This is a genomic window from Geodermatophilus sabuli (genome assembly GCF_010686765.1).
Taxonomy (GTDB): domain Bacteria; phylum Actinomycetota; class Actinomycetes; order Mycobacteriales; family Geodermatophilaceae; genus Geodermatophilus; species Geodermatophilus sabuli_A.
Window position 1 is genome coordinate 1 of record NZ_JAAGWF010000020.1, and the last position, 56,237, is coordinate 56,237.

The following is a 56,237-nucleotide window of genomic DNA, read 5'->3' on the forward strand; positions in this document are numbered from 1 at the left end:
GCGGCCGAGAGCACCATCGCGCGGTCGGACGGCGCCATCACCGCGGCCGAGAGCACCATCGCGCGGTCGGACGGCGCGGTGGCCGCGGCGGAGGGCGTCCTCGGCCGGACCGCGCCGTTGGTGGAGACCTACGAGGGGCCGCTCCTGGCCCTGGCGCCGGCGGTGCGCCGGCTCGCGGCGTCCCTCGACCCGGCCGAGGTCGACGCGATGATCACGTTCATCGACCGGCTGCCCCAGCTGATGACCCACCTCGACGAGGACGTGCTGCCGGTCCTGGGGTCGTTGGGCAACGTGGGCGCCGACGTGCACGACCTCCTCGACACCATGCAGGACCTGCGTCAGGTGGTGAAGGGGTTCCCCGGCTCCCGGCTGTTCCGTCGGCGCGGGGCCGAGGAGATCGCCGAGAACGAGCAGCGGGAGTCCGACGGCGACCCGTCCCTCGACGGTCAGGAGCCGGAGCGCACCGGCTCCTGACCGCCGCCGCTCAGGTCTCCGTCGGGTAGCCCAGGGCGCGGACGACGTCGCCGATCCGCTCGTAGGTCTCCCCCTCGGGCAGCCGCTCCAGCTCCGCGACGACGGCGTCGGGGGCACGGTGGTCCCGCGCCGCCTCGACCAGGTCGGGTCCGGTGTTGGGGAAGTCCGCGCGGACCAGCCAGCGGGCCAGTTCGGCGCGGGCGACGACCGCGTCGGCGTCCATGCCCACGGGCGTGCCACCGACCAGCGTTCCCGCCGGGTCGGCCGTCAGGTCCGGCTCGCCCTCGGCGACCGGCTCGACCTCGCGCCACTCGTGGGCGCGGGTGGCGTGGTCGCCCTTGAGCATCCCCTGGATCTCGTGCTCGAGTTCCTCGTCCACCCGGGGACTGTGCTTGGTGCTGCGTGCCGATGTGCCGGCGAACTGGTCTCCGGTCTCGCTCACTGTCGCCCTCCTCCTGGTCCGTTCGTCACTTCTCGTGCAGGGCGCCGGGCTTGTGCACCGCCGTCTTGCCGGTCTTGTCGCTCTCGACCTCGTACTGCGGCTCGTCCTTGCTGGCCTTGACCTTCCGCCCGGACGCCTCCGTCTCCTTGGTGATCTTCCGCTTGACGGTGCCCTCGACCTCCTGGCCGTGGCTGCTCCAGGTGACCTCGTCACCCTTGCTGAACTCGTCCGCCATCTACCGCTCCCGTCCCGCGCCGTCGTCCCCCGCCCCTGCCCGCGCGGCGCCCGCGACACACATCACCCGTTCGGACCCCCGGATCACCCGTGCGGGCACTGGCACAGGCCTCGCGGTCACGTAGCGTTCACGTCGACGGGAGCTACCGGGACATCACGCCTGATGGAGGCGGATATCCCGATCACCCACGGTGACGTGGCCCGTCCCTCGATCGCCGGCCCGGTCGACCCCATTCCCCCGGGGTCGGCCGGGTCGGCCCCGTTCTAGGCTGACCGGACCGTGACTGCTCCCGACGCCACCCGCCCGGTCGACGTCCTCACCGTCGTGTCGGTCACCGACGTCACCCCGTCGGTGCGCCGCGTCCTGCTGTCGGGGACGCCGGCCGCGGCCAGGGCGGCGGGGCCCACCATCTCGCTGCTCGTCCCCCGCGTGGGCGACCCGGCCCCGCAGTGGCCTGCGGTGGCCCGGGACGGGCGGATCGTGTGGCCGACCGGGTCGCACGGGGTGAGCCTGCGCAGCTACACCGCCCGCCGGCAGGATCCCGACCGCGGCGAGGTGGAGATCGACTTCGTGCTGCACGGGGACGGGCCGGCCGCGGCATGGGCCGGCGCGGCGGGTCCCGGGACGACGGTCGGGGTCGCCGGCGGCGGTCCGCTCGGTGAGCGTCCCGCCCGATGGCTGCTGCTCGCGGGGGACGAGACCGCGCTGCCGGCGATCAGCCGGATCCTCGCGGAGGCCGCTCCCTCCACCGCGGGGGTGGCGCTGGTCGAGGTGGCCGGCGCCGCGGAACGCCAGCCCGTGCCGGCGCCGGCGGGCGTCGAGGTGCGCTGGCTGCACCGCGACGGCACCCCTCCCGGGGAGGGCACGCTGCTCGCCGACGCCGTCGCCGCTCTGGACCGGCCGCCGGGGGACGACGTCTTCGCCTGGGTCGCCGCGGAGTCCGGGGCGGTGCGCGCCATCCGGGCCGACCTCCGGGGTCGCTGGGGTCTCGGGCGGGCCCAGCACCACGCGATCGGCTACTGGCGCCGAGGGCGCGCCATGTCCCCCGCCGGCTGACGGCGACGGCGCGTCCGGTCGGCCGCTCGTCCAGGGACCTCACAGGTAGCCTCCAGGCCCGGCCCAGTCCCGCGCCGCACGCTCGTGGCATGACGACGGCTGCACGTCCGACAGGAGGTCGCGTGTCCGGCTCCCGCACTGCGGGGGGATCGGCGCCCGAGGCCCGCCTCCTGGTGGTCGACGACGAACCCAACATCCGGGAGCTGCTCTCCGCGAGCCTCCGCTACGCCGGGTTCGAGGTGGCCACGGCCGCCGACGGGCAGCAGGCGCTGGCGATGGCAGCGTCCTTCCGGCCGGACCTGCTCGTCCTCGACGTGATGATGCCGGGCCTGGACGGCTTCGGTGTGGTGCGGCGACTGCGGGAGAGCGGCCGGCACACCCCGGTGCTGTTCCTCACCGCGCGCGACGCCGCGGAGGACAAGGTCTCCGGCCTCACCCTGGGCGGCGACGACTACGTCACCAAGCCGTTCAGCCTCGACGAGGTGCTGGCCCGCATCCGGGCGGTGCTGCGCCGGAGCACCGGGCCGCAGCGCGCCGCCGAGGCACCCCGGCTGTCCTTCGCCGACATCGAGCTCGACGAGGAGTCGCACGAGGTCATCAAGGCCGGCACGGTGGTCGGGCTGTCGCCGACGGAGTTCAAACTGCTGCGCTACCTGATGGCCAACGCCGGGCGGGTGCTGTCCAAGGCGCAGATCCTCGACCACGTCTGGAACTACGACTTCAACGGCGAGGCCAACGTCGTGGAGTCCTACATCTCCTACCTCCGCCGCAAGGTCGACACGACCGAGCCGCGGCTGCTGCACACCATCCGGGGCGTGGGCTACACGTTGCGGCTCCCCCGCGGCACGTGAGCGCGTGAGCGGACAGGGGCGGCTGTCCCGCTTCCCGCTGCGGGTGACCCTGGTGGCGCTCGTCGTGGGACTGGTGGCGCTGGCACTGACCGTCACCGGCGTCGCCGCCAGCAGGCTGCTGCACGGCTACCTGGAGGAGCAGCAGGACGACCAGCTGCGGGCGGCCCTCGCGGAGGTCGTCCGGATCCCCGGTTTCCGGGAGGCCTGCGACAGCGGCGTGGGCGAGCCCTACCCGAACACGTACTACGCGGCCTGCCGCGCCCCCGGCGCGGCCGAGGCGACGGTCGTCTACGTCCCGCCGGGCCCCGGCGGGGAGATGCCCCGGCTGACCGGGAAGGGCGCCGACGAGCTGCTCGAGGGCGACGGGCACGCCGTGACGCTGCGGTCTGCCGACGGTCACGCCTGGCGCATGGTCAGTGGCGTGACCCGCAGCGGCTACACCGTGGTGGTCGGCACCGACCTGGCGCGCGACGAGCGAGTCATCGGCCGACTCGTCGCGATCGAGGCCATCGTCGGGCTGATCGTGCTCGCGCTCCTCGGTGGGGCCGGCTACGTGCTGGTCAGCAACAGCCTGCGGCCGCTCTCGGAGGTCGAGCGCACCGCCCGGGCCATCGCCGCCGGCGATCTGTCCCAGCGGGTGCCCACCGGGGACGAGCGCACCGAGGTCGGCCGGCTGTCGACGGCGCTCAACGGGATGCTGTCCCGCATCGAGCGGGCGTTCCGGGCCCAGCAGGCCTCCGAGGAGCAGGCCCGCGCCTCGGAGAGCCGGATGCGGCGGTTCATCGCCGACGCCAGCCACGAGCTGCGCACCCCGTTGACCTCGATCCGCGGCTTCGCCGAGCTCTACCGCCAGGGCGCGGTGGGCACCCCGGAGGAGACCGGACGGCTGCTGCAGCGCATCGAGGCCGAGGGTGCCCGCATGGGCGTGCTCGTGGAGGACCTCCTGCAACTGGCCCGCATGGACCAGCAGCGGCCCCTGACCATCACCCCGGTCGACCTGGCCGAGGTCGCCGGGGACGCCGTGCACGACGCCTGCGCCGTCCAGCCCCAGCGGCCGATCGCGCTGCACGTGGACGAGGCCCTGAGCGAGGTGCCGGTCGTCCTCGGCGACGAGGCGCGGCTGCGCCAGGTGGTCGGCAACCTGCTGACCAACGCCCTGGTGCACACGCCCCCCGACGTGCCCGTCACCGTGACCCTGTCGGACGAGCCGGGCACCGGGGAGGCGACCGGCGACGACGACGACGGCGGCGTGGTGGTGCTCCGCGTCGCCGACGAGGGCCCCGGGATGACCCCGGAGGACGCCGGCCGGGTCTTCGAGCGCTTCTACCGGGCCGATCCCTCCCGCACGGGCGTCGGCACCGGCCTCGGCCTGGCGATCGTCGCGTCGCTGGTCGAGGCGCACGGCGGCAGCGTGCAGCTGGACACCGCGCCGGGTCGCGGAGCCGCGTTCACCGTGCGCCTGCCACGGTCCGGCCCGCTCGTCCCCCCGTCCGGCGACGGGGTCGGGGTCTGAGCCGGCCGAGCGGCTCGTTACCGTCCGGCGGTGGACTCCGACGTGCAGGGGCAGCCCCCGGACACCGACCTCATGGCAGCGGTGACCGAGCTGGGCCTCGCGCTCCGGCAGTTCCGTCGACGCGTCGGTGCTCACCACCGTCCCCGCCGGCGCGCTGCGGGCCGTGGCCGCCGAGGCCCGCTCCGCCGTCGCGCGGCTGACCCGGGTCCAGCGTCCGCACACCCAGCTCTCGGTGCTCGACGACCCGCTGGTCTCCCGCCGGGTCCACGACCCGGTCAGCAGCGTGGGCAGCGCCATCGCCACCGCGCTCTCGGGGCAGCCGTGACCGGGCTCGCGAGGTCACGTACGTCCACAGCACCGTCGGGCGCCGGCCCGACCATCGTCCGCGAGGAGGACCGATGAGCGACGTCGAGGTCGCCGCCGCCGCGGCCCGCGCGGCGGCGGCGGCGCTGCTGCAGCTGCGTGCCGAGGGGCGGTCGAGCGGCCGGGCGCTGGGCGACGCCGGGGACGCCGCGGCGCAGGCTGCCATCACCGGGGTGCTGGGGGCCGCCCGCCCGGCGGACGTCGTCTTCAGCGAGGAGGCGGCCGACGACCGGCGCCGGCTGGACGCCGCGCGGGTGTGGATCGTCGACCCGCTGGACGGCACCCGGGAGTACGGCGAGCCGGGCCGCCCGGACTGGGCGGTGCACGTCGCCCTGTGGGCCGACGGCGACCTGGCTGCCGCGGCCGTGGCCCTGCCCGCGCTGGACGAGGTCCTCGTCACCGACCCCGCTCCGGCCGTGCCGGCTGCCGGCGGCGGGCGCCTGCGGATCGCGGTCAGCCGCACCCGTCCGCCGGACCAGGCGGGTGCGGCCGCTGCTGCGCTCGACGCCGATCTGGTGCCGCTGGGCTCGGCCGGCTTCAAGGTGACCGCCGTGGTCCGCGGGGAGGTCGACGCCTACGTGCACGCGGGCGGCATGTACCAGTGGGACTCCGCGGCCCCGGTCGCCGTCGCCCGGGCCGCGGGCCTGACCGCCGTCCGGCTGGACGGGACGCCGCTGAGCTACAACGGCGCGGACCCCTGGTTGCCCGACCTGCTGGTCTGCCGCCCGGAGCTGGCCGGCCGGCTGCTGGCGGCGGTCCGCCCGGCCGGCTGAGCCGGGGGTCGCTGCCGCACGGGAAGTCCGATGCCGGACACTGTGAGGGGAATCCTCCCGGAACCGGTGCGGTTGGTGCTGGTTCAGGTCCTGTCCCCGACGTCCGGAGCCGAACGCGTGCCCACACCCGACTACCGGCTCTCCCAGCTGGAGACGCTGGAGGCCGAGTCCATCCACGTGATCCGCGAGGTCGCCGCCGAGCTGGAGCGGCCGGTCCTGCTGTTCTCCGGCGGCAAGGACTCCATCGTGATGCTCGAGCTGGCCCGCAAGGCGTTCGCGCCGGCCCGCATCCCCTTCCCGGTCATGCACGTGGACACCGGCCTGAACTTCCCCGACGTGCTGGAGTTCCGGGACAAGCGGGTGGCCGAGCTCGGCGTCCAGCTGATCGTCGCCTCGGTGCCCGACGCGATCGCGGCCGGCACGGTCAAGGAGGAGCCGAACGGCTCGCGCAACCGCATCCAGACGCCGGTGCTGCTCGACGCCGTGGAGGAGCACGGATTCACCGCGCTGTTCGGTGGCGCCCGCCGCGACGAGGACAAGGCCCGCGCCAAGGAGCGGGTGTTCTCCTTCCGCGACGAGTTCGGCCAGTGGGATCCGAAGAACCAGCGCCCGGAGCTCTGGGACCTCTACAACGGCCGGATCCACCTCGGCGAGTCGATCCGGGTGTTCCCGCTGTCGAACTGGACCGAGCTCGACATCTGGCAGTACGTCCTCCGCGAGGAGATCGAGATCCCGGCGCTCTACCTCGCGCAGGAGCGGGAGGTCGTCGAGCGCCAGGGGATGCTCTACGCGGTGAACGAGTTCATCCGCCCCAAGGACGGCGAGCAGGTGCGCCGGGAGACCGTCCGCTACCGCACCGTCGGCGACGCGAACCTCACCGCCGCCGTGCTGTCGGAGGCGACCACCGTCGAGGAGGTCATCGCCGAGATCGCGGTGACCCGCATGACCGAGCGGGGCGCCACCCGCGGCGACGACAAGGTCAGCGACGCCGCCATGGAGGACCGGAAGAAGGAGGGCTACTTCTGATGGCCGTTCCCCTGCACTCCCCCGAGGCCGAGCACGCCCACGACCTCGCGCTGGCCCGCAAGGACATCCTGCGCATCGCGACCGCCGGGTCGGTGGACGACGGCAAGAGCACGCTGATCGGCCGGCTGCTCTACGACAGCAAGGCGATCTACGAGGACCAGTACGAGGCGGTCGAGCGCGCCAGCAAGGGCGACTACGTCGACCTCGCGCTGCTCACCGACGGGCTGCGCGCCGAGCGCGAGCAGGGCATCACCATCGACGTCGCCTACCGCTACTTCAGCACCCCGCGGCGCACGTTCATCCTGGCCGACACCCCCGGCCACGTGCAGTACACGCGGAACATGGTCACCGGCGCCTCGACCGCCGACCTGGCGATCGTGCTGGTCGACGCCCGCAAGGGGATGCTCGAGCAGAGCCGCCGGCACACGTTCCTCGCGTCGCTGCTGCGGGTGCCGCACCTGGTGGTCGCCGTCAACAAGATGGACCTCGTCGACTGGTCGGAGGACGTCTACGAGGGGATCCGGGACGAGTTCACGGCGTTCGCGACGAAGCTGAACATCCCGGACCTGACCGTCGTGCCGGTCTCGGCCCTGCACGGGGACAACGTGGTGACCCGGTCGGACCGGAGCCCCTGGTACCAGGGCTCCTCCCTGCTGCACCACCTCGAGCACGTGCACGTGGCCAGCGACCGCAACCTGGTGGACGTCCGGTTCCCGGTCCAGTACGTCGTCCGCCCGCAGTCCGACGCGTTCCACGACTACCGCGGGTACGCCGGGACGGTCGCCAGTGGCGTGCTGCGCCCCGGTGACGAGGTGCAGGTCCTGCCCAGCGGCCTGACGACGACGATCGCCGCCATCGACGGTCCGCGCGGTCCGGTCGCCGAGGCCTTCGCGCCCATGGCGGTCACCGTGCGGCTCACCGACGATCTCGACGTCTCCCGCGGCGACCTGATCTGCCGGCCGGCCAACGCCCCGCACCCGGCGCAGGACCTCGACGCCATGGTGTCCTGGATGACCGAGGAGCCGCTGCGCCCGCGGCAGCGCCTGACGGTGAAGCACACGACGCGCACCGTCCGCGCCATGGTGAAGGACGTCCAGTACCGGCTGGACGTCAACTCGCTGCACCGGGACCTGACCGCCGGCGAGCTCGGGCTCAACGACATCGGTCGCGTGCGGCTGCGCACCACCCAGCCGCTGTTCGTCGACGACTACGCCCGGAACCGGGTGACCGGCCGGTTCATCCTGATCGACGAGGCCACGAACGCGACCGTCGGCGCCGGGATGCTCACCCCGGCCGGCTGACCGACGACGCCGCCGGGGCCTCGCGGTCCCGGCGGCGTCGCGGCCCCCAGCGGGGGTGCTTCCTCAGGCTGCGGCCGACGCCGCCCCGGCCGCCCGCTCCAGCGCCCGGCGGGTGAGCAGCCGGGCCAGGTGACGGCGGTACTCCTGGTCGGCGTGCATGTCCGCCCCGGGGCTGGTGCCCTCGTCGGCCAGCGCGGCCGCCTCGGCGATGGAGGCCCCGCGGGCCAGCGCCTCCTCGGTCGCGGTCGCCCGCACCACCGAGCCGGCCATGTTGGCCAGCGCCACCCGGCCGTCGACCGCGGCGGCGGCGACGATCGGCCAGTCGTTGGCCCGGCGGGTGAACTTCTCGTACGCCCAGCCGGCCGACCCGGTGCGCGGCACGCGGATCTCCACGATCAGCTCGTCCTCGGCCAGGGCGGTCTCGAAGAAGCCCAGCCAGAACTCGGTCAGCGGGATCGTCCGGCGGCCCTCGGGCCCCTGGACGACGACGTCACCGCCGAGCGCGAGCAGCGCGGTGGGCAGGTCCGACGCCGGGTCGCTGTGCGCCACCGTGCCGCCGATGGTGCCCCGGTGCCGCACCTGCGGGTCACCCACCTGGCTGGCGGTGTAGGGCAGGAGCGGCACCTCGGCCGCCGCGACGGCGTCCTTCTCCAGCTCGTGGTGCCGGGTGCCGGCGCCGATCGCGACCTCGTCGCCGTCCACCCGCACGTAGGACATCCCGGGGATGCCGCTGATGTCCACGAGGTAGGCCGGCATGGCCAGCCGGAGCTTCATCAGCGGCAGCAGGGAGTGCCCGCCGGCGAGGATCTTGGCGTCGTCCCCGTGCTCGACGAGCGCCGCGATCGCGTCCTCGACCGACGTGGCCCGGACCAGCTCGAACGGCCCGGGGATCATCGGGCGACCTCCTGACCCTGCGGAACCTGACCGGCGGCCGGGCCGGCCTTGGCCGCGCTCTGCACCGCGCGGACGATGTTGTGGTAGCCGGTGCACCGGCAGAGGTTGCCCTCGAGGCCCTCGCGCACCTCGCGGTCGCTCGGGTCGGGGTTGTCGGCCAGGACGCCGATGGCGGCCATGACCATGCCGGGGGTGCAGAACCCGCACTGCAGCCCGTGCTCCTCGCGGAAGGCCTTCTGCATCGGGTGCAGCTCGCCGTCGGGACCGGCGAGGCCCTCCAGGGTCGTCACCTCGGCGCCCTCGGCCTGGGCCGCGAGCAGCGTGCACGACTTCACCGACAGCCCGTCGACGATCACCGTGCACGCCCCGCAGGAGGTGGTGTCGCAGCCGATGTTGGTCGCCTTCAGCCCCACGACGTCGCGCAGGTAGTGCGCCAGCAGCAGGCGGGGCTCCACCTCGTCGCTGTGCTGCTGGCCGTTGACGGTCATGGAGACCTGCATCAGTGGGTGCCCTCCTGCTGAGCCTGCTGGATGGCCCGCCACACCTTCATCGGCGTGGTGGGCATGTCGATGTGCCGGACGCCGAGGTGCGCCACGGCGTCGATGACGGCGTTGTGCACCGCGGGGGTGGAGCCGATGGTGCCCGCCTCGCCGATGCCCTTGGCGCCCAGCGGGTTCATGGGCGTGGGCGTGGCCATGTCGACCAGCTCGAAGCTGGGCAGCTCGGTCGCCGAGACGAACGGGTAGTCCGCGAGCGTCGAGGTCTGCGGGTTCCCGTCGGCGTCGTAGAGCACCTCCTCGAGCAGGGCCTGCGCGACGCCCTGGGCGATCCCGCCGTGCCGCTGCCCCTCGGCGAGCAGCGGGTTGACGATGGTCCCGGCGTCGTCGACGGTCACCACCCGCTGCACCTCGGTCTTGCCCGACTCGGTGTCGACCTCGACGACGACGAGGTGCGCACCGAACGGGAAGGTCGGGCCGCCCGCCTCGAAGCGGGTCTGCACCAGCAGCGGCTCCTTCTCGGCCAGCTGGGCCAGCGTGATGCCGGCGCCCGGGGTGCCCCGGACGCTCAGCCCGGCCGAGGAGAGGTCGATCTCCAGGTCGGCGGGGTCGGCCTCCAGCTGCTCCGCGGCCCGCTGCTTGGCGAGCTCCACGAGCTCGGTGGCGGCCTGGTGGACGGCGGCGCCGCCCTGCTGCAGGCTGCGCGAGCCCATGGTGCCGCCACCGCGCGGGATGCGGTCGGTGTCGCCGTGGATGACGGTGATCTTGTCCACCGGGATGCCGGTCTGCTCGCTGGCGATCATCGCCCAGGCGGTGGCGTGGCCCTGGCCGTGCGGCGAGGTGCCGGTGAGCACGGTCGCCGTCCCGTCGGGGTGCACCTCCATCTCGGCGGACTCGCCGGCGCCGAGGCCGGTGTCGGCGCCGGTGATCTCGACGTAGACCGACATGCCGATGCCCAGCTGCTTGACGTCGCCGTTCTCCCGGCGGCGGGCCTGCTCGGCGCGGAGCTCCTGGTACCCGGCGGCGTCCAGCACCTTGTCCAGGGCCGCCACGTACTCACCGCTGTCGTAGACCGCGCCCATGGCCGTGGTGTGCGGCTCGTGGAAGTCCGGCAGCAGGTTCTTGCGGCGGACCTCCGCGGGGTCCATGCCGATCTCGGCGGCGAACAGGTCCAGCGCCCGCTCGACCGCCGCCGTCGCCTCGGGACGCCCGGCGCCGCGGTAGGCGCCGATCGAGGTGGTGTTGGTGGCCAGCGCCCGGGCCTGGGCGTGCACCTTGGGGAAGGCGTACACGGCAGGGGCCATGAGCATGGTCAGCGTCGGCAGCACCGGCCCGAAACGCGGGTAAGCGCCGCAGTCCTGGTCGACGAGCAGGCTGTAGGCCTCCACCGTGCCGTCCCGGCTGCCGCCGATCGCGACCACCTGGTCCTGGCCGCGGCCGTGCAGCATCCCGACCAGGTTCTCCGAGCGGTTCTCCACCCACTTCACCGGGCGGCCGGCCTTCTGGGCGAGCCAGGCGACCATGGCGAACTCGGGGTCCGCGCCGATCTTGGCGCCGAACCCGCCGCCCACGTCGGGGGTGACCAGGTGCACCAGCGCCGGGTCCAGCCCCAGCCAGCCGGCGATCTGGGCCTTGGCCTGCTGGGCACCCTGGTTGGAGCAGAAGATCGTGACCCGGCCGTCCTCACCCCACGCCGCGGCTGCGGCCCGCGTCTCCAGGGGTACCGGGGCGACGCGCTGGTTGACCACGGCCTGCCGGACGACGACCTCGCAGCCGGCGAAGAAGTCCGCGGGCTCGGGCTCTCCGAAGGCGGCCATCACGTTGGTGCCGGCCTCGGGGAAGAGCAGCGTCTCGTCCTTCAGGGCGTCGGCCGTGGTCACCACCGCGGGCAGCGTGTCGATGTCGACCGACACCATCTCGGCGGCGTCCTCGCCCTGGTAGCGCTCCTCGGTGAGGACGACGGCGATGATGTCGCCGACGAACCGGACGGTCTCCGAGGCGAACCACGGGCGGGACATGGCCGCCGGCACCATCGGCAGCCCGGCGGGGATCGGGTCCAGGTCGGTGCAGTCCTCGGCGCTGTACACGGCGACGACGCCGGGCGCCTCGCGCGCGGCGGAGGTGTCGACCGAGAGCACGCGGCCGTGGGCCACCTGGGATCGGATGAAGGTCGCGTGCAGCGCACCGGTGAGCCGGTCGTCGACCAGGTCGTCGGTGTAGGTCGCACCACGCGTGAGGAACAGCGGGTCCTCCGTGCGGACCACGCGGGTACCGAGGATGCTCATGCGCTCACTTTCCGTCGGGCGAGAGACCGCGGTCACTATCCATGCACGTGCGCCGCTCCGCCAACCCCCTACCGTCCTGCGGAAACAGGGCCGGGCGGGCCGCGGGACGTCGTCCGCCCCCAGTCTCCCGGGGGCGGGGACGACGTCGCGCGCAGGGGGTCAGCCGCGGTCGTCGGGGGCCGGGGTGGCGGCCGGGTCGCCGTCCCAGTCCTTGCCTGCCACGTCGGCGTTCTCCGAGGCGCTGTCGGTCTGCTCGGCGACGGTCTGGACCATCTCCTCGTCGGAGAGCCCCTCGCCGGCGCTCTCGGTGTGCCCGGTCGGCTCGCTCATGCCATCGCTCCTCGGTCGGTCGGTCGGGTCCCCCGCCCCTCCCCGGGACCCGGCGGCGGCAAACTCGGTCGCCGACTCCTCCGCGCAACCACCGTTGCGCGACACGCCGGTTCCCTGCCACCCGCCTTGCGGGCCCGGTGGGCCCGGTCGATAGTGGACAACAGGATCGTCCACCATCGATATTGACCCTGGAGCACACCGTGGCCATCGACCTCGCCCCGCGGGAGTCCGCCGAGGAGCAGGATCCGGCCGCTCGAGCGCTCGGCGAGCTGCTCGAGGTCCTGGACGTCTGCATCGCCGACCTCGAGCGCGCCCGGAGCCGCGGGCGGGAGCTGCTCGAGCGGCGCCGGACCGGCACCCCGTGGCTGGACATCGTCACCGCGGAGTCCCGGCCACTGGTCGTCGAGCAGGTGAGCACGGTGATGGCGGCGCTGGCGACCGCCGGGGGCGCGTGGCGCCGCGAGCAGGCGCACGCGCTGCAGTCCGAGCAGGTGAGCATCAACCGGATCGCCGCGCTGTACGGCGTCACCCGTCAGCGCATCTCCGCGCTGCTGCGCGAGCGGGCCCGGAGCGTGGCCTGACCCCTCACGGGACGAGGGCGTCGATGGCCTTGTAGACCCGCTGCTCGGACACCGGCCGTGGCGTGCCGACGACCTGGGCGAACAGGCCCACCCGCAGCTCCTCGAGCATCCAGCGCACGCGAGTCACCGGGTCGTCGGGCGATCCGGTGGCGGGCACCTGGGCGCGCAGCTGCTGGTACTCGGCGGCGACCGCCGCGACCTGGGCGGTCCACAGCTCGTCGCGCGCGGCGTTCGCCGGCAGCTTCTCCAGCCGGTGGGCCATGGCCCGGAGGTACCGGACGAGGTCGGGGAGACGGCGTCGCCCGGCCGCGGCGACGAAGCCCCGGTGCAGCAGCCCGCCCATCTGGCGGCGCAGGTCGGCGATCGCCGCCTCGGGCACCCGGCGACCCGGTGCCGCGCCGATCGCCACGGCCACCTCGCGGGCCTGGGTCAGCACCGCCTCCACCCGGCCGACGGTGTCGGTCGTCAGGGGCAGCAGCTGCGCGCGGGCGGTGGCCACCAGCGCCGCGAAGGCCGCCTCGTCGCGCGGGGGCCCGCCGGCGGCGGCGACCAGCTCGTCGGCGGCGGCGTCGACGCAGTCGTCGACCAGCGCCGGGATCTCGCCGTCCGGGTTGAACTGCAGCGCCAGTCGGGTGCGCGGGGACAGCCCCTTGACCACCTGCCGGGACGGGGAGCCGGCGACCAGGAGCAGCAGCCGCCGCGTGCCGCGCCAGCTCAGCCGGGTGGCCTCGACCTCGGTGGCCACGACCCGGATGCCGACGGTCCCGCCCTCGTCGACCAGGGCCGGGTGGGCGGTCACGACGTGCCCGCCCCGGCGGACCTGCACGGTGCGCGGCAGGGTGCCGAAGGTCCAGGCGGTCTGCCCGGTGCGCTCGACGTCGGCCGCCGCGGCCGCCAGGCTCGCCCGGCTCTGCGGTGCCACCTGGGCGCGCAGGGCCTGCAGGTCCTTGCCGAGGGCCAGCGGCCGGTGCCGGTCGTCGACGACCCGGAAGGTGGCCCGCAGGTGGTCGGGCACCTGGGCGGGCGTCCAGGCGTCCGGCGGGACGATGACCGCCGCCGAGCGGCGCAGCTCGCGCTCCAGGGCCGGCAGCAGCGGCTCGGTGGGCGCGATGCGCGGCAGCACCTCGCGGACCCGGTCCGGGATCGGCACCAGCGCCCGCCGCAGCTGCTTGGGCAGGGTGCGCAGCAGCGCGGTGACCAGCTCCTCCCGCTGGCCCGGCACGGTGAACGCCAGCGTCTCGCCCGCCGTGCGCTCGGCGACGGCGTCCAGGACGGCGAGGGGGACCTCGACGGTGACGCCGTCCTGCGGCGTGCCGGGCGCGAACGCGTACGACAGCGGGAGGGTCAGCCCCTGCGACAGCGGCACCTCGTCGGGGAAGTCCTCGGCCCGCACCTGACCGGCCGCTGCGGCGTTGGTGAGCAGCTCCGGGGTGAGGGTGAGCAGCTCGGGGGTCTCCCGCCGCGCGGCCTTCCACCACCGGTCGAAGTGCCGGGTGGAGACGACGTCGGCGGGGATGCGGGCGTCGTACAGCTCGAACAGCGTCTCGTCGTCCACCCTGATGTCGCGACGGCGGGCCCGTTCCTCGAGCTCGGCGACCCGCTCGATCGCCTTCTGGTTGTCCTGCCAGAACCGGTGGTGCGTCGTCCACTCGCCCTGGACGAGGGCGTGCCGGATGAACAGCTCACGGGAGACGACCGGGTCGATCGACCCGTACTGCACGCGGCGGCCGACGACCAGCGGGATGCCGTAGAGGGTGACCCGCTCGGTGGCCACGACCGACCCCCGCTTGGCGTCCCAGCGCGGCTCGGAGTACTGCCGCTTCACCAGGTGGTCGGCCAGCTTCTCGACCACCTCGGGGTCGATGCGGGCGACCGTGCGCGCGAACAGCCGGCTGGTCTCGACCAGCTCGGCGGCGACCACCCAGCGCGGCGGCTTCTTCGCCAGCGGCGTGCCCGGGGCGATGACGAACCGGGCGTTGCGCGCGCCGAGGTACTCGCGGCTGGGCCGGCCGGGCTTGCCGTCGCGGCCCGTGGCCGGCTCCTGCTGCAGCCCCACGTGGGAGAGCAGCCCGGCCAGGACGGCGGTGGAGATGCCCCGCTCGTCGGGTTCGGCGGCGAGCTCGCCGACCGACATCCCGAGCCGGCGGGCGGTGCTGCGCAGCTGGCCGTAGAGGTCCTGCCACTCGCGGATGCGCAGGTAGTGGAGGAACTCGCGCTTGATCGTCCGGCGGAACTGGCTGCCGGAGAGCGCCTCCTGCTGCTCGGAGAGGTACCGCCAGAGGTTGAGCAGGGCGACGAAGTCGGAGTGCTCGTCGGCGAACCGGGAGTGCAGCTCGTCGGCGGCCTGCTGGTGCTCGGTGGGTCGCTCCCGCGGGTCCTGGATGGTCAGCCCGGCCGCGATGACCAGCACCTCCTCCAGCACTCCGCGCCGGTCGGCCTCGACGACCATGCGGGCCATCCGCGGGTCCAGCGGGAGGGCGGCCAGCGCCCGGCCGGTCGGGGTGAGCCGGCCGACCCGCGCCTCGGCCGAGCCCTCGAGGGCGCCGAGCTCCTCGAGCAGGGCGAGGCCGTCGGCGACGGCGCGGCGGTCCGGTGGGTCGATGAACGGGAAGTCGGCGACGTCGCCCAGGTCGAGTGCGGCCATCTGCAGCAGCACCGACGCCAGGCTGGTGCGCAGGATCTCCGGATCGGTGTACTCGGGGCGGCTGTCGAAGTCGTCCTCGGAGTACAGCCGGATGGCGATGCCCTCGGAGGTCCGGCCGCAGCGGCCCGACCGCTGGCGGGCCGACGCCTGGCTGACCGGCTCGATCGGCAGCCGCTGCACCTTCAGCCGGGCGCTGTAGCGGGAGATGCGCGCGGTGCCGGGGTCGATGACGTAGCGGATCCCGGGCACGGTCAGCGAGGTCTCGGCCACGTTGGTGGCCAGCACGACCCGCCGTCCGCTGTGCGGCGCGAACACCTTGTGCTGGTCGGCCGCCGACAGCCGCGAGTAGAGCGGCACCACCTCGACGGCGGGGAAGCGCTCGCCGAGGACGTCGGCGGTGTCGCGGATCTCCCGCTCGCCGGCGAGGAACACCAGCACGTCCCCGGGACCCTCGGCGACCAGCTCGTCGACGGCGTCGGCGATGGCGGTCACCTGGTCGCGATCGGGATCGGCGTCCGGATCGTCGGGGTCCACGACCGGCCGGTACCGGACCTCGACCGGGTAGGTGCGCCCGCTGACCTCGACGACCGGCACCTCGGCGCCGTCCGTGCTGAAGTGCTTCGCGATCCGCTCGACGTCGATGGTGGCCGAGGTGATGACCAGTTTGAGGTCGGGGCGTCGCGGCAGCAGCTGGGCGAGGTAGCCCAGCAGGAAGTCGATGTTGAGGCTGCGCTCGTGCGCCTCGTCGATGATCAGGGTGTCGTACTGGCGCAGCATCCGGTCGCGGCCGATCTCGGCGAGCAGGACGCCGTCGGTCATGACCTTGACCAGCGTGCTGTCGGAGACCTGGTCGGTGAAGCGCACCTTCCACCCGACGGCGCCCGAGCCGAGCTCGGTGCCCAGCTCCTCGGCGATCCGTTCGGCGACGGTGCGCGCGGCGATCCGGCGCGGCTGGGTGTGCCCGATCCGGCCGTGGACGCCGCGGCCGATCTCGAGCGCGATCTTGGGCAGCTGGGTGGTCTTGCCGGAGCCGGTCTCGCCGGCGACGACGACGACCTGGGAGTCGCGCAGGGCGGCGGCGATGTCCTCGCGGCGGGCGCTGACCGGCAGCTCGGGCGGATAGGTGACCGCCGGCACGGCCGCGCGGCGGCGGGCGATCCGCTCCTCGGCGGCGGCGACGTCCGCGGCGATCCGGGCCTGCTGGCGCGACCGCGCCTCGGGGTCACGGGTGCGGCGGGTGCCGTCGAGGCGGCGGCCCAGCCGGTGCGCGTCCTCGAGGGTGAGCCCCGCCAGCCGCGCACGCAGGTCGTCGGGCGCGGCGCTCACGGGGCACTCCTCCAGCACGGGTGGACGATGGGGGGACGGGGACCCCGGTCGGCGGGGCACCGGTCCAGGATCCCACCGTCCGTCGGACGACGGAGGTGGCCGACCTCACTCGTGTGCACGGTGCAACCAAGTGCATGTAGGGCGCAACCGGTTGTACGGTGCACATGTTCTCGTCCGCACCAGTCCCGGAGCGCCCGTGTCCCCGCCTCCTGCCGACCGCGCCGGCGAACTGCGCACCCTCGGAGAGCAGCTGCCGCGCTTCATGCGGCTGGTCCACGCGCTCAAGGCCGGCCAGTCCACCGGGGACCGTGACCGTGCGGCGCACGTGCTGCTCTTCCCGCTCGTGCGGCTGGGCCCACTGCGCCAGGGTGCCCTCGCCGAGCTGGTGCACGCCGACCCCTCGACGGTCAGCCGGCACGTCGCCGCCCTGATCGAGCAGGGCCTGGTGCTCCGGGTCGCCGACGAGACCGACGGCCGGGCCAGCCGGCTGGTCGTCACCGATGCCGGACGGGCCGCTCTCGAGCAGGCCCGGGCCGACCGCGAGGCGCACCTGGACCGGGTCACCGCCGACTGGACACCGGACGAGCTCGCCAGCCTCACCACGCTCTTCGGCCGTCTGCTCGACGGCCTCACCGCCACCCTGCCCAGCGATCCGGCCAGCCCGGCACCACCCGCCTCCGTGAGAGAGAAGTCATGAGCCACAGCACCCGCAGCAGTGCGGCGGACCGGCGGGACGCCCGAGCGGCAGCCGCCGCCCCCGGCGAGGACGGCGCCTTCAGCCACCGGCAGATCGTCACGATCCTGGTCGGGCTGATGGTCGCCATGTTCCTGGCCGCCCTCGACCAGACCGTCGTGGCCACCGCCATCCGCACGATCGCCGACGACCTGCAGGGCTACGACCTGCAGGCGTGGGCGACCACGGCGTTCCTGATCACCTCGACGATCGCCACCCCGCTCTACGGGAAGCTGTCGGACATCTACGGTCGCCGGCCGTTCTACCTGTTCGCGATCGCCGTCTTCGTCGTCGGCTCGGTGCTGTGCGGCCTCGCCGACTCGATGTACCAGCTGGCCGCCTTCCGGGCGGTCCAGGGCATCGGCGCCGGCGGTCTCATGTCGATGGCGCTGGCGATCATCGGCGACATCGTGCCCCCGCGCGAGCGCTCCCGGTACCAGGGATACTTCATGGCCGTCTTCGGCACCTCGAGCGTGCTCGGCCCGGTCATCGGCGGGTTCTTCGCCGGCCAGTCCTCGCTGCTGGCGCTCGACGGCTGGCGCTGGATCTTCTTCATCAACGTGCCCCTCGGCCTGCTGGCCTTCCTGGCCGTCTTCCGGGTGCTGCACCTACCGCACGAGCGCCGCGACCACCGCATCGACTGGCCCGGCGCGCTGGCGCTGATCACCTTCCTGGTCCCCCTGCTCATCGTCGCCGAGCAGGGCCGGATCTGGGGCTGGACGTCGGGCCGCTCGCTGGCCTGCTACGCCATCGGTGCCGTCGGCTTCCTGCTGTTCGTCGCGGCCGAGCGGGCCTACGGGGACGAGGCGCTGCTGCCGCTCCGGCTGTTCCGCAACCGCACCTTCACCGTCAGCGGGATCGGCAGCGTGGTGATGGGCGCCGGCATGTTCGGCGGCCTGCTGCTCCTCCCGCAGTACCTGCAGATCGTGCACGGCTCCAGCGCGACGGCCGCCGGGCTGCAGCTGATCCCGCTGGTCGCCGGGATCATGGTCGGCGCGATGGGGTCGGGCATCGCCATCTCGAAGACCGGCAAGTACCGGGTGTACCCGCTCGTCGGCATCGCGTTGATGACGGTCGCGCTGGTCGCGATGTCCATCGTCGTCGACGCCGACGCCTCGATCTGGACCCTGGTGCCGTTCATGGTGCTGCTGGGCCTCGGCCTGGGCTTCAACTTCCAGCCGGTGATCCTCGCCGTGCAGAACGCCGTCTCCCCGCGGGAGATCGGCGTGGCCACCTCCTCCGTCACGTTCTTCCGGCAGATGGGCGGCACGATCGGCACCGCCGCGTTCCTCTCCGTGCTGTTCACCCGGCTGCCGCAGGACATCGGCGACGCGGTCGACACGGCCGCCGCCTCCGACCCGCGGGTCGCCGAGGCACTGCAGAGCGGTCAGCTGGCGGGCGTCGGCGACCTGTCGGACACGTCCTTCATCCAGGACCTGCCGGGCTTCCTCGCGCTGCCGTTCAAGACGGGCTTCTCGAACTCGATCGACCTGGTCTTCCTCATCGCGGCGTGCGTCGTGGCGATCGGGTTCTTCGTGTTCCTGTTCCTGCCGCAGCTGGCGCTCTCGGACAAGTCCGGCATCCAGGCCCGTCAGGAGGCCGAGCAGACCGCCGGGAACCCGGACCGGGACGCGGCAGCTCAGGCGGAGCAGGCCGTGGGCGCCGCCGCCCCGACGTCCACGCCGCCGCCCGTCGGCCGCCCCGGGGACGCCGACACCCGCGGCTGAGCCCGGAGCCGCCCCGAGGCCCCTTCCCGCACCCGCGGGGAGGGGCCTCGCCGTGTCCGCCCGGGCCTACTGTGGCGGGACCGCACCGACCCTGCCTGGAGATCCCCGTGCCGCCGTCGCTCATCCTGTCCCGCCGCGACCTGGAGTTCCTGCTCCACGAGTGGCTGGACGTCGAGGGCCTGGTCGAGCGCCCGCGCTACGCCGAGCACTCGCGGGAGACCTTCGACGCGGTGCTGGACCTGGCCGAGCGGATCGCGACGGAGCACTTCGCGCCGCACAACCGGACGGCCGACGAGCACGAGCCTCGCATGGTCGACGGGCGGGTGCAGCTGGTCCCCGAGGTCGCCGACGCGCTGCGGGTGTTCGCCGACGCCGGCCTGATGGCCGGCGAGTTCGACGAGGAGTACGGCGGCATGCAGCTGCCGCACACGGTGGGCCAGGCCGTCTTCGCGTGGTTCAAGGCGGCCAACGTCGGCACGGCGGCCTATCCGTTCCTCACGATGGCCAACGCCCGACTGCTGCTGGCCCACGGGTCGGAGGAGCAGAAGGCCACGTACGTCCGGCCGATGGTCGAGGGCCGCTGGTTCGGCACGATGGCCCTGTCCGAGCCGCAGGCGGGGTCCTCCCTCGCGGACATCACCACCCGCGCCGAGCGCCAGGACGACGGCAGCTACCGGCTCACCGGCAACAAGACGTGGATCTCCGCCGGTGACCACGAGCTGACGGAGAACATCGTCCACCTGGTGCTGGCCAAGGTGCCCGGCGGTCCGCCCGGGGTGAAGGGCATCTCGCTGTTCGTCGTCCCCAAGGTCCTACCCGCCGGGGACGGCTCGCTGGGCGAGCGCAACGACGTCGTCCTGGCCGGGCTCAACCACAAGATGGGGTACCGCGGGACGACGAACACCCTGCTCAACTTCGGTGAGGGCGTGCACACCCCCGGCGGCCGGGCCGGCGCGGTCGGCTTCCTCGTCGGCGAGGAGCACCGCGGCCTGACCTACATGTTCACCATGATGAACGAGGCCCGGATCGGCGTCGGCATGGGCGCGACCGCGCTCGGCTACACCGGCTACCTGCACGCCCTGGAGTACGCGCGGACCCGCACGCAGGGCCGGCCGCCGACCGACCGGGACCCCACCACGCCGCCGGTGCGGATCGTCGAGCACACCGACGTCCGCCGGATGCTGCTGGCCGCGAAGTCCTACGTCGAGGGCGGGCTGGCGCTGGGGCTGTACTGCGCGCGGCTGGTGGACGAGGAGCAGACCGCCGAGAGCACCGACGACCGCGGCCGCGCCCGCCTGCTGCTCGAGGTGCTGACGCCGATCGCGAAGTCCTGGCCGTCGCAGTGGGGCCTGGTCGCCGACGACCTCGCCATCCAGGTGCACGGCGGCTACGGCTACACCCGGGACCACGCCGTCGAGCAGTTCTACCGGGACAACCGGCTCAACCCGATCCACGAGGGCACCGCCGGCATCCAGGGGCTGGACCTGCTCGGCCGCAAGGTGGTGATGCAGGGCGGCGCCGGGCTGGTCCTGCTCGGCGAGACGATCGCGGCCACGACGGCACGGGCGGCGGGTACCGAGTGGGCCGCCCACGCCGCCGACCTCGACGCCCTGGTGGCCCGGCTGGGCGCGGTCACGGCGACGCTGTGGGGTGCCGGGGACCCCGCGGTCACCCTGGCCAACGCCACGTACTACCTGGAGGCCGCCGGCCACGTCGTCGTCGGCTGGCTGTGGCTGGAGCAGGCGCTCGCCACGGGCGGGCGGACCAGCGACTTCCACGAGGGGAAGCGGGCGGCCGCCCGGTACTTCCACCGCTACGAACTGCCCACGGTGCACACCCGGCTGGACCTGCTCGAGTCCCTGGACCGCACGGTCCTGGACACCCCCGAACGCTGGCTCTGAGTGAGGACCCCTCCTCCCACCCCTCGCAGGCTCGGGGCGGTGCCCTGTGTGGCCCCGGTGCGGCGTCCCGCCGCGAGCCCGCGAGCTCAGGAGGGCAGCGGGGCCTCTCTCAGGCGGCTCGTGCTGCGCCGACCGGCTCGGCCGCGGCCTGGGCCGGACGCCGGGCCGCGGTGGCGGCCCGCTGCTCGCGCTCGTAGCGCGCCGTCGTCGAGGTGCCCATCACGATCACCAGTGCGGTCAGCACCAGGAACCCGATCAGGGTCACGGCCGGCCACAGCACCATCTGTCAGTCCCCCTGCGTGCTCAGCGTCCTCACCGTCGGGGGCGGCCCCCCGCGGCGCGTCGTCGGAGGATGACTTCCCCGGCCGGCCCGACTCCAATCGTCGTTACGCAGTCTTGATCTGACCGTCTGTGACGAAGAGCACGCCAGGCGGGAGTGTGGCTCCGCTCCTCCCCGGGGCGTGTTCTGATCGGCGGGTGCCCGCTGCCGACGTCCGGGAGACCGGTGCCCGGCCGGCCCCCCTCGTCGCGACGCTCGCGCTGGGGACGACGACGCTCTCCCTCCTGCAGAGCGTGGTGGTCCCGGTGCTGCCGCAGATCAGCGCGCAGCTCGACGTCTCGGTCAGCGCCGCCGGCTGGGTGCTGACGGCCAACCTGCTGGCCGCGGCCGTCTCCACACCGGTGCTCGGGCGCCTGGGTGACACCCGCGGCGAGCGTCCCGTGGTGCTCGGCGTCACGACCGTCGTCGCGATCGGCACGCTGCTGGCCCTGGTGACCGAGTCGCTGCCCCTGCTGCTGCTCGCCCGGGTCCTGCAGGGGCTGTCGTTCAGCCTGTTCCCGCTGTCGATCAGCGTGCTGCGCCGCGAGCTGCCCGCCGCCCGGCTGGGCGTGGCGATGTCCGTCGTGAGCAGCATGCTGGCCGTCGGTGGGGTGGTCGGACTGGTGGCGGCCGGGGTCTTCGCCCGCGGCGACGGCGACTACCGGCAGCCGTTCTGGATCATCCTCGGCGTCCTGGTCGCCTACCTCGGCGCGGCGGCGTGGGTGCTGCCGCGGCGGGCCCCGACGGCGTCGGGCCGGGTGGACTGGGCCGGTGCCGGGGTGCTGGCCGCCGGCCTGGTGCTCCTGCTGCTGCCGGTCTCCCAGGGCAACGCCTGGGGCTGGACCTCCCCGGGCACCCTCGGCTGCCTGGCCGCGGCGGCGGTCGTCCTCCCCGGCTGGGTGCTGCTCCAGCGGCGGCTGGCCGAGCCGCTGGTGCGGCCGACGATGCTGACCGACCCGCGGATGCTGCTGCCCAACGTCGCCGGCCTGATGACCGGCATGGGCGTGTTCGTGTCCTTCCTGATCGTGCTGCAGGTGGTGCAGGCGCCGCCGGCGCTGGCCGGGTACGGGTTCGGGGCCACCGTGCTCGAGGCGGCGGTCGTCTACCTGCTCCCGGGAGGCGTCGTCGGGACCGTGCTCGCGCCCGTCGCCGGCCGGGTCGTGACGCGGGCCGGAGCCCTGCCCACCCTGCTGGCCGGTGGGGTGAGCGGACTGCTCGGCTTCGCGCTGCTGGCGGTGTCCCGCGGTGAACCGTGGCTGGTGGTGGTCGCCGGCGTGCTCACCCAGCTCTGGATCACCATCGCCTTCGCCGCGCTGCCCGCCCTGGTGGTCCAGGCGGTGCGCCCCGAGGAGACCGGCGTGGCGAACGCGGTCAACTCCATCACCCGCTCGTTCGGCTCCGCCGTCGGCAGTGCCCTGACCGTGGCGGTCCTCGTGCACGGCACGGACCCCGCCACCGGCTTCCCGACCGCCTCGTCGGTCACCGCGGTGTGCCTGGTCGGGGTGGCGGCGGCCACCGTGGTCGCCGGTCTCGCGCTCGCCGGCGTGCTGACCGGCCGCCGTGCCGCCGGCCCGTCGGGGGCCGGGACCGCGGGTCCGACGACGGCTGGTGGGCGGTCCCCGGTCAGCGGTCCCCGCTGACCGACCGAGATCACGAGGCGGTGTCGACACACCGGGCAGCGGCATGGAACCGCACCGTCCGGGGCACCGGGGTCGGGACTGACGCCCGCTCCCATCCCGGAGGACGACCCGATGGCCCGAACCACCGGCTCCCGCAGCGCATCCAGCGCCGCGAAGGACACCCGGTTCTCCGGAAACTCGACCGGAGACCCCGCACCGCAGGACGACAAGGTCAACTCCACCCGCTTCGACAACGCCCCCCGGGGGACGGACACGAAGCCCACCACGGTGGGCACGCTCAAGCGCACGCTCAAGGAGTTCAGCGAGGACAACCTCACGGACTGGGCAGCGGCGCTGACCTACTACGGCGTCCTCGCGCTGTTCCCGGCGCTGATCGCGCTGCTGTCGATCGTCGGCCTGCTGACCGACCCGCAGCAGCTCACCGAGGCACTGACGGCCGTCGTCCCCGCCCAGGCCGCCGAGACGCTGAACCCGGTGATCCAGCAGATCGCCGGCAACACCGGGACGGCCGGACTCGGGCTGATCCTCGGTATCGCCGGCGCGGTCTGGTCGGCGTCGGGCTACGTCGGCGCCTTCACCCGCGCCGCCAACGTCGTCTACGAGACGCCCGAGGGTCGCAAGATCTGGAAGCTCAAGCCGCTGCAGCTGCTGGTCACCCTGGTCGGCATCCTGTTCGCCGCGCTGATCGTGGCGATGCTGGTGCTCAGCGGCCCGGTCGTCGAGGCCATCGGGTCGGCCATCGGGCTGGGCGACACCGTCCTGACGGTCTGGAACGTGGCCAAGTGGCCGGTCATGCTCGTCCTCCTCGCGCTGATGATCGCCGTCCTCTACTACTCGACGCCGAACGTCAAGCTGCGGGGCTTCAAGTGGGTCAGCCCCGGCGCCGGGGTCGCCATCCTGGTGGCCGTCGTCGCCTCGGCCGCGTTCGCCTTCTACGTCGCCAACTTCGGCAGCTACAACAAGACCTACGGCGCGCTGGCCGGCGTGGTGATCTTCCTGATCTGGTTCTGGCTGATCAACGTCGCGCTGCTGTTCGGCATCGAGCTCGACGCCGAGATGGAGCGGACCAAGGAGCTCGAGGAGGGCGTGCCGGAGGCGCACAAGGAGATCCAGCTCGACGCCCGCGCCGACCCGAAGCCGCGCAACACCAACTGAAGGAGGGCCCGAGGGCCGGCTCCGCACCCGCGGAGCCGGCCCTCGGCGGTTCACCGGGACGTCGGCGGCCGGTCCCCCCGGCGCGACAACGGCACCCGCTCCACCAGGCCGGCCAGCCCGGCCAGGCTCTGGCTGACCGCCCGCCCGGCCGGTGCCAGCCGCTCCGGGCCGCGGCGGACGGCGGCGTCGAGGACGTCGCGGGTGCGGTCGATGACCGACAGCGGCAGACCCGAGAGCGCGTTGCCCGGCGGACGGCGGGAGACCGTGGGGTGCGCCCGGGTCGGGGAGACCCGCCGGGCCAGCTGCCACTGCCGGCCCAGGCGGCGCAGCTCGTGCGGGTCGAGCTTCTCCTGCAGCCGCGGGAAGAGCACGTCCTCCTCGTCGCGGACGTCCTCCCTCAGCACCGCGACCAGCCGGGCCAGCCGCTGCGCGCGGCGCGGGTCGTCGGGCCCGTCGGCCTCGAGCGCGCTGACCAGCTCGTTGACCTCCTGGTGCTCCTCCTCCACCCGGAGCGTCAGCGCGTCGCCGTCGGGCAGCACCCGGCGCAGCACCGGCCAGAGCACGGTCTCCTCCGCGAACGCGTGGCTGAAGACCAGCCGGTCGATGCGGGTGAGCACCTCCTCCTGCGCCGCGCCGCTGCTGCCCTGCAGCTCCCGCAGCAGCCGATCGAGCTCGATGTGGTCACGGCGCTGACGGGTCAGGACGCTGCCCGGTCCCCCGAGCTCCTCCTCGGACTGGTCGGCGATCGATCGGGCCACGACGGGCCACCTCCTGCGTTGCGCGGTACGGACCGCCGTCCTGCCCGTCCGGCAGCGTCCTCATGCACCACGGCGGCGGGGCGGGTCAGCGGCCGGCCCACCACAGGGCCGCGGCCTCCGCCGGGGTCCGCCCGTCCAGGGCCACGGCGCGGTTGAGCCGCACGAGGTCGGCGGTGGTCAGCCGGGCGCTCACCGCGTCCAGCGCCGTCCGCAGCTCCGAGCCGGCCTGGTCCAGCACCCGGGTGCGCACGACCGGGACCACGTTCTCGTGCGGCTGCAGCGCCCGGTCGTCCTGCAGCAGGATCAACCGGGCGTCGCCCAGCCGGGGGTCGGTCGTCTCCAGCAACCCGACGTCGATCTCGCCCGACCGCAGCGCCTCCACCGTCGCGGCGCGCGACGGCATGGACCGCACCTCCGCGAACTCCAGGCCGTACACGGCCCGCAGGCCGGGCAGGCAGAAGCGCCGCTCCGCGCACTCCGGCGGACCGCCGAAGACCAGCCCGGGGGCGAGCGCGGCCAGGTCGGAGAGCCGGCGGACGCCGTTCTGCTCGGCGAACGCGCCGCGGACGGCGAACCCGTTCTGGTCCTCGGCCGACGCGGCGGCCAGCACGGTGGCCCCCCGCTGGGCCAGCACACGGGCGAGCGCGGCGCGCAGGTGCCCGGGCTCCCGCTGCACCGCCGGACCACCGGGCTCGACGAACTCCAGGGCCGTGCCCAGGTAGTCGACGACCACGTCGACCACCCCCTGCTCCAGCGCCGGCAGGACCACCTCGCGGGTGCCGATGCCGTGGTCCACGGACACCGGCAGGCCGGCCCTCCGGATCGCCTCGGCGTAGACCTCGGCCAGGATCTGGTTCTCCGGGAAGTCGTACGAGGCGACCCGGACCGTCCCCTCCGCCGCGGGTGCCGCGGGCGGTCCGGCCGAGCCGCACCCGGGCAGCACGAGACCGATCAGGACCACCAGGGCGAGGAGGGCCCGGCGACGCCACATCGGGGCACTCCTCCCGGCGGGGGCTGTGCGCGGACCACGCTAATGGCCGACGGCGACGATTTCGATGGACCCGGCGCCGCTGGAGGTGCAGCATCGGGCGCCATGGCGGCGCTCCCGCACGCCCCCCCGGAGACGGGTCCCCTCCGGCGGCCCGGCCTCCCGCCGATCCGGCGCGTCCACCGGCGCCGCCGTCCCTCCGGTGAGCCCCCACCCCTCCCCCGCCACCTCAACGCCTCCGGCCGGTGGTGGCTGGGACTGTCCGCCGGCGTGTTCCTCGCCTGGGTCCTGGTCGTGGTCACCGACAGCCTCGCGCTGGTGGACGCCGTCGACACGAGCGTGCTCCGGGCCTTCGCGGAGCTGCGCTCCCCCGTGCTGACCGACGTCGCCGAGGTCACCGGGGTCCTGGCGGGTGGGCGCGCCATCCACGTGCTGTGGCTGGCCAACCTGGCGGTGCTCGTGGTCTTCCGCCGTTGGCACCACCTGTTCGTCTGGGTCGGCGTCGGGCTGCTCGTGGTCAACGCCGGCGTGCTCCTCACCCGGACCCTGCAGCGGCCACGGCCCTACGGGGTGGAGGTCCTGGGCGACTGGAGCGGCTACTCGATGCCGTCGCTGCCGGTGACGGTGCTCGCCGCCTTCCTGGTCAGCACGGTGTACGCGCTGGTGCCGGCCGGCCGGCCGCGCACCATCGGCAAGGCGGTGGTGGCCGGCCTGCTGACGCTCACCGCCCTCTCGCGCCTGTACCTCGCCCAGGACCACCCCACCGACGTCCTCGCCGGCGTGGTGCTCGGCGTCGCGCTCCCCCTCGCCGCGTTCCGGCTGCTCACTCCCAACGACGTCCACCCGGTGCGGTACCGCCGGGGCAGCCCCGCCCACCTCGACGTCTCCGGCGCCCGGGGCGCGGCCATCGTCCGCGCGCTGCAGGACCAGCTCGGCCTGCTGGCCACCGACGTCGCACCGTTCGGCCTGGCCGGGTCGGGCGGCTCGACGCCCCTGCGGATCGCCGTCAAGTCCGACGCCGGACCCCGCGACGGCGCGGACGGGCCGGGCGCCGACGGGGACAGCTACGTCTTCGGCAAGCTCTACGCCGCCACCCACGTGCGCTCCGACCGCTGGTTCAAGCTGGGCCGCACCCTGCTCTACGGCCGGATGGAGGACGAGAAGCCGTTCCACAGCGTGCGCCGGCTCGTGCAGTACGAGGACTACGTCCTGCGGGTGTTCACCGACGCCGGCCTCCCGGTGCCGCAGCCGCTCGGCATCGTCGAGATCACCCCGGAGCGCGAGTACCTCCTCGTGGCCGAGTTCCTCCGCGGCGCCCAGGAGATCGGCGACGCGGAGATCGACGACGGGGTCATCGACCAGGGGCTCGCGGTGGTGCGCCGGATGTGGGACATCGGCGCCGCCCACCGCGACATCAAGCCGGCCAACGTGATGGTCCGCGGAGGCACCCTGTACCTCATCGACTCCGCCTTCGCGGAGTTGCGGCCCAGCCCGTGGCGGCAGGCCGTGGACCTGGCCAACATGATGCTGGTCCTCGCGCTGCGCACCGACGCCGAGCGGGTGCTCGCCCGGGCCCGGCTGCGCTTCTCCGACGAGGAACTGGCCGAGGCCTTCGCCGCCACCCGCGGGCTGACCATGCCCTCCCAGCTGCGGCGGTGCCTGCGCGCCGACGCCCGCGACCTGCACGGTGACTTCCTCCGACTGCTGCCCTACCGGCTGCCGCCGGTGCGGATCCAGCGGTGGAGCTGGCGCCGGGCAGGGTTGTCGCTGGTGGCACTGCTGGGCCTCCTGCTGGCGGCGGTCGTCCTCGTCGACCTGCTGGGGTCGCCGCTGTGAGCGCGCTCCGGCGGGCCACAGTCCCGATCGCGTCGCTGTCCCTGCTGCTGACGGGCTGTGCGACGTCCGTGAGCGCGACGACCGGCCAGCCACCGGCCTGCTCGATCGGCGACGAGGGCAGCGCCGCCAACGGCGTCGTCCTCATGGCCCAGTCGGTGCCGACGGCGAGCTGGGTGCCGTGCGTGCGTGGGCTCCCGCTCGGCTGGCACTTCTCGGGGCTGGACGCCCGCCGTGACGAGGCCCGGTTCTGGCTCGACTCCGACCGCGACGGGGTGCACGCCATCGAGGTGCGGCTGACCGCGCGGTGCGACACCGAGGGCGCCACCGAGATCCCCAGCGACCGCGACGGCATGCGCCGCCTGGAGCGGGTGACCCAGGTGACGCCGCAGTACCTCGGCCGGCGGTTCTACCTGTTCGACGGAGGCTGCATCACCGTGGTGTTCACCCTCTCCGGCGACGCCCGCGGCGAACCGCTGGCGCTGGCCACCCAGGGGATCGGCACACTGCCCCGGGAGGAGCTGGCCGAGCAGGTCCGCGAGGAGAGCCACGGGCGGCTCGAGCTGGACCCGCCCGCGGACGCCGCGGCCCCGCGATGAGCGCCGAGGCCCCGCCCGCCGTCCCGGCGAAGGCGGCCCGCCCGCGGTGGCGACGGCTGGTCACGCCGGTCCTCTCCCTGGTCCTGGCGGCCGCCGTCCTGGGCTGGTTCCTCCCCCAGTTCACCAGCCTGTCCGAGGTGTGGGGAGCGGTCCGGGCGATGAGCGGCGCCGAGATCGCCCTGCTGCTGGCCGTCACCGTCTGGAACCTCGCGACGTACCAGTTCGTCCTGGTCGCGACCATGCCCGGGCTGACCCTGCGACAGGCCACCGTGAGCACGCTGACCACCACCGCGGTGTCCAACACCGTCCTGGGCGGGGCGGCCATCGCGCTGGGCCTCACGTACGGACTGAACTCCTCCTGGGGCTTCTCCCGCTCCCGCACCTCGGTGTCGCTGCTGGTGGCCGGGCTCTGGAACAACTTCGCCAAGCTCGCCCTGCCCGTGCTGGCGCTGAGCCTGCTGGCGTTCGGGTCCACCCCGAGCACCGGGCGGGTGGTGGCCGGCGCGGCGGGCCTGGGCGGGCTGGTCGCCGTCGTCGTCCTGCTGGGTCTGCTGCTGCACAGCCCCGCGGGCGCGGCCCGGATCGGCAGGGGCGCCGGGCGGGCGGCGTCCGCGCTGCTGCGGCCGTTCGGCCGGCCACCGGTGACCGGCTGGGACCAGGCCACGACGAAGTTCCGCGACCGGACGGCGCTGCTGCTCCGGGCCCGCTGGCACTGGATCACGCTGGGGACGCTGGTCAGCCACCTGTCGCTGTTCGTCGTGCTGCTGGTCGCCCTGCGCATCGTCGGGGTGGACGACGCACAGGTGAGCGTGGTGGAGGCGCTGGCGGTGTTCGCCTTCGCCCGGCTGCTCACCGCGGTGCCGTTCACCCCCGGCGGGCTGGGTGTCGTCGAACTGGCGATGATCACCGGCCTGGCCGCCGCCGGCGGCGACCGGCCGCTGGTCGCCGCCGCCGTCCTGGTGTACCGGGCGCTGACGTACGTCCTGCCCATACCGCTCGGCCTGGGGACCTACGTGTTCTGGCGGCGCAACCGGTCGTGGCGGCGGCCGCCGAACACCGCACCCCGGACGGCGCTGGTCCCGGAGTCGGCCTGAGGGCCGCGCGGGTGGTGTCACCCGGAGGGGCGGCCTGGGCGGGCGCAGGCCCCGACGTCGTGGTTGAGTGGCTGCGGTCCCACCGCGAGCCACAGCACCGAGGAGCCCGGCATGACCGACGCCGCGAGAGCCCGTACGAACAGCTCCGACGAGGCCGCCCAGGAGGCCGGCGACGCCGTCATGGGGCTGGACATGCTCCTCGTGGACGGCGCCCGCGGTCCGCTGCGCCGGATGATCCCGCCGGCCCGCACCGTCCTGAGCCTGGGCAAGGCGCTCGCCCGCCGTCCCGAGACCGTGGTCCACCACGCCAGCGAGCTGGCCAAGGACCTCGGCCGGGTCGTCGCCGGCCGCTCGGAGATCGCGCCGTCCCCGAAGGACAAGCGCTTCGCCGATCCGGCCTGGTCGGGCAACTGGCTGATGCGGCGGGCGATGCAGGCGCACATCGCCGCGGCCCGGGCGGCGGCCGGCCTGGTCGACGACGCCGACCTGGACTGGCACGACGACGAGCGCATCCGGTTCACCCTGACCAACGTCGTCGACGCCCTGGCGCCGAGCAACACGCCGCTGAACCCGCTGCTGTGGAAGGCGATCATCGACACCGGCGGGCGCAACGCGGTCAGCGGCGCCCGGCGGTTCGTGTCGGACGTGCTCTCGGCCCCCCGGGTGCCCACGATGGTGGAGCCCGACGCGTTCACCGTCGGCGAGGACCTCGCCGTCACCCCGGGTGCGGTGGTGCTGCGGACGCCGGTGTTCGAGCTGATCCAGTACCGGCCCACCACCGAGACGGTGCGCAGCGTGCCGCTGGTGGTCGTCCCGCCGACGATCAACAAGTACTACATCACCGACCTCGCCCCCGGCCGCAGCATCGTCGAGCACTACGTCGCCTCGGGCCAGCAAGTCTTCATGATCTCGTGGCGGAACCCCGACGCGCGGCACGCCGACTGGGGCCTGGACGCCTACGGGCAGGCCGTCCTCGACGCGATGGACGCCGCGGAGACGATCACCGGCAGCGACCGGGTGGCCCTCCAGGGTTTCTGTTCCGGCGGGATCATCCTGGCGATGGTGCTGGGCCACCTCGCCGCCATCGGCGCCCAGCACCGCGTGGCCGCCTCGAGCTACGCCGTCGCCGTCCTCGACTGGTCCAAGGCCGGGACGATCGGCGCGCTCATGGACGAGGAGGCGGTCAAGGAGGCGACGGACAAGTCGCGGAAGAAGGGCTACCTCGACGGCGCGTCGCTGGCCGAGGTCTTCGCGTGGCTGCGCCCCAACGACCTGGTGTGGAACTACTGGGTCAACAACTACCTGCAGGGCAAGCCGCCACCGGCGTTCGACATCCTCTTCTGGAACGCCGACACCACCCGGATGAGCGCCGCCCTGCACCGGGACTTCATCGACGTCGCCATCGGCAACAAGCTGGCCAAGCCGGGCGCGGCGACCATGCTCGGCTCCCCCGTCGACCTGTCCAAGGTGGAGGTCGACGCCTACGTCACCGCCGGCATCGCCGACCACATCTGCCCCTGGCAGTCCTGCTACCGGACGACGCAGCTGCTGGGTGGGCGCAGCCGGTTCGTCCTCTCCACCGCCGGCCACATCGCCTCGCTGGTCAACCCGCCGACCAACCCCAAGGCGTCCTTCCAGGTGGCCGCGGAGACGCCGGCGGACGCGGAGCAGTGGCTGGCCGCGGCGGAGAAGGAGAAGGGTTCGTGGTGGCCGGACTTCACGTCCTGGCTCGCCGAGCGCACCGGCGAGGACGTGCCGGCCCCGACGTCGCTGGGGTCCGCGGAGCTGCCGCCCCTGGCCGATGCGCCGGGCACGTATGTCTTCGACAAGTAGGCCGCGGCGGCTCCGCCAGGGTGCGACCTGGGCGCACCCTGGCGAGACGATCCGCACGGTCACCGTCTCGGGCCGGACGCTGCGGGTGGCGGTCCGCCGCGGTGAGGACGACGTCCCGCCGCTGCTGCTGATGAACGGCATCGGGGCGAGCCTGGAGGTGCTCCAGCCCTTCGTCGACGCCCTGGACCGGCGGCGCACCGTCATCCGGTTCGACGTCCCGGGGGTGGGTGGGTCGCCCCGTCCGGTGGTGCCCTACGTGCTCGCCACGCTGACCCCGGTCGTGGCCGGGATGCTCAGCCAGCTCGGCCACGACGAGCCGGTCGACGTCCTGGGGCTGTCCTGGGGTGGCGCGCTGGCCCAGCACTTCGCCGTCCAGCACCGCCGGCGGTGCCGCCGGCTCGTGCTGGCCGCCACCGGCACCGGCTCGCTGATGGTGCCCGCCCACCCGCGGGTGCTGGCCCGGATGCTCACCCCCCGGCGGCACCGCGACCCCGAGTACGCGCGCGAGGTCGCCGGGACGCTGTACGGCGGCACGGTCCGCTCGGACCCCGCCATGGCGGCCCGGGTGCTGCACTCGGCCAGCCGGCTGGGCCCGCGGCGCGGCTACTACTACCAGCTGGCGGCCTCGACCGGCTGGAGCAGCCTGCCGTTCCTGCGGCTGATCCGGCAGCCCACGCTCGTGGTCGCGGGGGACGACGACCCGATCGTCCCGGTGGTCAACGCCCGGATCATGGCCCGGCTGATCCCCGACGCGCAGCTGCACCTCTACGCCGGCGGGCACCTGGCCCTGGTCACCGAGGCGCACGAGCTGGCGCCGGTGATCGAGCGCTTCCTCGACTGAGCCCCGGCCGACCGCGCCGCTCGGCCGGCGCCCCCGGGACGGGACCGGCGTGGGGTCAGGCGGCCCAGCGGACGACGTGCCCCGTCGCACCCCCGAAGGCCTCGACCCCGAAGCCCCGCAGCGTGAGGACGTCGGCCAGCGCCCGGTTCATCACCTGCTGCACCAGGACGTCGGCGGCGGTGCCGTGCACCTGGTCGACGCTCATCCGGTCGTGCTGGCGCCAGGTGACCACGATGCCGTCCAGCGCGGGCTCGGGGGTCAGGCAGGCGCCGCCGAGGCCGCCGTCCTCGCCGGTGGAGTCGTGCAGCGGCAACCCCGCCTCGGCCAGCGCGGCGGTCACCTCGACGACGAGCGTGGCCAGCGGGTCGTCGTCGGAGAGGTCCACGTCCCAGTCCTCGGGCAGCCGGTCGAGCTGCCCGCCCAGGTGGGCCAGCCAGGCCCAGTCCTGCGGGGACGGCCGACGACGGAGGACGCCCTCGGCCGTGCCGGTGCCGTAGACCGGCGCGACCGGCACCGCGCCGTCGACGTACGCGCCGGCGGCCCACGAGGCCTCGGCCCGCTGCGCGAACGGCCCGGCGACCACCCGGCCGGGGTCGCCCTCCTCCGCCGCCACCAGCCACCAACCCTGACCGGCCACGCCGCCGACGACGACCTCACCGCTGGAGAGACCACTCATGCTGCCACCACCATCTGCGAGAACAGGGCCGTCGCTGGGGAAGTGCGGCGGCCGGCACGCGGACCCGGCTCCCGGATCGGCGTGATGGCAGAACGGTAGGCAGCGGCGCGTCGTCCGGGCGCCTCCGGGAACGGCTCCCGGCGGCCGCGTTCCCGGATCGTTGCAGGAGCACCGGACGGGCACGGGTGACCCGTCGTCCGGAGCGCACACATGTCGACCGCGCCACGCTCCGCCGAGCGTGGGAGCGCCCGGAGCCGGGTCGGTCACGCCGGGAGCCGCCGCGCGACGCCCGCGTGTCGCGGTGTCCGCCGCACTTGACCTGGGAGTGGGGTCCAAGGTCTACCGTCCGGCCATGACAGCCGCTCCCGCCCGCGGCATGCGGGTCTCCGAGCTCGCCGAGGCGGCCGGCGTGGCCTCGGACACGGTGCGCTACTACGAGCGTGCCGGGCTCCTCCCGCCACCGGAGCGGACACCGTCGGGGTACCGCAGCTACGACGCGGGCGCGCTGGACCGGCTGCACTTCATCCAGGGCGCACAGCGACTCGGCCTGCGGCTGACCGACATCCGTGACCTGCTCGCCATCCGCGACACCGGCCGATGCCCCTGCGAGCCGGCCGAGGCGGTCCTGCGCCGCCGCCTGGCCGAACTGGACGTCGAGCTGGCGCGCCTGCAGGCGCTCCGGGCCGAGATGGTCGCGATGGCCGACGCGCTACCGGCGGCCGACTGCCCGCCGCCGAGCCCCGGCACCTGGTGCCCGCCGGTGGAGGGAGGTGATCCGACATGCTCGTCCTGACCGTCGACTGCGACTGCGACTGCGACTGCGCCGAGGCCTGCAGCTGCGACTGCTGCTGATCGTCCTGCTCCGACGTACCGCACCACCGGGCCCGGGCCCGGTCGCTGTCGCCGGTGGTTCATCCGGTCTTCACCCATCGATGCCGATCACATCGATGGACATCACTAGACTGTCGGCTCATGGACGTCGACGACGCACGGCAGACCGGCGGTGCCGGCACGCCCTGCTGCCCACCGCTGACCGGTACCGCGATGAGCGCGGAGCAGGCGGAGCGGGTCGCCCCCCTGCTCAAGGCGCTGGCCGACCCGGTGCGGCTGCGGCTGGTGAGCCTGATCGCCTCGGCCGAGCGGGGCGAGGCGTGCGTGTGCGACCTCAACGAGGCCTTCGACCTCACCCAGGCCACGGTCAGCCACCACCTGAAGGTGCTGCACTCGGCAGGAGTGCTGGACCGGGAGAAGCGCGGCGTCTGGGTCTGGTACGCCGTGCGCCCCCAGGCCCTGGCTGCCGTGGCCACCCTGTTCGCCTCGCCCGCCCTCGTGGGCGCCGGCCGGTGAGCGACACCGTCGGCGAGACCGCCCGTCCCGGCACCGGCCTCGACGCCCCGGTGCTGCAGCGACTGTCCACCCTCGACCGGTTCCTGCCGGTGTGGATCATCGCCGCCATGGCCGCCGGCCTGCTGCTCGGCCGCCTCGTCCCCGGCCTCGACGACGCCCTCGACGCCGTCGAGGTCGGCGACGTCAGCCTGCCGATCGCGATCGGGCTGCTGCTGATGATGTACCCGGTGCTGGCCAAGGTCCGGTACACCGAGCTCGACCGGGTCACCGGCGACCGCAAGCTGCTGGGCGCCAGCCTGGTGCTCAACTGGCTGGTCGGCCCGGCGCTGATGTTCGCGCTGGCCTGGCTGCTCCTGCCCGACCTGCCCGAGTACCGCACCGGCCTGATCATCGTCGGCCTCGCCCGCTGCATCGCCATGGTGCTGATCTGGAACGACCTGTCCTGCGGCGACCGCGAAGCCGCCGCCGTCCTCGTCGCCCTCAACTCGGTCTTCCAGATCCTCGCCTTCGCCGCGCTCGGCTGGTTCTACCTCCAGGTCCTCCCGGGCTGGCTGGGCCTGTCGACCACGTCGGCGGAGTTCAGCGTCTGGGCGATCGTGGTCTCGGTACTGGTCTTCCTCGGCATCCCGCTGCTCGCCGGCTTCCTCACCCGCACGATCGGTGAGCGCGCCCGTGGCCGCGAGCACTACGAGAGCCGCGTGCTCCCCCGGATCGGCCCCATCGCGCTGTACGGGCTGCTGTTCACCATCGTCATGCTGTTCGCACTGCAGGGCGATGCGATCACCTCGAACCCCTGGGACGTCGCGCGCATCGCGATGCCGCTGCTGGCCTACTTCTCCCTGATGTTCGGCGGCAGCTTCCTGCTCGGGATGCGCCTGGGCCTCGGCTACGCCAAGACCGCGACGCTGGCCTTCACCGCGGCGGGCAACAACTTCGAGCTGGCCATCGCCGTGGCGATCGGCACCTTCGGCGTCACCAGCGGCCAGGCCCTCGCCGGCGTCGTCGGGCCGCTCATCGAGGTCCCCGTCCTCGTCGGTCTCGTCTACGTCTCCCTCTGGGCGGCCCGGCGCTGGTTCCCCGGCGACCGCACCGTCCCCGACGCCGTCCGGAGCGCCCGATGACCCAGCCCACCCGGCCCAGCGTGCTGTTCGTCTGCGTGCACAACGCCGGCCGGTCGCAGATGGCCGCCGGCTGGCTGCGTCACCTCGCCGGGGACGCCGTCGTCGTCCGCTCCGCCGGGTCGGTGCCCGCCGAGCAGCTCAACCCGGCCGCGGTCGAGGCGATGGCCGAGGTCGGCATCGACATCGCCGACCAGCGCCCCGAGGTGCTCACCACCGGTGCGGTCGAGGCCTCCGACGTCGTCATCACCATGGGCTGTGGCGACGCGTGCCCGGTCTTCCCGGGGAAGCGCTACCTGGACTGGGCCCTCGAGGACCCGGCGGGCAAGGGCGTGGAGTCGGTGCGGCCGATCCGCGACGAGATCGAGAGCCGCATCCGCGGCCTGCTCGCCGACCTGGGGACCGCACCGGTCTGAGCGGCCCGCTCGCCCGGAGCCGCGGCGGCTCAGCCGGTGGTGGCCGGTTGCCCCTCGGCCGACCAGCCGTGCGCCGATCCCGTCGCGAACCCCACGCCCGCGACCTCGGCGGCGTCACGCGCCCCGAGGTCGGTCGAGCAGACCCCGGTCGCGGGCAGCGCCAGCTCGACGCGCTCCGCGGCCGCCACATCGCCGGCCAGCGCGGCCGCGATCGAGCGCACCTGCTCGTAGCCGGTGGCCAGCAGGAACGTGGGCGCGCGGCCGTAGGACTTCACCCCGACCACGTAGAGGTGCTCGTCGGGGTGCGCCAGCAGCGCCGCGCCGTGCGGCGGGACGGTGCCGCAGGAGTGCGCGTTCGGGTCGATCAGCGGGGCCAGGCGCGCCGGCGCCTCGACGGCGGGGTCGAGGTCGAGACGGACCTCGCGGAGCAGGTCGAGGTCGGGGCGGAAGCCGGTCGCCGGCACGACGGCGTCGACCTCGAGGCGCACCACGGCGCCGTCCCGGCCCGCGCCGGTCACGGTCAGCCGACCGGCCCCGCCGTCCGGCGTCGCCAGAGAGGCGACGGTGAACTCGCGGACGAGGTCGACGGCGCCGACGGCGACGGCGTCCCGGAGCGTCCAGCCCAGCAGCCCGCGGGCCGGCAGGCCGTCGGCGTCCCCGCCGCCGTAGAGGCGGGCCGGCGAGCGGCCGCGGATCGCCCAGGTGACCCGCGTGCCCGGCTCCTGCTCCCGCAACCGGACGAGGGCCAGCAGCGTGGTCGCCGCCGAGTGGCCCATGCCGACGACGAGCGTGTGCCGCCCGGCGAACCGCTCCCGGTCGGTGCCGAGGACGTCCGGCAGCGGCCCGGTCAACCAGGCGCCGGCCCGGTCCTCCCCGACGGCAGGGAGCCCGGCGGCTCCCAGCGGGTTGCGGTGGCCCCACGTGCCCGAGGCGTCGAGCACCGCACGGACCGGCACGTCGGCGACCCCGCCGTCGGCGACGGTGCGGACGACGTAGGGCCGGCCGGCGCGGCCGACCGTACGGGTCTTGTCCACGCCGCTGCGGCTCACGGCGAGCACCCGGGTGCCGGTGCGGATGCGTGAGGCCAGCTCCGGGGTGGCCGCCAGCGGGGCGAGGTAGGCATCCACCAGTTCGGCCCCGGTGGGCAGCGCGTCCGGGTCGGGCGGCGTCCAGCCGTGCGCCACGAGCAGGCGCCGGGCCGCCGCGTCGACGTCGTAGGCCCACGGGGAGAACAGCCGCACGTGCCCCCAGGCCCGGACGGTGGCACCCACCTCCCCGCCGGCCTCCAGCACGAGCGACTCCAGCCCGCGTTCCAGCAGGTGCGCCGCGGCGGCCAGGCCCACAGGCCCGGCGCCGATGACCGCGACCGGGAGCTCCGACGTCGGCACGTCCGCCATGCCGGTCACCTCCACCATATTTCGACAGGTGTCTATGCCTGGTCAACGTAACAGTCGATGCTGTTGTCATCAACCGCGGCATGTCAGACTGGCTTGCATGCGACAGGACCTCGACGTGCGGCTCCTCGACCGCGGATCCCTGCTCTCGGCTGTCGACCGTGCCGGCCTGCTCGCACCCCGACTCAAGGCGCTCGGGGACCCCAACCGGCTGCACCTGCTGCTGCTGCTGGCGGACTCCCCGCGGTCGGTGCGCGAGCTGACCGAGCTCAGCGGGATGGGGCAGACGCTGGTGAGCCACCACCTCGCGCCGCTGCGCGAGCAGGGGCTGGTCACCGTCACCCCCGAGGGGCGCAGCAACGTCTACGCCCTGTGCTGCGAGGCGCTCGCCGGACCGGTCCGGCTGCTGGCCACCCTGGCCGCGCTCACCCCCGAGGGCGCCGACGCCTGCTGCGCTCCCTGAGGCGGTCCGGCGTCCGGCCGGCCGACGCGGCCGCGCCCGATCGACCCGTCCCGGTGTCGCCGGCGGCCTTGCGCGCTTCTTGCGGAAGCGCCGCGGTGGTCGTGCGGTGGAGTCGGCAGGGTCCTCGTCACCGGCGGGCGCACCCGCCGGTCCATGGCTCGGAGCCCGACCACACGGGGGACCCCTTGACGCTCGCCCACCTCGACCGCACCGTCCGCACCCTGCGCGTGCTGGTCGTCGACGACCACCGGACGTTCGCCGAGCTGCTCTCCGGAGCGCTGCAGTCGGCCGGGATGGACGCGGTCGGCGTGGCGCACTCGGCCGCCCAGGCGGTCGCCATGGCCCAGGACCTGCAGCCCGACGTCGTCGTGATGGACATCGAGATGCCCCGCCAGGACGGCCTGGCGGCGACCCGCCGCGTCCTGCAGGTCGCCCCCGACGCCGTCGTGGCCGTGGTCACCGCCCACCGGGACCCCGACTGGGTCGTCCGGGCCGCCCAGGCCGGCGCCTCGGCGTACATCCCCAAGGACGGCTCGCTCGCCGAGATGATCGACGTGCTGACCCGGGTGCAGTCCGGGCAGATGCTCGTGGCCCCCTCCACCTTCACCGGGGGTCCCACCTGCGCTCCCGCCGCCTCACCCGACCGGGGCGCGCCGCCGCAGCTGACCCGCCGCGAGCAGGAGGTCCTCGACTGCCTGGGCCGCGGCATGCAGGTCAAGGCCATCGCCCGCGTCCTGGGCATCACGCTGGAGACCGCGCGGGGCTACGTGAAGTCCCTGCACGCCAAGCTCGGGGTCCGCTCCCAGCTCGAGGCCGTCGTCAAGGCACAGCAGCTCGGCCTGCTGGTCCCTGCCGGCGACTGACCGACCGCCCTACCGGGATCGGACCGTCGCCGCCGCCCGCCGCAGCAACCGGACGCGCAGTCGTCCCGCCGCACGGGTCTCCAGCGCGGAGGCCCGGTGGATCGGAGGCGCAGCGGGCAGTTCGTCGAGCAGCCCGCGCCCGCGGACCGAGAGCATGAACGTCTCACTGTGCTGGTCGGCGTCCCGGGGCAACGACTCGAGGTAGCCGGCCTCGTGGAGCTCGGAGAAGGAGCCCAGGAGGTGGATCTGCCGCTGGCGCCACGTCTCGAGCGCGCTCCCCATCTCGCTGACCGCTGGGTTCAGCCGCTGGATCAGGGCGAACATGGATGCAGGCTGCGCCTCGGCCCGCACGGCTTCGAGGATCGCGCGGGCCTCGACGGAGATCTCCATGCCGGACGACGCTAGAGCCGCCACGCCGCATCCCGTCCGAGCAGAACCACCAAAGCAGCTCCCCCGCGGATGGGGAGCGTCGCCATGTGGCCGGATCAGTTCCGAGCAGGCCGTGCCGCCGCGAGGGTGGGCCCCGTGGGGATCGAACCCACAACCCGCGGATTAAAAGTCCGCTGCTCTGCCAGTTGAGCTAGAGGCCCGAGGGATCCGTCGTTCTCGCGGTTCGTCCGCAGATCTCCTCTCGGTGGGAGCCCACCGAGGTCGACCGGGCCGACGGATCCGCCACCGCGGAGACTACGGCTGCGGATCCTGGCCGTCGACGTCAGCGATCTCGGCTGCCGGCGGTGACCCGGGCGGCTCTCCGTGGCCGCAGCGCCGAGTCCCCCGTGCCCGCACGTCCTGCTCAGAGCACGTCGAGGAGCAGCAGCACGAGCAGGGTGAGGACGGCGGAGACGACGAGCGAGCCCAGGCAGCCGAGCCGGCTCGAGAAGAGGAAGAACACCGCGCAGTCCTGCCCCATCGCGGCACGTCGAACCTCGATCATCACCGTCGGTGTTCTTCATCACCCGGCATCACCCGGTCAGGGGATGTCTGGACGGGCCAGCGGCTACGTAGCGTCACATCTGTCCGAGAGCGCCACACCGACGTGAGACGCGCACCGGACCCCCAGACCCGGCCCGGTCGTCCTGATCCCCCCAGGGCGGCCGGGCCGGACCTCACGCCGGTCAGGCCGGCTGCTCGCAGACCTGCGCGACCAGGGCCCAGAAGAGGTCGACCTGCGCCGGTTCGACCGGGAGCGGCACCGGGACGCCCTCGCGGTCCCCGACGGCGACCAGCAGCGGGAAGACGAACGGCTGCTTCGTCTCGGCCAGCACGTGCGGCGCGCAGGTCGCGGGCGTGAACGCCACCGCGACCGATGCCTCGACGTCCCCCTCACCCAACTCGAGCGGGAGACCGTCGGCGCTGACGTCGAGGACCACCGAGCCGCGGGCGTCAGTGACGACGATCGGGCGGTCGCCGCTCCCGCGCCGGGTCAGGACGACGGCGCCACGGACCTCGTCGCCCTCGAGCGTCAGCCCCATCAGGGAGATGGCGGCCTCGGACAGCACCCCGGCGACCGCGCACTCCTCGCGGTGGACGACGTCGAGGTCGTCCCCGGAGAGGGGCACGCGCACCTCCTGGGCGGCTCCGTCCGGGCGGAGCACGGTGAGGCGCGCGGCGACGGGGGCCGGCTCCGCCGTGCACCGCGGCTCCCCGTAGCGCACCGGCAGCTCGATCACCCGGCGCGGCGCGAACGCCGCCGTCATCGGAGCCGCGGGCAGCGGCTCGAAGCCCGGCGAGTCGAGCGCGAGCGCGGTGATGGTGAACGGCTGGTCGCCGGTGTCGGTCACCCGGACGTGCACCTGTCCGCCGACGGCGACGTCGGTGCGCAACCGCACCACCTCGGCGTCGATGCCGGGCACCGCCGGCACGGTCGGCCCGGCGGTCGTGGGTGCGGCAGCCCGGGCCGGCGCGGGCGCCGGGTCCCCGGAGCACGCCGTGCAGAGCAGGACGACCGCCGCCGCCAGGGCCGCCCTACGCCTCATGCCGCCGCAGCGTAGGGCTGCGGGCGACCTACTCGTGCCGTCCGGGCAGCCGGGCCATGACCCGGCCGGCCTCCATCCGGACCTCGAGCTTCTCCTGCGGGTTGGCCGCCGGACCGCGCCGCGGCTCGCCGTTGTCCAGGTCGAACGCCGAGCCGTGCCAGGGGCAGACCAGGCACTGGTGGCCGCGCACGTCCTCGACCGATCCCTCGTGCAGGGGACCGGCAAGGTGCGAGCAGGAGCTGACGAACACGTCCACCCGCGTCCCCCGCCGGACGGCCGTCAACGGTACGTCGAAGCTCGCACCCTTCCCGGGTCGCAGGGCGGGCCGCCCCTCGGGCAGGTCGTCGAGCGGGCCCAGGTCGATCCAATCGGTGCTCAGGGCGCGGGCCGCAGTGGCTGCGTGCGAGGCGCCGGAGGCCTGCGCGTAGGACATGTGGCCGCCCACCGCCGCCGACCCGGTCGCCAGCCCCAGGCCCGCGTAGGACAGCACCCGCCCGAGGCCGTCCCGCCCCTGCCCCCGGGCGGCGAGGGAGCCCACGTAGAGCCCCAGCGCCACGGTGTTGGCGACCGCGTGCAGGGCGCCGAGCCGGCGGACGCCGACCTCCTGCTCCGACCAGTCGGCCGCGCCGGACAGGGCGGCGGGGACGGCGGCGGCCACGCCGGTGCCGATCAGCAGCGTCGCCGCCGGCCGCATCCGGGGGATCGCGTCGAGCAGCCCGGCGGACACCCAGCTGCCGACGGGGACCTGGACCAGAACCGGGTGCAGCGGATGGCCGAGCCAGGTGCCGTGCAGGAGGTCCTTGACCGCCTGCGGCCGCAGCACGGCCTGCACGGCCTTGCGGGCCGGTTCGATGGCCTTGTCGAAGGTCGCGACGTCTGCGATCCGGTCGAGGATCCCCATGAGGCTCATGCCGCTCCCCTACCCGGACAGGACGACAGCGAAGCCGGGTGACGTCCCGCACGACCGACCGGGTGAGTCCGGGAATAAGGGCTGGCTCCAGGGGATTGTCAGGAGGACCCTGGATGCTGACCGCGTGCCCGTCGAGAGGAGCGTCGTGACCTGCCCGTCGCTGTCCCGCCGTCCGGCGCTCGGCGACGCCTTCGGCACTGTCGCGGCCAGGGTCCGAGGCGAGGACACGCTCGGCCAGTTCGCCCGGTTCGTGCTGGTCGGGGGCGCGACGACGCTGGTGTACGCCGCCCTGTTCGTGGCGCTCACGGCGCTGGGTTACCTGCCCGCTCACCTGATCGCGACGGCCGCGTCGACCGCGCTGGCCAACGAACTGCACCGGCGGCTCACCTTCCGCGCCGGGGAGCGGGTGCACTGGTTCACCGCGCAGTGGGAGGCCGGCGGCATCACCGTGATCGGCCTGTTCGCCACCAGCGCGGCCCTCGGCGTCCTGGACTCGACGGTCGACTCGGTGAGCGTGGTCATCCAGGTCGCACTCGTCGTCACGGTCACCGGGCTGATCGGTCTCATGCGCTTCATCGCGCTGCGCTGGATCTTCCGGGCACCGGTGGCCGACGCCGCCTGATCCGCGGCGGTCCCGGTCGGCCGCTCAGTACGGTGGGCCGGTGAGCGAGCCGAGCACTCCCTCGCGTCGCTCCCGGGCGCTGCGGCGGGCCGGCCGTTGGACCGTCCGCGTGGTCATCGCGCTGGTCGGGGCCTTCCTCGGCATCCTGGTGCTCGGCCGGGTCGCGGCGCCGATCGGCCCGTTCGACGCGACGGTGGCGTTCCGGCCGTTCGGCGGCGGAGCGGACCTCGACATCCCACCGCTCGGCGCGCTCGAGGTCGACGCGTACGACGGTCCACTGCGCCTGGAGATCCAGCTCAGCCGGGTCGACGAGATCCGCGCCCAGGCACTCGCCGCCGACCCCAGCCGGCTCGACGGAGTCGTCGACCGGGTCAGCGCCGACCTGCGTGACGCGGTCGAGCGGGTCGCGTTGCTCACCGCCCTCGCGGCGGTCGGTGGCGCGACGCTGACCTCGCTGCTCGTCCTCCGGCGCCGCCGCGAGACGGTCATCGCCCTGGGCCTGTCCACCGCGCTGGTCGCGGGCACCGGCGGGCTCGCCGCGGCGACCTGGCGGCCCGAGGCGCTGTCGCAGCCGACGTACACCGGGCTGCTGGTGAACGCGAACAGCCTCATCGGGAGCGCCCAGGACATCGTCGCGCGCTTCGACGCCTATCGCGCCTCCCTCGAGGACCTCGTCGCCAACGTCAGCACGCTGTACTCGACGCTGTCCACGCTGCCACCTCCCGGTGGGCGGGCCGACTCGGTCGCGCTGCTGCACGTCTCCGACCTGCACCTCAACCCCGCCGGGTTCGACCTGGTCCGGCAGGTCGCCGCGCAGTTCGAGGTGGACGGCGTCCTCGACACCGGCGACATCACCGACTGGGGCAGCGAACCGGAGAACCGGCTGATCTCGTCGATCGGGACCCTCGACGTCCCCTACGTCTTCATCCGCGGCAACCACGACTCCGCCGTCACCGCCGGCCTGGTCGCGTCCCAGCCGAACGCGACCGTCCTCGACGACTCCGCGGTGACGGTGGCCGGCATCGAGGTCGTCGGGACGCCGGACCCCCGCTTCACCCCCGACCAGGGCGCGACCGGCGACGTCGAGTCGCTCGAGGAGACCGGCGAGGGGCTGGCCGAGTTCGTCGACGACCTGCCCGACCCCCCGTCGATCGCACTGGTGCACGACCCGAAGCAGGCCGTGCCGCTGGACGGCGTCGTCCCCGTCGTGCTGGCCGGGCACACCCACGAGCGGGAGGTCACCGAGCTCGACGACGGGACCCTCCTCATGGTGCAGGGCTCGACCGGTGGCGCCGGGCTGCGCGGCCTGCAGGGCGAGTACCCCGAGCCGCTGACCTGCACCGTGCTCTACCTGGACCCGGACACCGGCGCGCTCACCGCCTACGACCAGATCACCCTCGGCGGCCTGGGCGAGACCGAGGTGACGATCGGGCGCGTGGTGATCGAGCCGCCGTCCGACGGGGACGGCGGCACGGAGGACGGCGACCAGCCGCCGGCGGGGACCGAGGACGGCGACGACACCGGCACCCCTGCCTCCCCGACCGGCTGAGACCCCCGCTCTAGGCTCCTGGCATGCCCTCGACGACTCGTGCCGCCCGCCTGGCCGCCGGTGCCCTCGCCGGCGGACTGGCCCTGCTGCCGCTGAGCGCCTGCTCCTTCACCTCGAACAACTTCTCGTGCAGCGGGACGTCGTGCACCGTGTCGCTGTCCGGCGAGGGCTCCGAGGTCGAGATCCTCGGCACGACCGTGACCCTCGGTGGCGTCCAGGACGGCCGCGCCTCCATCAGCGTGGGCGGGGCGAGCGTCTCCTGCGCCCAGGGGGAGACGGTCACGGCCGGCCCGCTGTCCCTGGAGTGCACCACGGTGGCAGACGACTCGGTGGAGCTCAGCGCCTCCCTCGGCTGAGACCGGGCGTCACCCGGCGTCGGCGACCTCGAGCACGATGCGGGTGGGGTCCTCGAGCGCGTAGACCCGGAAGGGCGCCTTCGCCGACGTCCCGACGAAGGCCACCGACGTGCCCTCGAAGGTGGCGTCCCACACGACCTCGGTGACCACCTGCGTGCCGTTGCCGGGGAGCGGGTCGGGGCCGGCCCACTCCTCCACGCCGCTGTCGAAGGGGTAGGCCGTCCCGGTGAGGGTCACCTGGAGGACGGCCTCGCCGTCGACCGCCACCGGCGCCCCGCTGCCCTGGGAGCTGGCCTCGTCGACGTAGCGGACGTCCCAGCCGGGGGTCCCCGTGCCCCCCACCTCGAAGACGACCCGGTCGTAGGACTCCTGTCGCCCCGTACGGATCTCGGTGACGGTCACCTGCGAGTCGGCGGAGGCCGACTGGGTGTCGGGCTCCGCGTTCGCGGTGAACGGGGGCGCGTCGGGACCCTCGTCCTCTCCGCCCGGCGCGCTGCTGGCGGCCGGCTCCGACGTCTCGGAACCCGCCGCGGCGGTCGAGGTGGCACTGCTGGAGGACGACGCGGTGTCGGCGTCGTCGTCGCCACACCCGGCGAGCAGCGTCACGGCGAACAGGAGCGACGGCGCCACGAGGGCGGCGGAACGGCGGCGGGTCACCGCCCGAGGGTGCCAGTGGTCAGGGCGTCCAGCCGCGAGGCCGACGGACGTGTCGCCGAGGATCGCGTCACTCAGAACGGTGGCAGGTCGTCGGCCGGTTCGGGTGCCGGTGGTGGCGGTCCCGGGGGCGCGGTCAGGACCCGGGCGCCGCTGACCGGCAGCCGGGATCGGGTCAGATCGGCTGGGCGGTGGTCCGGGTGCCGGTCGGCTGGGCGTCGGTCGGCTGGGTCCCGGTCGCTGGGCGAGTGGCCGGGTGGTCGGGTGGTGCGGGTGACGCCGCTGGGGGTGGTCACGGTCAGCACCCCGTCGGGGGTCATCGCATAGCGCCAGCCGGGGGCGTGGGTCTTGAGCCGGTGGTGGCGGCGGCACAGGCAGCAGAGGTTCTGGCAGGCGGTCGGCCCGCCGCAGGCGTAGGACTGCACGTGGTCGAGGTCGGCCCAGCCGGCCCGGTTGGAGCAGCCGGGATGCCGGCAGGTCCGGTCCCGGGTCTGCACCCACCGCCGCTGCGCAGGCGTCGGCTCGTACCGGTCGATCGGCGGCGGCCGGTCCAACACCGGACAGCCGCAGGTGTCTGGTGCCGGGTGGTCGTCGGACGCCGCATGCGCTGTGTCGGGTTGTCGTCGGCGGCGGCGTCTCCGGCCGATGGGCTGGTCGTGGATGGGGCAGCCGCGGCGGGCGATGCTCTCCAGTTCCCGCCGGGACGCGGTCGCCCACAGGGTGCCGTCCGGGTCGGTGATCGCCACCGTCAGACTGCCCCCGGTCGGGGCCTGCAGCCCGCCGGGACAGACCGCATCCAGCTGGATCAGCAGCTCCCGGACGTGGCCGGCGGTGATCGGCTCCCCACCCACCACCGCGGTCGGTGCGGGCACCGACCCCGGCCGCACCAGCACCGCACCCGCACTAGCGGTGTCGGGCCCGGGTGGGCTGAGCAGGTCCAGCGGCGCAGCACCCGCAGGGGTCCTGGTGGGGCGGAGCGCGTCCAGGGGTGCGGTGATCGTCAGCTGCGCGGTCACGGGGTCGCGGGTGTCGTTCCACGGGCGCAGGGTCAGGTCGGCCAGTGCACCGACCCGCAGCACCCCCAGGGGGCGGTCGTCACCGGCGGCCTTTCCCGCCCGCGCATGACCGGTGAGGGTGTCCCGCACCGCCAGAGCGAGCGGCTGCGGCATCCGCGCGACCAGCTCGGCCATCCCGTCCCCGGCCGGGCGGACGGTCACGTCCGCGGCCGCCTCCGCGTCCCGCCGGCGCACCTCCGCCGCCGCGGCGTCCCGGGCGGTCAGCTCCCGCCGCACCACCGCGATCAGCTGCCGGACCGACAGCTCCATCGCCGTCGGCAACACCGCGGCCTCCACCTCCGCGAGCACCAGCGGATCAGTGGACCGCGCCTTCCACCCCAGCTCGTGCGCCATCGCCCGCGCCCGCGGCCAGTCCAGCCGCCCATCGGCCAACGCCGCCCACGTCCCGGGCAACTTCCCGACCAGCGTCACCGCCTGATCGGTCAACGCGGTCGCCGCGCCCCGGGAGCAGTTCAGCACCTGCGCCAACTCATCGGCGAAGAACTCCGACACACCCTCCGGCGCCCCCGGCCCCACCACGTCGGCCGCGGCCCCACCGGGAGAACCGGCCGGAACGTCGAACACCGCCGGCCGGTCCCCGGCCAACGACGCCACCAGATCCACCCGGTACGCCGCGATCATCGCCTCCAACCGGGCCAGGCGCCCCAACTCCAGCGCCTTCTCCGCCGGCGTCCGCGACGACACCGGCAGCACCTCCGACAGGCGCGCCGGACGCTCCCACTCCGCCAACTGCGAGGGCACCACGAGATCAGCGACCGTCAACCCGACGCCGAACCCGCCACCGATGAACACACCCCGAACCTAGACACCGGGTACGACAGTTCCAGGCCGCTGAGCAGGGAGAACGGAGACGAGCGCTCCGACGTGGCCGACCAGGGGAACACCCCGCGTCGGGACCCCCGTCCGGGCCATGTATGGTTCTCGCTGCCCCCGGCGAACACGAGCCCCCATCGTCTAGCGGTCCAGGACGCCGCCCTTTCAAGGCGGTAGCACGGGTTCGAACCCCGTTGGGGGCACGCAGCACAGCAAGGCCCTGTAGCGCAGTTGGTTAGCGCGCCGCCCTGTCACGGCGGAGGTCGCGGGTTCGAGTCCCGTCAGGGTCGCTCTCCGGTGGAGACACCGGGAGGGGCAGGTAGCTCAGTCGGTACGAGCGCTCGCCTGAAAAGCGAGAGGTCGGCGGTTCGACCCCGCCCCTGCCCACACACACTGCCCCACCGTCGCCGAGGCGACGGGTCCGCCGCGACTCCCTGACAGTCAGTCCCGCCGGCGGTCGCCCATCACCTGCGCGTACACCTGCTCGTGCACGGCCTGGACGGCGGCGCGCTGCTGGTCCCGCCAGGCCCGGTCAGCCGGCCGGGGGGCAGGGCGCGCGAGAGCCGCCGTGACCGCGGCGTCGAGGGAGACGGGGTCGAAGCCGTCGTCCTCGTCGTTGCCGTAGGTCACCACGTCGGACCACTGGTCGGCGAACCACCCGCAACTGGGCGCGACCACGCGGGTCCCGACGTCGCGGCAGATCTCCAGGTCCCGCGAGTGGGTGCCGCACCGCTCCGCCAGGACGGCGACGTGGAGTTCCTGCAACTGCGCCACCCAGCCGTCGTCGTCCCGCGCGACGTACTCCAGCGTGTCGCCGGCGGAGGGCACCGGCGGGGGGACCACGCCGTCGTCGAGGTACACCCGCAGCCGTCCCCCGCCGTTGACCGCGCCCGACAGTGCCGCCCGCACCAGCCCCGAGGGATCCGGCACTGCCGGCCCGCGTGCCCCCAGCCGCAGCCCGACCAGCCCGCGTTCGGCGCCCAGGTCGGGCACCGGCGTGACGACCGACGGGTGCGCCACCACGATCGCCGTTCGCCCGAACCGCTCGGCGATCTCGTCGGCGGCGCCCGGGGTCAGCGTCAGCACCACCTCCGCCGTGGCCAGGAGCGCACCGAGATGGGCGTCGTGCCGCTGCGGGGAGGGGTTCTCCGGATCGCGCAGCTGGTGGACCGTCGTCACGATGGGGACGCCGGTCCGCCGCGCCGTCTCCGTCCAGCTGACCACCTCGTCCTCGGGCAGGTGGCCGTAGCCGGTGTGCAGGTGCACCACGTCGACGTCGGCGGCGTGCACGGCGAGGTAGCCGGGGTCGAGCCACGGGCTGGGGCCGCCGACCGGCCCCACCCGGACCACTCCCGCGGGCAGGACGGCGTCGACGTAGGGATCGTGGTGCGGCACCGTCGCCACCCGGGGACGCAGGTCTCCCGGATGCTCTGCGGTGCTCACGCGGACGTACTCCTCCTGCGGCCGCGCACTGCACCGGCAGGGGCGGATCTCCATCGACGGTGACGGGTCGTCCCGTTCTCGTTACCCATCATGCCGATGGCGAACCAGGAGGATCACCCTGAGTACAGGGGATCCCTCGGAGGAGTCAGCTGCTCAGCCCGGCGCACTCACCAGCGACGCGAGGTGCGCGTGCACCAGCGTGATGGCGAGCGCGCCCTCACCCACGGCCGAGGCCACCCGCTTCACGGAGGTCGACCGCACGTCGCCGGCCGCGAAGACGCCGGGCGTGCTCGTCTCCAGCAGCCCCGGAGGACGGTCCAGCGACCAGGCCGGGTCGGTCTCCCCGGACATGAGCGCCGTCCCGGTCTGCAGGAAGCCCCACCGGTCGCGGGCCAGCGTGCCGGCCAGCCAGTCGGTGCGCGGCTCGCTGCCGATGAGCAGGAACAGCACCCCGGTCTCCTCCGTCTCCGCCCCTGAGTCGAGGTCGCGCAGGACGAACGACTCCAGGAAGTCGGTGCCACCGCCACCGACGACCTGCACCCGGGTGCGGATGTCGATGTTCGGCAGCGCCTCGAGCTCGCGGATGAGGTAGTCCGACATGGTCGCCGCCAGCCCCTGCTTGCGGACGAGGACGGTGACCTGGTCGGCGTAGCGGGACAGGTGGACAGCCGCCTGACCCGCCGAGTTCCCCCCACCCACCACGAAGACGTGCCGGCCGCGCATCGCCGGTGCCTCGCTGACCGCCGCGCCGTAGAAGACGCCGCGTCCGGCGAGTGCCTCGAGTTCCGGGACACCGATCCGCCGCCAGCTCGCGCCGAGCGCGAGGACGACGGTGCGCGCGCACACCGAGGTGCCGTCGCTGAGGTCGAGGTGGTGCAGCCCACCCTCCGAGCGCAGCGCCTGCGCATGGCGCATGAAGTGGAACGTGCTCCCGAAGGCCCACGCCTGCTGGTAGGAGCTGAAGGCCAGCCGGTTGCCGCTGATCCCGGTCGGGAAGCCGGGGTAGTTGCGGATCATCGAGCTGGTGCCGGCCTGCCCGCCGACCGCCTCGGCCTCCAGCACGAGCGTGGACAGGCCCTCGGAGGCCGCGTACACGCTGGCGCCGAGTCCGGCCGGGCCCGCGCCGACCACGACGAGGTCGTACACCGCGGTCGGGTCGAGCGGCTCGAAGAGCCCGAAGGCCTCGGCGACCTCGAGGTCGCTCGGGTCCTGCAGCACCGTGTGCTCCGGGTGGAAGCGCAGCACGACCACGGGCAACGCCGGCGACTCGAGCCCCAACCCCTCCAGCAGCGCCTTCCCCCTCGGGGAGGCGGCCTCGTAGAAGCCGAGCGGGATGCGGTTCCGGTTCATCTGGTCGCGCAGGTGCTGCGCGCGCGGCGACCACCGCTCGCCGATCATCACCACCGCCTCGCGGCCGCCGCCCCGGCGGTTGGCGGACTCCTCGAGCACCTCGGTCACCGCTCGGTGGAACTCCTCGTCGGCCTCGCCCTCCGGGGCGTAGACCCACCGGTCGAGCTGGCCCAGGGTGAGCGCCTCGAAGATGGGACGCGCGGTCTCCCACGCCCCCCACCGGACGAGCGCGACGGCGAGGGCGCCCGGGTGCCCGGCGTGCAGCGCCCGCAGCACCGTCAGCCCGTCCGGGTCCTCGGGACCGAGCCCACCCAGGAAGGCGGCCACCGGGGGGTCTCCCCAGGCGGCCAGGGCTGCCGGCACCTCGCCGGCCTCGATGCAGGCGACCACCACGTAGTCGGCCCCGTAGCGCCGCTTGAGCTCCCGGACCGTGGCCAGCCGGGGGGCCTCGTCCCGGCACACGACCACCACGGCCCCGTGGTAGTCCTCACCCATGCCGGCGCCGCCCCTCCGGCGTGGGCGCCAGCCGCCAGCCCGCGGCGCCGGTGCCGACCACCGCCACCACGGCCACCGCGAACACCCAGGCCGCCGGCTCACCCCACTCGACGGTGCCGGCGAAGCGGGCCACCGCCACCGCGACCAGCACCCCGAAGACGGTGTAGGCGATCGCCGCCGTCCGCAGCCGCTCCAGGTCGCCGGCGATCGCGGCGAGGGCCGTCGCGACGCCGAAGGCGACCAGCCAGGCGGCCACCACGCGGGCGGTCAACGGCGTGAGCGGCCACGGCCACAACGTCGTCGCCGTCGAGGGAGCCGCGAACAGCGCCGCACCGACCGCGGTCAGGAGCACCGACTCGGCGCCGAGCAGGCCGCGCAGCACCGCGGGTACGGGGGCGCGGGCCGGCGGGTCGGTGCCCGGTGCGCGCTCCTGCGGGAGCAGCAGCGCCAGCATGGCCAGCGGGACGACGACGTAGACCGCGAGCCAGAACCAGGCCGCGGCCCGCGCGATCGCCGGCCCGGCGGCGAACTCCGCGGAGAAGTGGAACCGGTCCAGGTGCAGCAGCGTCGCGGCCAGGGTGAGCACGACGAAGACCAGGATCGTCAGCAGCGGCACACGGGTGCGCGCCCACACGGCGTCCCGCAGCGAGAGGGCCACCAGCACGCAGCCGGCCGCGTAGCCGGCACCGAGGAAGGCGGCGGTCAGCGGCGGCTGGATGGTCCAGGCGAAGGTCTCGTCGGTCTGCTCGGCCAGGACGAACAGGGCGACCACTGCCATCGCGGTGAGCAGGCTGAACGCGGCGAGCAGCAGCCGCATCGCGGGGAGCAGTTCGCGGGCTCGCGCGGTGGGTTCCGGAGTGCGGGTGGTGGAGGCGTCCACAAGGACCTCCCGTGCGCCTCGGTTCCCCCGTGCACGGTGACGGACGGGGGAATCGAACCACCGGCCCCTCGCCCTGTCACTGCCTTTCCGCGGGCCCCGCGACGTCCTTAGACTCGCCGGGACGACGGTGCCGTCGCCGCGCCGCTGACGGCACCGGGCGGGGGAGGTGTCCGTGGCCGGACCGCGACCGGCGCCCGACGACGTCCCGCCGCTGATCGCCACCCCCGACCAGCGGCTGCGGGTGTTCGTCTCCTCGACGCTGGAGGAGCTGGCCGCCGAGCGTCGTGCGGTCCGCGCGGCGATCAGCCGGATGCGGCTCACCCCGGTGCTGTTCGAGCTCGGTGCCCGGCCGCACCCCCCGCGCGACCTCTACCGCGCCTACCTCGCGCAGAGCGACGTCTTCGTCGGCATCTACGGCGACCGCTACGGCTGGGTGGCGCCCGAGATGTCGATCTCCGGGCTCGAGGACGAGTTCGAGCTGTCGGCGGGCAAGCCGCGGCTGCTCTACGTCCGCCGCAGCGCCCCGGACCGCGACCCGCGGCTCACCGACCTGATCACCCGGATCCAGGCCGAAGGCGGCGCCTCCACCACGCCCTTCGACGACCCGGAACAGCTCGCCGACCTGGTGGCCGACGACCTCGCGGTGCTGCTCACCGAGCGCTTCGCCGTCCCCGCCGCTCCCCCACCGGGCCTGTCCGTCGGCTGGCTGCCCACCCCGTCCACCCCGCTGGTGGACCGGGCCGCTGAGCGGAGCCTGCTCGCCGGGTTGCTCGACGACCAGGGGGTCCGGCTGGTCACCGTGACCGGCCCGGGTGGCACCGGGAAGACCCGGCTCGCGCTCGCGGTCGCGGAGCAGCTGGTCGCCGCGCGGGACGCCGTCTGGTGGATCGACCTGGCCCCGCTGCGCGACCCACGCGAGGTGCCGGTCACGGTCGCCGCAGCGCTCGGCGTGACCGCGGAGGGCCGTCGTCCCCTGCTGGACGCCGTCGCCGACCGGCTGGCCGGCCTGCGTGCGCTGCTCGTGGTCGACAACGCCGAGCAGGTGCTGGGCGCCGCTCCCGCCGCCGCGGCCCTGCTGGCGCGTTGCCCGGGCACTCAGCTGCTGGTGACCAGCCGGTCGGTCCTCGGACTGCGCGGCGAGTACGACGTACCGCTCGGCCCGCTGGCCGTCCCCCGTCCCGGCGAGGACCGCCCCGACCGGGTGTCGGCCGCGCCCGCGGTGGAGCTGTTCGTGGCCCGCGCCCGGCGGGCCGACCCGTCGTTCGCGGTGACCGGAGCGACGGCGGCGGCGGTGGGCGAGGTGGTGCGCCGGCTCGACGGGCTGCCGCTGGCGGTCGAGCTGGCCGCGGCGCGGGTGCGCACCCTGCCGCCGGCGGTCCTGCTGCGCCGGCTGGGGCGCGCCCTGGACCTGCGCGGGGCCGACGTCGACGCCCCCGACCGGCAGCGCACCCTGCGGGACACGATCGCGTGGAGCCACGAACTGCTCGGGGAGTCCGAGCGGGCGCTGCTGGCCCGGCTGTCGGTCTGCGCCGGCGGCTGCACCCTCGACACCGCCGAGGCCGTGGGCGCGGACGACGACGACCTCGACGTCCTGGAGACGCTGTCGGCGCTGGTCGGACACAGCCTGGTCACCTCCAGCGACGCCGAGGGCGGTGAACCGCGCTTCCGGATGCTGGAGCTGGTCCGGGCGTTCGCCGCCGAGCGGCTGCGCGAGCGCGGTGAGGAGGAGGCGACCCGCGAACGGCTGGCCGAGCACCTGTCCGCCGTCGCGCGGGAGGCCGGCGCAGCACTGTCCGGACCCGACAGCCGGCCCTGGCTGGCCCGCCTGGAGGCCGAGGCCGCCGACCTCGAGGCGGCACTGCGCTGGGCGGTGGAGCACGACCGGGCCGAGCTGGCCGTCCGGCTCGCGGCGCCCCTGGCCCGCTGGTGGTGGGCCCGGGGCCTGCTCGCCGCCATGGCGGAGCTGGCCGAGCGGACGGCGGACCTCCCCTCGGCCAGCTCCCTGCCACCGGACCTGGCCGGCCAGCTGCTGTGGGCCCGCGGGGCCACCCGCGTGGCGCTCGGCCGGACCGACGAGGCCGAGCCGCTGCTGCGGCAGCTGGTGGCCGACGCGCAGTCCCGCGACGACCCCTGGCTGCTCGGGCACGGCCTGAACGGCCTGGCGATGACCCTGCCACCGGGCGATGACCAGCTCGCACCCACCCTCGACGCGGCGGTGGCCGCGCTGCGCCGCAGCGGTGACACCTGGTCGGTGGCATTCGCGCAGCTGTTCCGAGGGGCCGTCGCGGTCCTCGCGGGACGGCCGGAGGAGGCGACGACCATCCACGGAGAGGCGCTGGAGCTGGCCCGCGCGCTGGGCGACGACCACCTCGCCGCCACCGTGAGCGACCAGCTCGGGCTGGACGCCCTGCTCTCCGGGGACCCGGCCGCGGCGCGGGTCCACTACGCCGAGGCGGCCGTCCTGCACCGGCAGGGGCGGGACCTGGAGGGGCTGGCCTACTGCCTGGACGGTCTGGCCGGCCTCGCCCTGGCCGAGGGGGACGCCGCCCGCGCCGCCCGGCTCTCCGGCGCGGCGTCCGCCGCCCGCGCCGAGCTGGGCGTGGTCATCTGGCCGCCGCTGCGACCGCTGGCCCGGCAGCTGTGTGACGCGATCGCCGGCGCGCTGGGGCCGGACGAGGACCGCCGGCAGCGGGCGGCCGGGGCGGCGATGGGCCCGTGGGCGGCGCTGGACGAGGCCCTGCCACCTCCCGGCGGATGAGCGGTCAGCGGCCGGCCGCCCGGCTGCGCTGCTCCTGGGCCGTCGCGTAGGCCGGCGCGCGGAACCGGGCCATCGGCCCGTCGGGGACCAGCCCCGGCGGCGGGTTGCGGACGGCGTCGAACTGCAGGTCCGGGTCGAAGTCGGCGACCGGGCCCAGCAGCCGCAACCGGCCGAAGGGCAGCCACTCCCCGCTGCCTCGGGCGACGGAGAGCACGAAGACGGGCCGGCGCGCGGCGACGGCGGCCGCGAGGGCTCCCGGGTCCGACGGGAGGGGCGCGGTGCCCGGCTCCGGCGTCGCGGCGAACAGCAGCGTCCCGGCGTCCGAGCGGTACCCCATGATCGAGGAGTAGGACGATGCCGCGTCCCGCCGCAGCACCGTCCCGCGGCGGGTCAGCCGCCCCTGGCCGGCGCTCGACAGCAGCAGGTCGACCGGCCGGTCCGGGCCCGGCACGCGCACGGCCAGTCCGAGCAGGTCCGGCAGACGCAGCGGCAGCCCCGCACCGCGCGACAGCCGCACCGCGGCCGGCTGGCTGCCCTCGGCGGCCAGCCACGGCACGCCCCAGCCGGCCGGGCCGCCGGAGCGTTCCAGGACGGCGTCGAGCACCACCCCGCGGGGATGCATCGGCTTCCCCCGGCGCCAGCGGGCCAGCGCGCCCAGCGGAACGGCGACCGCGCGCCCGGCCACTCGGGGCAGGTCCAGCACCGGCGTCCTCCTCAGATCGACTGCTCCCGCTCCTACCCCGGCGGACCGACTTCCGCGCACGGGTCTCAGCGCTCGTCGCGGCCACTACCAGGGTCGCGACCGGGCGCGCGGGAGCGGGCACATCCTGTGCAACGCGACCGAGATGTTCGGGGGCATTTGCCCACGCTGACGGCGTGACACGGACTGGTCCGGCGCTTACGTTCAGTACATGTTCACGACGCTCTTGGTGATCGGCGGTGTCCTCGTCGGGCTCGTCGCCCTGCTCGCGCTCATCGTCAGCCTGAGCGCTCGCCCCGCCCCCTCCCGGGGGCCGGCGAAGAGCGGCACGGGCTGGGTCGCCGACACCGGCCGCACCCACCCGGACGCGTGGTCGCCCCCCACGGCGGAGATCCCGGCGGCGCGCTGACCACCTCCTGAACCGGCGTCCCGGCGGCTGCGGGCAGCGCGCCGCCGGGACGCTCCGGCTTCCGTGACGGTTCCCCTGTTGCGGAACGTCGACGTACGTCACCATCGGACTGCGTCCGCCCGCTCACCCTGAGTGGTTCGGCGCAGCGAGGTCGACATGCTCCGGCAGCGCGCAGCACACCGCGCCCATCCCCGGCTGCGGGCAGCCGGACTGCTCCTGATGATCCTCCCCCTGGCCGGCGCTCTGGTCGCCGCCGCGCTGATGCCCTGGGTGGTCGGCCCCGGGATCGCGGCCAGCAACTCCGCGTCGCTGCTGGCCCCCCTGCCGGTCGAGCTGACCGACGCCACGCCGCCGGGCAACACCGCCGTCCTGGCTGCCGACGGCTCGCTGATCACGCACTTCTACCGCAACAACCGGACGCCGGTGGCCGCCGACCAGATCGCCGACGTCATGGAACAGGCACTGGTCGACATCGAGGACGCCCGCTTCTACGAGCACAACGGGCTCGACGTCGAGGGCACCCTCCGGGCGCTGGTGCGCAACCTCAGCTCCGGCTCGGTGCTCGAGGGCGGCTCGACCATCACCCAGCAGCTGGTCAAGCAGACGCTGCTGCAGGTGGCGGGCACCGCGGAGGACCGCCGCGCGGCCACGGAGCAGAGCCTGGCCCGGAAGCTGCGCGAGGCCCGGCTGGCCCTGGCGCTGGAGGAGACCTACGACAAGCAGGAGATCCTCACCCGCTACCTCAACATCGTGTACTTCGGCGAGGGCGCCTACGGCGTGCAGGCCGCCGCGCAGGCGTACTTCGGCGTGAACGCCGCCGACCTCACCCTCCCCCAGGCCGCCATGCTGGCCGGCCTGGTGCAGACCCCGACCGCCGACAGTCCCCTCGCCGACCCCGATCGCGCCCAGGTGCGCCGCAACCAGGTGCTCACCCGGATGCACGACCGCGGGCACATCACCGACCAGGAGCTGGCCGAGGTGTCGGCGCTGCCGGTGGAGACGAACCCGGCACCCTCCCCGCCCAACGGCTGCGTCGACGCCCTGATCGGCGGGTTCTTCTGCGACTTCCTGCAGCGTCACCTCACCCAGACCCTCGGCATCCCCCAGGAGCAGCTGGAGGACGGCGGGCTGACCGTCCGGACGACGCTCCGCGCGGACCTGCAGCGCTCCGGCGACGCCGCGGTGCTGGGCGCCGTCCCCCTCGGCGACCGGGTCGCCGCGGTGTTCACCGTGGTCGAGCCGGGCACGGGCAACCTCCTGGCCATGAGCGTCAACCGCGTGTTCGGCTTCGACGAGGCCGATCCGGCGCAGGAGTCGGTCAACCTCAACGTCGCCGCCAGCAAGGGCTCCGGCTCGACGTACAAGGTGTTCGTGGCCGCGTCGGCGCTGGAGCGGGGCATCCCGCCCTGGAACACCATCACGACGTCGAGCCCCTACACCTCGCGCGTCTACCGCAACGGCTTCGAGCCCTACACGGTCGAGAACGTCGGTGACCTGCCACCGACGCTGACGATGGTGGAGGCCCTGCAGCGCTCCTCGAACACCTACTTCGTCGCCCTCGAGGACCAGCTCGGCAGCGTCGAGGGCCCGGTGCGGGCGGCCCAGCGGATGGGCCTGACCTCCCTGGACCCGGTGGCCGACCAGGTGGTCGCCGAGAACCGCGGTTCCTTCACCCTCGGTCCGGAGGCGACCAGCCCCCTGGCGTTGGCCAGCGCCTACTCCACCCTCGCGGCCAACGGCACCCGGTGCGCACCGGTGCCGGTGGTGGAGGTCCTCGACCGGAACGGGCAACCGCTCACCCGCGAGGACGGCAGCCCGGTCGGCACCGGCGCCTCGTGCACCCCCGAGGCGGTGCCGCCGCCGGTGGCCACGACCCTCAACCAGATCCTGGTCGGCGGGTCGACGCTGCCCTGGGGCACGGGTCTGCGCGCGGCCATACCGGGCCACCAGGTCGCCA

Annotated in this window: 50 protein-coding genes, 4 tRNA genes and 2 pseudogenes (1 of these 56 running past the window's edge); 34 read left to right on the forward strand and 22 right to left on the reverse strand. The window is 74.4% G+C overall.

Annotated elements, in window-relative coordinates; translation table 11 throughout:
• Positions 1-474, forward strand: a pseudogene (locus GCU56_RS17675) (hypothetical protein); the annotation flags it as partial.
• A gap of 10 nt (positions 475-484) precedes the next feature.
• Here GCU56_RS17675 and GCU56_RS25290 read toward each other — a convergent pair.
• Positions 485-916 (reverse strand): DUF2795 domain-containing protein, encoded by a 432-nt coding sequence (locus tag GCU56_RS25290; protein WP_163483071.1) that lies wholly within the window; start codon positions 914-916, stop codon positions 485-487.
• Positions 917-941: 25 nt separating this feature from the next.
• Positions 942-1,151 (reverse strand): DUF2945 domain-containing protein, encoded by a 210-nt coding sequence (locus GCU56_RS17685; RefSeq protein WP_163483072.1) that lies wholly within the window; start codon positions 1,149-1,151, stop codon positions 942-944.
• Between the two features lie 279 nt (positions 1,152-1,430).
• Here GCU56_RS17685 and GCU56_RS25295 point away from each other — a divergent pair, with 279 nt between their 5' ends.
• The 7 genes from GCU56_RS25295 (at position 1,431) to GCU56_RS17720 (ending at position 8,034) form a co-directional block, all read left to right on the forward strand.
• A complete protein-coding gene (locus GCU56_RS25295; protein ID WP_163483073.1) occupies positions 1,431-2,207 on the forward strand; it encodes an SIP domain-containing protein in 777 nt (258 codons plus the stop codon).
• Positions 2,208-2,329: 122 nt separating this feature from the next.
• Complete coding sequence (locus GCU56_RS17695) at positions 2,330-3,058, forward strand: response regulator (RefSeq protein WP_163483074.1); 729 nt, start codon at positions 2,330-2,332, stop codon at positions 3,056-3,058.
• Between the two features lie 4 nt (positions 3,059-3,062).
• Positions 3,063-4,571 (forward strand): sensor histidine kinase, encoded by a 1,509-nt coding sequence (locus GCU56_RS17700; protein WP_345771912.1) that lies wholly within the window; start codon positions 3,063-3,065, stop codon positions 4,569-4,571.
• A 127-nt stretch (positions 4,572-4,698) separates the two neighbouring features.
• Complete coding sequence (locus GCU56_RS17705) at positions 4,699-4,896, forward strand: hypothetical protein (RefSeq protein ID WP_163483075.1); 198 nt, start codon at positions 4,699-4,701, stop codon at positions 4,894-4,896.
• Positions 4,897-4,969: 73 nt separating this feature from the next.
• The gene (locus GCU56_RS17710) at positions 4,970-5,707 is read left to right on the forward strand and encodes an inositol monophosphatase family protein (RefSeq protein WP_163483076.1); all 738 of its coding nucleotides are present in this window, start codon (positions 4,970-4,972) and stop codon (positions 5,705-5,707) included.
• Between the two features lie 117 nt (positions 5,708-5,824).
• On the forward strand, positions 5,825-6,733 hold the full coding sequence (gene cysD / locus GCU56_RS17715) for a sulfate adenylyltransferase subunit CysD (protein WP_163483077.1): 909 nt from the start codon (positions 5,825-5,827) through the stop codon (positions 6,731-6,733).
• Positions 6,733-8,034, forward strand: coding sequence for a sulfate adenylyltransferase subunit 1 (locus GCU56_RS17720; RefSeq protein ID WP_163483078.1), 1,302 nt, complete (start codon positions 6,733-6,735; stop codon positions 8,032-8,034). The genes cysD and GCU56_RS17720 overlap by 1 nt, the downstream gene beginning before the upstream one ends.
• A gap of 63 nt (positions 8,035-8,097) precedes the next feature.
• Here GCU56_RS17720 and GCU56_RS17725 read toward each other — a convergent pair whose 3' ends face one another.
• From GCU56_RS17725 to GCU56_RS23505, 4 genes are all read right to left on the reverse strand, one after another.
• On the reverse strand, positions 8,098-8,928 hold the full coding sequence (locus tag GCU56_RS17725) for an FAD binding domain-containing protein (protein ID WP_163483079.1): 831 nt from the start codon (positions 8,926-8,928) through the stop codon (positions 8,098-8,100).
• Positions 8,925-9,428, reverse strand: a complete 504-nt coding sequence (locus tag GCU56_RS17730; RefSeq protein ID WP_163483080.1) for a (2Fe-2S)-binding protein — start codon at positions 9,426-9,428, stop codon at positions 8,925-8,927. Before GCU56_RS17730 ends, GCU56_RS17725 begins: the two co-directional genes overlap by 4 nt.
• Complete coding sequence (locus GCU56_RS17735) at positions 9,428-11,710, reverse strand: xanthine dehydrogenase family protein molybdopterin-binding subunit (RefSeq protein ID WP_163483081.1); 2,283 nt, start codon at positions 11,708-11,710, stop codon at positions 9,428-9,430. The genes GCU56_RS17730 and GCU56_RS17735 overlap by 1 nt, the downstream gene beginning before the upstream one ends.
• 159 nt (positions 11,711-11,869) lie before the next feature.
• Positions 11,870-12,040: a hypothetical protein gene (locus GCU56_RS23505; protein ID WP_204332354.1), complete on the reverse strand. Its 171-nt coding sequence runs from the start codon at positions 12,038-12,040 to the stop codon at positions 11,870-11,872.
• A gap of 200 nt (positions 12,041-12,240) precedes the next feature.
• Between GCU56_RS23505 and GCU56_RS17740 the strand changes: the two genes are divergently transcribed.
• Positions 12,241-12,621 (forward strand): hypothetical protein, encoded by a 381-nt coding sequence (locus GCU56_RS17740; protein ID WP_345771913.1) that lies wholly within the window; start codon positions 12,241-12,243, stop codon positions 12,619-12,621.
• 4 nt (positions 12,622-12,625) lie between these two features.
• Here GCU56_RS17740 and hrpA read toward each other — a convergent pair whose 3' ends face one another.
• The gene (hrpA, locus tag GCU56_RS17745; RefSeq protein ID WP_163483082.1) at positions 12,626-16,591 is read right to left on the reverse strand and encodes an ATP-dependent RNA helicase HrpA; all 3,966 of its coding nucleotides are present in this window, start codon (positions 16,589-16,591) and stop codon (positions 12,626-12,628) included.
• A 196-nt stretch (positions 16,592-16,787) separates the two neighbouring features.
• Between hrpA and GCU56_RS17750 the strand changes: the two genes are divergently transcribed.
• The 3 genes from GCU56_RS17750 to GCU56_RS17760 all read left to right on the forward strand — a co-directional run bounded on the left by GCU56_RS17750 (position 16,788) and on the right by GCU56_RS17760 (position 20,952).
• Positions 16,788-17,288 carry a MarR family winged helix-turn-helix transcriptional regulator gene (locus GCU56_RS17750; protein WP_345771914.1) on the forward strand — a complete coding sequence of 167 codons (501 nt, stop codon included), beginning with the start codon at positions 16,788-16,790 and terminating at the stop codon, positions 17,286-17,288.
• Positions 17,285-19,051 carry an MDR family MFS transporter gene (locus GCU56_RS17755; protein ID WP_163483083.1) on the forward strand — a complete coding sequence of 589 codons (1,767 nt, stop codon included), beginning with the start codon at positions 17,285-17,287 and terminating at the stop codon, positions 19,049-19,051. Before GCU56_RS17750 ends, GCU56_RS17755 begins: the two co-directional genes overlap by 4 nt.
• A gap of 107 nt (positions 19,052-19,158) precedes the next feature.
• A complete protein-coding gene (locus tag GCU56_RS17760; protein ID WP_163483084.1) occupies positions 19,159-20,952 on the forward strand; it encodes an acyl-CoA dehydrogenase C-terminal domain-containing protein in 1,794 nt (597 codons plus the stop codon).
• Positions 20,953-21,061: 109 nt separating this feature from the next.
• Here GCU56_RS17760 and GCU56_RS23510 read toward each other — a convergent pair whose 3' ends face one another.
• Complete coding sequence (locus GCU56_RS23510) at positions 21,062-21,235, reverse strand: hypothetical protein (RefSeq protein ID WP_204332355.1); 174 nt, start codon at positions 21,233-21,235, stop codon at positions 21,062-21,064.
• 194 nt (positions 21,236-21,429) lie between these two features.
• Here GCU56_RS23510 and GCU56_RS17765 point away from each other — a divergent pair, with 194 nt between their 5' ends.
• Both GCU56_RS17765 and GCU56_RS17770 read left to right on the forward strand, forming a co-directional pair.
• Positions 21,430-22,911 carry an MFS transporter gene (locus tag GCU56_RS17765; protein WP_163483085.1) on the forward strand — a complete coding sequence of 494 codons (1,482 nt, stop codon included), beginning with the start codon at positions 21,430-21,432 and terminating at the stop codon, positions 22,909-22,911.
• A 111-nt stretch (positions 22,912-23,022) separates the two neighbouring features.
• The gene (locus tag GCU56_RS17770; protein WP_163483086.1) at positions 23,023-24,066 is read left to right on the forward strand and encodes a YihY/virulence factor BrkB family protein; all 1,044 of its coding nucleotides are present in this window, start codon (positions 23,023-23,025) and stop codon (positions 24,064-24,066) included.
• Between the two features lie 50 nt (positions 24,067-24,116).
• On the opposite strand, the gene GCU56_RS17775 is transcribed toward GCU56_RS17770, so the two are convergent.
• Positions 24,117-24,824 carry a hemerythrin domain-containing protein gene (locus GCU56_RS17775; RefSeq protein ID WP_163483087.1) on the reverse strand — a complete coding sequence of 236 codons (708 nt, stop codon included), beginning with the start codon at positions 24,822-24,824 and terminating at the stop codon, positions 24,117-24,119.
• A gap of 85 nt (positions 24,825-24,909) precedes the next feature.
• Positions 24,910-25,815, reverse strand: a complete 906-nt coding sequence (locus GCU56_RS17780; RefSeq protein ID WP_163483088.1) for an ABC transporter substrate-binding protein — start codon at positions 25,813-25,815, stop codon at positions 24,910-24,912.
• 267 nt (positions 25,816-26,082) lie between these two features.
• On the opposite strand from GCU56_RS17780, the gene GCU56_RS17785 reads away from it, so the two are divergent.
• The 5 genes from GCU56_RS17785 to phaZ all read left to right on the forward strand — a co-directional run bounded on the left by GCU56_RS17785 (position 26,083) and on the right by phaZ (position 32,012).
• A complete protein-coding gene (locus GCU56_RS17785) occupies positions 26,083-27,648 on the forward strand; it encodes a phosphatase PAP2 family protein (protein WP_345771915.1) in 1,566 nt (521 codons plus the stop codon).
• A 68-nt stretch (positions 27,649-27,716) separates the two neighbouring features.
• Positions 27,717-28,244, forward strand: coding sequence for a hypothetical protein (locus GCU56_RS17790; RefSeq protein WP_163483090.1), 528 nt, complete (start codon positions 27,717-27,719; stop codon positions 28,242-28,244).
• Positions 28,241-29,338: a lysylphosphatidylglycerol synthase transmembrane domain-containing protein gene (locus GCU56_RS17795; RefSeq protein WP_163483091.1), complete on the forward strand. Its 1,098-nt coding sequence runs from the start codon at positions 28,241-28,243 to the stop codon at positions 29,336-29,338. The genes GCU56_RS17790 and GCU56_RS17795 overlap by 4 nt, the downstream gene beginning before the upstream one ends.
• Positions 29,339-29,449: 111 nt before the next feature.
• Positions 29,450-31,171, forward strand: coding sequence for a PHA/PHB synthase family protein (locus GCU56_RS17800; RefSeq protein WP_204332356.1), 1,722 nt, complete (start codon positions 29,450-29,452; stop codon positions 31,169-31,171).
• A 49-nt stretch (positions 31,172-31,220) separates the two neighbouring features.
• Complete coding sequence (phaZ, locus tag GCU56_RS17805) at positions 31,221-32,012, forward strand: poly(3-hydroxyalkanoate) depolymerase (protein WP_345771931.1); 792 nt, start codon at positions 31,221-31,223, stop codon at positions 32,010-32,012.
• Between the two features lie 55 nt (positions 32,013-32,067).
• Here the strand turns inward: phaZ and GCU56_RS17810 are convergent, their stop codons facing one another.
• A complete protein-coding gene (locus GCU56_RS17810; protein ID WP_163483093.1) occupies positions 32,068-32,688 on the reverse strand; it encodes a hypothetical protein in 621 nt (206 codons plus the stop codon).
• A 352-nt stretch (positions 32,689-33,040) separates the two neighbouring features.
• Between GCU56_RS17810 and GCU56_RS17815 the strand changes: the two genes are divergently transcribed.
• The 4 genes from GCU56_RS17815 to GCU56_RS17830 all read left to right on the forward strand — a co-directional run bounded on the left by GCU56_RS17815 (position 33,041) and on the right by GCU56_RS17830 (position 35,569).
• Positions 33,041-33,481, forward strand: coding sequence for a heavy metal-responsive transcriptional regulator (locus tag GCU56_RS17815; RefSeq protein WP_204332357.1), 441 nt, complete (start codon positions 33,041-33,043; stop codon positions 33,479-33,481).
• 179 nt (positions 33,482-33,660) lie between these two features.
• Positions 33,661-34,035: an ArsR/SmtB family transcription factor gene (locus GCU56_RS17820; protein ID WP_163483094.1), complete on the forward strand. Its 375-nt coding sequence runs from the start codon at positions 33,661-33,663 to the stop codon at positions 34,033-34,035.
• Positions 34,032-35,156: an ACR3 family arsenite efflux transporter gene (gene arsB / locus GCU56_RS17825; protein WP_345771916.1), complete on the forward strand. Its 1,125-nt coding sequence runs from the start codon at positions 34,032-34,034 to the stop codon at positions 35,154-35,156. Before GCU56_RS17820 ends, arsB begins: the two co-directional genes overlap by 4 nt.
• Positions 35,153-35,569, forward strand: a complete 417-nt coding sequence (locus tag GCU56_RS17830; protein ID WP_163483095.1) for an arsenate reductase ArsC — start codon at positions 35,153-35,155, stop codon at positions 35,567-35,569. The genes arsB and GCU56_RS17830 overlap by 4 nt, the downstream gene beginning before the upstream one ends.
• Before the next feature lie 1,241 nt (positions 35,570-36,810).
• Here GCU56_RS17830 and GCU56_RS25880 read toward each other — a convergent pair.
• Positions 36,811-36,984 (reverse strand): annotated as a pseudogene (locus GCU56_RS25880) (FAD-dependent oxidoreductase); the annotation flags it as partial.
• 79 nt (positions 36,985-37,063) lie between these two features.
• On the opposite strand from GCU56_RS25880, the gene GCU56_RS17840 reads away from it, so the two are divergent.
• Together GCU56_RS17840 and GCU56_RS17845 are read left to right on the forward strand one after the other, a co-directional pair.
• Positions 37,064-37,426 (forward strand): ArsR/SmtB family transcription factor, encoded by a 363-nt coding sequence (locus tag GCU56_RS17840; RefSeq protein WP_163483097.1) that lies wholly within the window; start codon positions 37,064-37,066, stop codon positions 37,424-37,426.
• Positions 37,427-37,611: 185 nt separating this feature from the next.
• Complete coding sequence (locus tag GCU56_RS17845; RefSeq protein WP_163483098.1) at positions 37,612-38,289, forward strand: response regulator transcription factor; 678 nt, start codon at positions 37,612-37,614, stop codon at positions 38,287-38,289.
• Between the two features lie 9 nt (positions 38,290-38,298).
• Here GCU56_RS17845 and GCU56_RS17850 read toward each other — a convergent pair whose 3' ends face one another.
• From GCU56_RS17850 to GCU56_RS17865, 4 genes are all read right to left on the reverse strand, one after another.
• Positions 38,299-38,679: a hypothetical protein gene (locus tag GCU56_RS17850; protein WP_163483099.1), complete on the reverse strand. Its 381-nt coding sequence runs from the start codon at positions 38,677-38,679 to the stop codon at positions 38,299-38,301.
• A 127-nt stretch (positions 38,680-38,806) separates the two neighbouring features.
• Positions 38,807-38,879, reverse strand: a tRNA-Lys gene (locus tag GCU56_RS17855).
• A gap of 525 nt (positions 38,880-39,404) precedes the next feature.
• Positions 39,405-40,265 (reverse strand): hypothetical protein, encoded by an 861-nt coding sequence (locus GCU56_RS17860; protein ID WP_163483100.1) that lies wholly within the window; start codon positions 40,263-40,265, stop codon positions 39,405-39,407.
• Between the two features lie 28 nt (positions 40,266-40,293).
• The gene (locus GCU56_RS17865; RefSeq protein WP_163483101.1) at positions 40,294-41,175 is read right to left on the reverse strand and encodes a DUF2231 domain-containing protein; all 882 of its coding nucleotides are present in this window, start codon (positions 41,173-41,175) and stop codon (positions 40,294-40,296) included.
• A 124-nt stretch (positions 41,176-41,299) separates the two neighbouring features.
• Here GCU56_RS17865 and GCU56_RS17870 point away from each other — a divergent pair, with 124 nt between their 5' ends.
• Genes GCU56_RS17870 through GCU56_RS17880 form a run of 3 tightly spaced genes read left to right on the forward strand, consistent with a single transcriptional unit; the run spans position 41,300 to position 43,702 of the window.
• Positions 41,300-41,797: a GtrA family protein gene (locus GCU56_RS17870; RefSeq protein ID WP_345771917.1), complete on the forward strand. Its 498-nt coding sequence runs from the start codon at positions 41,300-41,302 to the stop codon at positions 41,795-41,797.
• A 40-nt stretch (positions 41,798-41,837) separates the two neighbouring features.
• Complete coding sequence (locus tag GCU56_RS17875; RefSeq protein WP_163483102.1) at positions 41,838-43,346, forward strand: metallophosphoesterase; 1,509 nt, start codon at positions 41,838-41,840, stop codon at positions 43,344-43,346.
• A gap of 23 nt (positions 43,347-43,369) precedes the next feature.
• Positions 43,370-43,702 (forward strand): hypothetical protein, encoded by a 333-nt coding sequence (locus GCU56_RS17880; RefSeq protein WP_163483103.1) that lies wholly within the window; start codon positions 43,370-43,372, stop codon positions 43,700-43,702.
• 9 nt (positions 43,703-43,711) lie between these two features.
• Here GCU56_RS17880 and GCU56_RS17885 read toward each other — a convergent pair whose 3' ends face one another.
• On the reverse strand, positions 43,712-44,359 hold the full coding sequence (locus GCU56_RS17885) for an AMIN-like domain-containing (lipo)protein (RefSeq protein ID WP_163483104.1): 648 nt from the start codon (positions 44,357-44,359) through the stop codon (positions 43,712-43,714).
• 71 nt (positions 44,360-44,430) lie between these two features.
• Positions 44,431-46,224: a DUF222 domain-containing protein gene (locus GCU56_RS17890; protein ID WP_163483105.1), complete on the reverse strand. Its 1,794-nt coding sequence runs from the start codon at positions 46,222-46,224 to the stop codon at positions 44,431-44,433.
• A 151-nt stretch (positions 46,225-46,375) separates the two neighbouring features.
• On the opposite strand from GCU56_RS17890, the gene GCU56_RS17895 reads away from it, so the two are divergent.
• From GCU56_RS17895 to GCU56_RS17905, 3 genes are all read left to right on the forward strand, one after another.
• Positions 46,376-46,448 (forward strand) — tRNA-Glu (locus tag GCU56_RS17895).
• 13 nt (positions 46,449-46,461) lie between these two features.
• Positions 46,462-46,535, forward strand: a tRNA-Asp gene (locus tag GCU56_RS17900).
• 23 nt (positions 46,536-46,558) lie between these two features.
• Positions 46,559-46,632, forward strand: a tRNA-Phe gene (locus tag GCU56_RS17905).
• 54 nt (positions 46,633-46,686) lie between these two features.
• Here the strand turns inward: GCU56_RS17905 and GCU56_RS17910 are convergent.
• The 3 genes from GCU56_RS17910 to GCU56_RS17920 form a co-directional block, all read right to left on the reverse strand.
• A complete protein-coding gene (locus GCU56_RS17910) occupies positions 46,687-47,688 on the reverse strand; it encodes a hypothetical protein (protein WP_345771918.1) in 1,002 nt (333 codons plus the stop codon).
• A gap of 153 nt (positions 47,689-47,841) precedes the next feature.
• Positions 47,842-49,533, reverse strand: a complete 1,692-nt coding sequence (locus tag GCU56_RS17915) for an NAD(P)/FAD-dependent oxidoreductase (RefSeq protein ID WP_163483107.1) — start codon at positions 49,531-49,533, stop codon at positions 47,842-47,844.
• Entirely contained in the window at positions 49,526-50,413 is an 888-nt protein-coding gene (locus tag GCU56_RS17920; RefSeq protein ID WP_163483108.1) for a hypothetical protein, read from the reverse strand. Before GCU56_RS17920 ends, GCU56_RS17915 begins: the two co-directional genes overlap by 8 nt.
• Before the next feature lie 172 nt (positions 50,414-50,585).
• Between GCU56_RS17920 and GCU56_RS17925 the strand changes: the two genes are divergently transcribed.
• Positions 50,586-53,171: a DUF4062 domain-containing protein gene (locus GCU56_RS17925; protein ID WP_163483109.1), complete on the forward strand. Its 2,586-nt coding sequence runs from the start codon at positions 50,586-50,588 to the stop codon at positions 53,169-53,171.
• Positions 53,172-53,175: 4 nt separating this feature from the next.
• Here the strand turns inward: GCU56_RS17925 and GCU56_RS17930 are convergent, their stop codons facing one another.
• Positions 53,176-53,874: a phosphodiesterase gene (locus tag GCU56_RS17930; RefSeq protein WP_163483110.1), complete on the reverse strand. Its 699-nt coding sequence runs from the start codon at positions 53,872-53,874 to the stop codon at positions 53,176-53,178.
• A 208-nt stretch (positions 53,875-54,082) separates the two neighbouring features.
• Between GCU56_RS17930 and GCU56_RS17935 the strand changes: the two genes are divergently transcribed.
• Positions 54,083-54,280: a hypothetical protein gene (locus GCU56_RS17935; RefSeq protein WP_163483111.1), complete on the forward strand. Its 198-nt coding sequence runs from the start codon at positions 54,083-54,085 to the stop codon at positions 54,278-54,280.
• A 156-nt stretch (positions 54,281-54,436) separates the two neighbouring features.
• A protein-coding gene (locus GCU56_RS17940) for a transglycosylase domain-containing protein (protein ID WP_163483112.1) crosses the window boundary here: on the forward strand, positions 54,437-56,237 show its 5' portion. Its footprint extends 266 nt past the window's final position; the window shows 1,801 of its 2,067 coding nt (coding positions 1-1,801); its start codon is at positions 54,437-54,439; its stop codon lies beyond the right edge, outside the window.

Excerpts from the sequence above, each read along its gene's own strand:
- GCU56_RS17685 (WP_163483072.1), bottom strand. The coding sequence starts at position 1,151 with ATGGCGGACGAGTTCAGCAAGGGTGACGAGGTCACCTGGAGCAGCCAC.
- GCU56_RS17710 (WP_163483076.1), top strand. The coding sequence starts at position 4,970 with ATGAGCGACGTCGAGGTCGCCGCCGCCGCGGCCCGCGCGGCGGCGGCG.
- GCU56_RS17720 (WP_163483078.1), top strand. The coding sequence starts at position 6,733 with ATGGCCGTTCCCCTGCACTCCCCCGAGGCCGAGCACGCCCACGACCTC.
- GCU56_RS17725 (WP_163483079.1), bottom strand. The coding sequence starts at position 8,928 with ATGATCCCCGGGCCGTTCGAGCTGGTCCGGGCCACGTCGGTCGAGGAC.
- GCU56_RS17730 (WP_163483080.1), bottom strand. The coding sequence starts at position 9,428 with ATGCAGGTCTCCATGACCGTCAACGGCCAGCAGCACAGCGACGAGGTG.
- GCU56_RS17735 (WP_163483081.1), bottom strand. The coding sequence starts at position 11,710 with ATGAGCATCCTCGGTACCCGCGTGGTCCGCACGGAGGACCCGCTGTTC.
- GCU56_RS23505 (WP_204332354.1), bottom strand. The coding sequence starts at position 12,040 with ATGAGCGAGCCGACCGGGCACACCGAGAGCGCCGGCGAGGGGCTCTCC.
- GCU56_RS17755 (WP_163483083.1), top strand. The coding sequence starts at position 17,285 with ATGAGCCACAGCACCCGCAGCAGTGCGGCGGACCGGCGGGACGCCCGA.
- GCU56_RS23510 (WP_204332355.1), bottom strand. The coding sequence starts at position 21,235 with ATGGTGCTGTGGCCGGCCGTGACCCTGATCGGGTTCCTGGTGCTGACC.
- GCU56_RS17770 (WP_163483086.1), top strand. The coding sequence starts at position 23,023 with ATGGCCCGAACCACCGGCTCCCGCAGCGCATCCAGCGCCGCGAAGGAC.
- GCU56_RS17780 (WP_163483088.1), bottom strand. The coding sequence starts at position 25,815 with ATGTGGCGTCGCCGGGCCCTCCTCGCCCTGGTGGTCCTGATCGGTCTC.
- GCU56_RS17795 (WP_163483091.1), top strand. The coding sequence starts at position 28,241 with ATGAGCGCCGAGGCCCCGCCCGCCGTCCCGGCGAAGGCGGCCCGCCCG.
- GCU56_RS17800 (WP_204332356.1), top strand. The coding sequence starts at position 29,450 with ATGACCGACGCCGCGAGAGCCCGTACGAACAGCTCCGACGAGGCCGCC.
- GCU56_RS17810 (WP_163483093.1), bottom strand. The coding sequence starts at position 32,688 with ATGAGTGGTCTCTCCAGCGGTGAGGTCGTCGTCGGCGGCGTGGCCGGT.
- GCU56_RS17815 (WP_204332357.1), top strand. The coding sequence starts at position 33,041 with ATGACAGCCGCTCCCGCCCGCGGCATGCGGGTCTCCGAGCTCGCCGAG.
- GCU56_RS17820 (WP_163483094.1), top strand. The coding sequence starts at position 33,661 with ATGGACGTCGACGACGCACGGCAGACCGGCGGTGCCGGCACGCCCTGC.
- GCU56_RS17830 (WP_163483095.1), top strand. The coding sequence starts at position 35,153 with ATGACCCAGCCCACCCGGCCCAGCGTGCTGTTCGTCTGCGTGCACAAC.
- GCU56_RS17840 (WP_163483097.1), top strand. The coding sequence starts at position 37,064 with ATGCGACAGGACCTCGACGTGCGGCTCCTCGACCGCGGATCCCTGCTC.
- GCU56_RS17850 (WP_163483099.1), bottom strand. The coding sequence starts at position 38,679 with ATGGAGATCTCCGTCGAGGCCCGCGCGATCCTCGAAGCCGTGCGGGCC.
- GCU56_RS17860 (WP_163483100.1), bottom strand. The coding sequence starts at position 40,265 with ATGAGGCGTAGGGCGGCCCTGGCGGCGGCGGTCGTCCTGCTCTGCACG.
- GCU56_RS17865 (WP_163483101.1), bottom strand. The coding sequence starts at position 41,175 with ATGAGCCTCATGGGGATCCTCGACCGGATCGCAGACGTCGCGACCTTC.
- GCU56_RS17880 (WP_163483103.1), top strand. The coding sequence starts at position 43,370 with ATGCCCTCGACGACTCGTGCCGCCCGCCTGGCCGCCGGTGCCCTCGCC.
- GCU56_RS17915 (WP_163483107.1), bottom strand. The coding sequence starts at position 49,533 with ATGGGTGAGGACTACCACGGGGCCGTGGTGGTCGTGTGCCGGGACGAG.
- GCU56_RS17935 (WP_163483111.1), top strand. The coding sequence starts at position 54,083 with ATGTTCACGACGCTCTTGGTGATCGGCGGTGTCCTCGTCGGGCTCGTC.